Origin of the sequence: Streptomyces sp. PA03-1a, assembly GCF_033792805.1 — a bacterium.
Taxonomy (GTDB): domain Bacteria; phylum Actinomycetota; class Actinomycetes; order Streptomycetales; family Streptomycetaceae; genus Actinacidiphila.
Genome location: NZ_JARAVO010000017.1, coordinates 1 through 57,671, shown reverse-complemented (window position 1 = coordinate 57,671; position 57,671 = coordinate 1). Strand labels below are relative to the sequence as shown.

41 protein-coding genes, 1 tRNA gene and 4 pseudogenes are annotated in these 57,671 nt (G+C 72.6%); 22 read left to right on the top strand and 24 right to left on the bottom strand.

Translation table 11 applies throughout. The annotated features are described in order from the left end of the window. The first annotated feature begins 59 nt into the window (after positions 1–59). Positions 60–860 carry an SDR family NAD(P)-dependent oxidoreductase gene (locus PV341_RS05900; protein ID WP_500356927.1) on the top strand — a complete coding sequence of 267 codons (801 nt, stop codon included), beginning with the start codon at positions 60–62 and terminating at the stop codon, positions 858–860. Positions 861–1,174: 314 nt separating this feature from the next. Here the strand turns inward: PV341_RS05900 and PV341_RS05895 are convergent, their stop codons facing one another. Beyond that, positions 1,175–1,396, bottom strand: coding sequence for a hypothetical protein (locus PV341_RS05895; RefSeq protein ID WP_499511942.1), 222 nt, complete (start codon positions 1,394–1,396; stop codon positions 1,175–1,177). Positions 1,397–1,602: 206 nt separating this feature from the next. Here PV341_RS05895 and PV341_RS05890 point away from each other — a divergent pair, with 206 nt between their 5' ends. Continuing rightward, positions 1,603–2,619 carry a DNA-directed RNA polymerase subunit alpha gene (locus PV341_RS05890; RefSeq protein ID WP_499511943.1) on the top strand — a complete coding sequence of 339 codons (1,017 nt, stop codon included), beginning with the start codon at positions 1,603–1,605 and terminating at the stop codon, positions 2,617–2,619. A gap of 191 nt (positions 2,620–2,810) precedes the next feature. Here the strand turns inward: PV341_RS05890 and PV341_RS05885 are convergent, their stop codons facing one another. From PV341_RS05885 to PV341_RS05870, 4 genes are all read right to left on the bottom strand, one after another. Beyond that, a complete protein-coding gene (locus PV341_RS05885) occupies positions 2,811–4,226 on the bottom strand; it encodes an LAETG motif-containing sortase-dependent surface protein (protein ID WP_500322846.1) in 1,416 nt (471 codons plus the stop codon). A 233-nt stretch (positions 4,227–4,459) separates the two neighbouring features. After that, the gene (gene ssb, locus PV341_RS05880) at positions 4,460–4,903 is read right to left on the bottom strand and encodes a single-stranded DNA-binding protein (protein WP_500322844.1); all 444 of its coding nucleotides are present in this window, start codon (positions 4,901–4,903) and stop codon (positions 4,460–4,462) included. Between the two features lie 114 nt (positions 4,904–5,017). Continuing rightward, positions 5,018–6,616 (bottom strand): GTPase, encoded by a 1,599-nt coding sequence (locus tag PV341_RS05875; protein ID WP_500356925.1) that lies wholly within the window; start codon positions 6,614–6,616, stop codon positions 5,018–5,020. A 4-nt stretch (positions 6,617–6,620) separates the two neighbouring features. Further along, positions 6,621–8,288, bottom strand: a complete 1,668-nt coding sequence (locus PV341_RS05870; protein WP_500322841.1) for a dynamin family protein — start codon at positions 8,286–8,288, stop codon at positions 6,621–6,623. A 304-nt stretch (positions 8,289–8,592) separates the two neighbouring features. Here PV341_RS05870 and PV341_RS05865 point away from each other — a divergent pair. After that, a tRNA-Arg gene (locus PV341_RS05865) sits at positions 8,593–8,665 on the top strand. Positions 8,666–8,973: 308 nt separating this feature from the next. On the opposite strand, the gene PV341_RS05860 is transcribed toward PV341_RS05865, so the two are convergent. From PV341_RS05860 to PV341_RS05840, 5 genes and pseudogenes are all read right to left on the bottom strand, one after another. Beyond that, a complete protein-coding gene (locus PV341_RS05860; RefSeq protein ID WP_500356923.1) occupies positions 8,974–11,172 on the bottom strand; it encodes an outer membrane protein assembly factor BamB family protein in 2,199 nt (732 codons plus the stop codon). A 224-nt stretch (positions 11,173–11,396) separates the two neighbouring features. After that, positions 11,397–11,683, bottom strand: a pseudogene (locus PV341_RS05855) (DUF2238 domain-containing protein); the annotation flags it as partial. A gap of 90 nt (positions 11,684–11,773) precedes the next feature. Then, positions 11,774–12,436, bottom strand: a complete 663-nt coding sequence (locus tag PV341_RS05850; RefSeq protein ID WP_500356921.1) for a site-specific integrase — start codon at positions 12,434–12,436, stop codon at positions 11,774–11,776. An 808-nt stretch (positions 12,437–13,244) separates the two neighbouring features. Further along, positions 13,245–13,763, bottom strand: a complete 519-nt coding sequence (locus PV341_RS05845) for an FxLYD domain-containing protein (protein ID WP_500322837.1) — start codon at positions 13,761–13,763, stop codon at positions 13,245–13,247. A gap of 310 nt (positions 13,764–14,073) precedes the next feature. Next, positions 14,074–16,095, bottom strand: coding sequence for a M3 family metallopeptidase (locus PV341_RS05840; protein ID WP_500322836.1), 2,022 nt, complete (start codon positions 16,093–16,095; stop codon positions 14,074–14,076). Between the two features lie 59 nt (positions 16,096–16,154). Here PV341_RS05840 and PV341_RS05835 point away from each other — a divergent pair, with 59 nt between their 5' ends. Together PV341_RS05835 and PV341_RS05830 are read left to right on the top strand one after the other, a co-directional pair. Next, positions 16,155–16,823 carry a TetR/AcrR family transcriptional regulator gene (locus PV341_RS05835; protein ID WP_500322834.1) on the top strand — a complete coding sequence of 223 codons (669 nt, stop codon included), beginning with the start codon at positions 16,155–16,157 and terminating at the stop codon, positions 16,821–16,823. 193 nt (positions 16,824–17,016) lie between these two features. Continuing rightward, the gene (locus PV341_RS05830; RefSeq protein WP_499511963.1) at positions 17,017–17,220 is read left to right on the top strand and encodes a MarR family transcriptional regulator; all 204 of its coding nucleotides are present in this window, start codon (positions 17,017–17,019) and stop codon (positions 17,218–17,220) included. Between the two features lie 18 nt (positions 17,221–17,238). Here the strand turns inward: PV341_RS05830 and PV341_RS05825 are convergent, their stop codons facing one another. Then, entirely contained in the window at positions 17,239–19,518 is a 2,280-nt protein-coding gene (locus PV341_RS05825) for an MMPL family transporter (RefSeq protein WP_500322833.1), read from the bottom strand. Between the two features lie 119 nt (positions 19,519–19,637). On the opposite strand from PV341_RS05825, the gene PV341_RS05820 reads away from it, so the two are divergent. After that, positions 19,638–20,300, top strand: a complete 663-nt coding sequence (locus PV341_RS05820; protein WP_500356920.1) for a TetR/AcrR family transcriptional regulator — start codon at positions 19,638–19,640, stop codon at positions 20,298–20,300. A gap of 40 nt (positions 20,301–20,340) precedes the next feature. Here the strand turns inward: PV341_RS05820 and PV341_RS05815 are convergent, their stop codons facing one another. The 4 genes from PV341_RS05815 to recD2 form a co-directional block, all read right to left on the bottom strand. Further along, positions 20,341–21,078 (bottom strand): DedA family protein, encoded by a 738-nt coding sequence (locus PV341_RS05815; RefSeq protein WP_500322830.1) that lies wholly within the window; start codon positions 21,076–21,078, stop codon positions 20,341–20,343. A gap of 220 nt (positions 21,079–21,298) precedes the next feature. Beyond that, positions 21,299–22,045, bottom strand: a complete 747-nt coding sequence (locus PV341_RS05810; protein WP_500322829.1) for an SDR family NAD(P)-dependent oxidoreductase — start codon at positions 22,043–22,045, stop codon at positions 21,299–21,301. Between the two features lie 424 nt (positions 22,046–22,469). Continuing rightward, the gene (locus PV341_RS05805) at positions 22,470–23,759 is read right to left on the bottom strand and encodes a citrate synthase (protein ID WP_500322828.1); all 1,290 of its coding nucleotides are present in this window, start codon (positions 23,757–23,759) and stop codon (positions 22,470–22,472) included. Positions 23,760–23,890: 131 nt separating this feature from the next. After that, a complete protein-coding gene (gene recD2, locus PV341_RS05800; RefSeq protein WP_500356917.1) occupies positions 23,891–26,251 on the bottom strand; it encodes an SF1B family DNA helicase RecD2 in 2,361 nt (786 codons plus the stop codon). A gap of 51 nt (positions 26,252–26,302) precedes the next feature. On the opposite strand from recD2, the gene PV341_RS05795 reads away from it, so the two are divergent. The 7 genes and pseudogenes from PV341_RS05795 (at position 26,303) to PV341_RS05765 (ending at position 32,662) form a co-directional block, all read left to right on the top strand. Beyond that, entirely contained in the window at positions 26,303–27,316 is a 1,014-nt protein-coding gene (locus PV341_RS05795; protein ID WP_500322826.1) for a LacI family DNA-binding transcriptional regulator, read from the top strand. Between the two features lie 26 nt (positions 27,317–27,342). Continuing rightward, positions 27,343–28,863, top strand: coding sequence for a sugar ABC transporter ATP-binding protein (locus PV341_RS05790; RefSeq protein WP_499516839.1), 1,521 nt, complete (start codon positions 27,343–27,345; stop codon positions 28,861–28,863). After that, a pseudogene (locus PV341_RS05785) lies at positions 28,853–29,824 on the top strand (ABC transporter permease); the annotation flags it as partial. The gene PV341_RS05790 and the pseudogene PV341_RS05785, both read left to right, overlap by 11 nt. 134 nt (positions 29,825–29,958) lie before the next feature. Next, positions 29,959–30,822, top strand: a pseudogene (locus PV341_RS05780) (D-ribose ABC transporter substrate-binding protein); the annotation flags it as partial. 43 nt (positions 30,823–30,865) lie between these two features. Continuing rightward, positions 30,866–31,768, top strand: coding sequence for a ribokinase (gene rbsK / locus PV341_RS05775; RefSeq protein ID WP_500356916.1), 903 nt, complete (start codon positions 30,866–30,868; stop codon positions 31,766–31,768). Then, on the top strand, positions 31,765–32,154 hold the full coding sequence (rbsD, locus tag PV341_RS05770; protein WP_499511972.1) for a D-ribose pyranase: 390 nt from the start codon (positions 31,765–31,767) through the stop codon (positions 32,152–32,154). Before rbsK ends, rbsD begins: the two co-directional genes overlap by 4 nt. 64 nt (positions 32,155–32,218) lie before the next feature. After that, positions 32,219–32,662 carry a DUF937 domain-containing protein gene (locus tag PV341_RS05765; protein WP_499511973.1) on the top strand — a complete coding sequence of 148 codons (444 nt, stop codon included), beginning with the start codon at positions 32,219–32,221 and terminating at the stop codon, positions 32,660–32,662. A 244-nt stretch (positions 32,663–32,906) separates the two neighbouring features. On the opposite strand, the gene PV341_RS05760 is transcribed toward PV341_RS05765, so the two are convergent. Genes PV341_RS05760 through PV341_RS05750 form a run of 3 tightly spaced genes read right to left on the bottom strand, consistent with a single transcriptional unit; the run spans position 32,907 to position 36,150 of the window. After that, complete coding sequence (locus PV341_RS05760) at positions 32,907–33,758, bottom strand: sugar phosphate isomerase/epimerase family protein (RefSeq protein WP_500356914.1); 852 nt, start codon at positions 33,756–33,758, stop codon at positions 32,907–32,909. A gap of 2 nt (positions 33,759–33,760) precedes the next feature. Further along, positions 33,761–34,990, bottom strand: a complete 1,230-nt coding sequence (locus PV341_RS05755; RefSeq protein ID WP_500356912.1) for a dihydrodipicolinate synthase family protein — start codon at positions 34,988–34,990, stop codon at positions 33,761–33,763. Positions 34,991–34,992: 2 nt separating this feature from the next. Further along, positions 34,993–36,150, bottom strand: coding sequence for a Gfo/Idh/MocA family protein (locus PV341_RS05750; protein WP_500322818.1), 1,158 nt, complete (start codon positions 36,148–36,150; stop codon positions 34,993–34,995). 611 nt (positions 36,151–36,761) lie between these two features. On the opposite strand from PV341_RS05750, the gene PV341_RS05745 reads away from it, so the two are divergent. The 3 genes and pseudogenes from PV341_RS05745 to PV341_RS05735 form a co-directional block, all read left to right on the top strand. Then, entirely contained in the window at positions 36,762–37,868 is a 1,107-nt protein-coding gene (locus PV341_RS05745) for a LacI family DNA-binding transcriptional regulator (protein ID WP_500322816.1), read from the top strand. A gap of 105 nt (positions 37,869–37,973) precedes the next feature. Then, positions 37,974–38,885: a bifunctional helix-turn-helix transcriptional regulator/GNAT family N-acetyltransferase gene (locus PV341_RS05740; protein WP_500322815.1), complete on the top strand. Its 912-nt coding sequence runs from the start codon at positions 37,974–37,976 to the stop codon at positions 38,883–38,885. A 10-nt stretch (positions 38,886–38,895) separates the two neighbouring features. Continuing rightward, a pseudogene (locus tag PV341_RS05735) lies at positions 38,896–39,549 on the top strand (sugar phosphate isomerase/epimerase family protein); the annotation flags it as partial. A 10-nt stretch (positions 39,550–39,559) separates the two neighbouring features. On the opposite strand, the gene PV341_RS05730 reads toward PV341_RS05735, so the two are convergent. Beyond that, the gene (locus PV341_RS05730; RefSeq protein ID WP_500322814.1) at positions 39,560–40,561 is read right to left on the bottom strand and encodes an EamA family transporter; all 1,002 of its coding nucleotides are present in this window, start codon (positions 40,559–40,561) and stop codon (positions 39,560–39,562) included. 111 nt (positions 40,562–40,672) lie between these two features. On the opposite strand from PV341_RS05730, the gene PV341_RS05725 reads away from it, so the two are divergent. The 4 genes from PV341_RS05725 (at position 40,673) to PV341_RS05710 (ending at position 45,224) form a co-directional block, all read left to right on the top strand. Beyond that, positions 40,673–41,578: a LysR family transcriptional regulator gene (locus PV341_RS05725; RefSeq protein ID WP_500322813.1), complete on the top strand. Its 906-nt coding sequence runs from the start codon at positions 40,673–40,675 to the stop codon at positions 41,576–41,578. A gap of 61 nt (positions 41,579–41,639) precedes the next feature. After that, entirely contained in the window at positions 41,640–42,632 is a 993-nt protein-coding gene (locus PV341_RS05720) for a hypothetical protein (RefSeq protein WP_500322812.1), read from the top strand. 79 nt (positions 42,633–42,711) lie between these two features. Next, positions 42,712–44,505: a glycoside hydrolase family 3 protein gene (locus PV341_RS05715; protein ID WP_500356911.1), complete on the top strand. Its 1,794-nt coding sequence runs from the start codon at positions 42,712–42,714 to the stop codon at positions 44,503–44,505. A 98-nt stretch (positions 44,506–44,603) separates the two neighbouring features. Further along, complete coding sequence (locus PV341_RS05710) at positions 44,604–45,224, top strand: hypothetical protein (protein ID WP_500356909.1); 621 nt, start codon at positions 44,604–44,606, stop codon at positions 45,222–45,224. Between the two features lie 7 nt (positions 45,225–45,231). Here the strand turns inward: PV341_RS05710 and PV341_RS05705 are convergent, their stop codons facing one another. The 5 genes from PV341_RS05705 to PV341_RS05685 all read right to left on the bottom strand — a co-directional run bounded on the left by PV341_RS05705 (position 45,232) and on the right by PV341_RS05685 (position 54,882). Beyond that, positions 45,232–46,641 carry a S28 family serine protease gene (locus PV341_RS05705; RefSeq protein WP_500322807.1) on the bottom strand — a complete coding sequence of 470 codons (1,410 nt, stop codon included), beginning with the start codon at positions 46,639–46,641 and terminating at the stop codon, positions 45,232–45,234. Between the two features lie 135 nt (positions 46,642–46,776). Further along, positions 46,777–50,553 (bottom strand): ABC transporter ATP-binding protein, encoded by a 3,777-nt coding sequence (locus PV341_RS05700; protein WP_500356931.1) that lies wholly within the window; start codon positions 50,551–50,553, stop codon positions 46,777–46,779. A gap of 237 nt (positions 50,554–50,790) precedes the next feature. Continuing rightward, positions 50,791–52,398, bottom strand: a complete 1,608-nt coding sequence (locus PV341_RS05695; RefSeq protein ID WP_500322806.1) for a thiamine pyrophosphate-binding protein — start codon at positions 52,396–52,398, stop codon at positions 50,791–50,793. Beyond that, positions 52,395–53,357, bottom strand: coding sequence for an agmatinase (gene speB / locus PV341_RS05690; RefSeq protein WP_499511985.1), 963 nt, complete (start codon positions 53,355–53,357; stop codon positions 52,395–52,397). The genes PV341_RS05695 and speB overlap by 4 nt, the downstream gene beginning before the upstream one ends. A gap of 52 nt (positions 53,358–53,409) precedes the next feature. Then, positions 53,410–54,882, bottom strand: a complete 1,473-nt coding sequence (locus PV341_RS05685; RefSeq protein ID WP_500322804.1) for a sodium:solute symporter family protein — start codon at positions 54,880–54,882, stop codon at positions 53,410–53,412. A gap of 128 nt (positions 54,883–55,010) precedes the next feature. On the opposite strand from PV341_RS05685, the gene PV341_RS05680 reads away from it, so the two are divergent. Beyond that, entirely contained in the window at positions 55,011–56,507 is a 1,497-nt protein-coding gene (locus PV341_RS05680; protein WP_500356907.1) for a PucR family transcriptional regulator, read from the top strand. Positions 56,508–56,610: 103 nt separating this feature from the next. Then, positions 56,611–57,420, top strand: coding sequence for a phosphatase (locus tag PV341_RS05675; protein WP_500322800.1), 810 nt, complete (start codon positions 56,611–56,613; stop codon positions 57,418–57,420). The last annotated feature ends 251 nt before the right edge of the window (positions 57,421–57,671 follow it).

Sequence of the window (57,671 nt, the reverse complement as noted above, 5' to 3'; positions counted from 1 at the left end):
GGTACCGGCGTCTAGGGTGCCCGCACGATCGACACTGATTCTGATCAGGGGGACCGGACATGCTGCTGGAGAACAAGACCGCGGTCGTCTACGGCGCGGGCGGTGCGGTCGGGCGGACCGTGGCCCGAACCTTCGGCCGGGAGGGGGCACGGGTCTTCCTCACCGGTCGCAGGCTCGCCGGGCTGGAGGAGCTGGCCGGGGAGATCGAGTCCGCCGGCGGCCGGGCCGACGTCGCCCAGGTCGACGCGCTCGACCGGGAGGCGGTCGAGCGGCACGCCGCCGAGGTGGTCCGGACGACGGGCCGGCTCGACGTCTCCGTGAACGCGGTCAGCATCCGCGGTGACCTGCAGGGCACGCCGCTGACCGGTATGTCCGTGGACGACTTCCTGACGCCGATCACCACCGCGGCCACCGCCAACTTCGTCACCGCGACGACCGCGGCCCGGTACATGGCCGAACAGGGCTCGGGGGTGATCGTGACCTTCTCCACGGCGGCAGCGCACCTCTCCGGCCGGGACCAGGGCTTCCATGCGACCGGGGGCTTCGGCGTCGCCTGCGGCGCCGTGGAACTGCTCTCCCGGCACCTGGCCGGTGAGGTCGGACCGCGCGGCGTACGCGTCGTCTGCCTGCGCCCGGACGGCATCCCGGAAGCCTGGGTGTCCTGGGGCATGATCGACGACGCCGAGCCCGATCCCGAGGACAGCCCCACGGTGAAGGCCTACATGGAACGCGGCACCGCGCTGCGCCGGCTGCCGAAACTGGCCGAAGTGGCGGAGACGGCAGCTTTCATGGCGTCCGACCGGGCGGGCGCCATCACGGGGACCGTGGTCAACCTCAGCTGCGGATCCGTCAGCGGCTGAGTACGGGCCTGGTTCCGTGGTGGTCCCTCTGCGTGCCGGCGGAACCGCCGGCACCCGTGGGGGCTACGTGCGCTTGGGCCGCGGGGCGCGCATGCCCGAGGCGGGCTCCTGTACGTCCTCGGGAACGAAGGTCTCGTCCTCCCCGAAGTCCGGGGCCTGGAAGGGGTTCGTCGTCGGAGACGGCGACGCTGCGGTGGTACCGCGGGGTTGCCCTTCCGGGGCGGAGAACAGCGACGTCACATCGATGAGAGGTTTCCCTTTCGTAACAGGACCCCCTGAAGGGCCCTGGCGTGCCGTGACCCGGCACAGCGGTCCTACAGCTTGGTCATCTTGCTGTACGGGCTCAAGATCCGCATTTGCGCCGAGCCGAAATCCACGACGACCGCGGTTCCCTCGTCGACGTCGACTACCCGCCCGAGACCGTGGATGTCGTGCGTGACCTGGTCGCCCACCGCGAAGTGCTTGGGAGCGGGCGCGACCGGGGCCTTGAAGGGGCTGGTGGGCAAATGACGCTTCGGTGCAGCAGGCTTAGTCATTGCCCCCAGTATGCACCCACGAAATGCCTCGGTGGCTGACTCTCGGGGGCACGGATAGCTGATCGTTGTACTCGCTCCGGCAGGCTCCGGGCCGCCGGCCGGCCGGCGGACGGGCGGGTCAGCCACGCGGGGGGCCGTCCCACCCGTACCCTTCATGGTGTCTACGGCGTCACATAGCGGGCGCCAAACACTGGAGGCAATACCCCGTGCTGATTGCTCAGCGTCCCTCACTGACCGAAGAGGTCGTCGACGAGTTCCGTTCCCGGTTCGTGATCGAACCGCTGGAGCCGGGCTTCGGCTACACCCTCGGCAACTCGCTCCGCCGCACCCTCCTGTCGTCGATCCCCGGCGCCGCCGTCACCTCGATCCGGGTCGACGGCGTCCTGCACGAGTTCACCACCGTGCCGGGCGTCAAGGAGGACGTCACCGACCTCATCCTCAACATCAAGCAGCTCGTCGTCTCCTCGGAGCACGACGAGCCCGTCGTGATGTACCTGCGCAAGCAGGGCCCCGGCGTCGTCACCGCCGCCGACATCGCGCCCCCGGCCGGTGTCGAGGTGCACAACCCCGACCTCGTCCTGGCCACGCTGAACGGCAAGGGCAAGCTGGAGGTGGAGCTGACCGTCGAGCGCGGTCGCGGCTACGTCTCGGCCGTCCAGAACAAGCAGCAGGGCCAGGAGATCGGCCGCATCCCGGTCGACTCCATCTACAGCCCGGTGCTCAAGGTCACCTACAAGGTCGAGGCGACCCGTGTCGAGCAGCGCACCGACTTCGACAAGCTGATCGTCGACGTCGAGACCAAGCAGGCCATGCGTCCCCGCGACGCGATGGCCTCGGCCGGCAAGACCCTGGTCGAGCTGTTCGGGCTCGCCCGCGAGCTCAACGTCGACGCCGAGGGCATCGACATGGGCCCGTCCCCCACGGACGCCGCGCTCGCCGCCGACATGGCGCTGCCGATCGAGGAGCTCGAGCTCACCGTCCGTTCCTACAACTGCCTCAAGCGTGAGGGCGTTCACTCGGTGGGTGAGCTGCTGGCACGCTCCGAGGCCGACCTGCTCGACATCCGCAACTTCGGTGCGAAGTCGATCGACGAGGTCAAGGCGAAGCTGGCCGGCCTGGGCCTGGCCCTGAAGGACAGCCCGCCCGGATTCGACCCGACCGCCGCCGCCTTCGGCGCGGACGACGGCGCGGACGCCGGTTTCGTGGAAACCGAACAGTACTGAGCCCGTGCCATGTGGCGTTCCCCTCGGAGATCACCCCGAGGGGAACGTCGTGGCGCCGCCAAGCCGCTGTCCGCGGTAGGGGCGGACCCGCAGACCTGTTGCGGGCGTCCGTGCGTGCCGCGGAACGGCGAAGGGGGCGGAGGTCTCTCGACCTCCGCCCCCTTCGCTCAGGAGCGGCCAGTGGTGTCAGCTCACTCGGCGGACGGGGCCGCCTTCTTCTTGCGCAGGAAGAAGACCGCGCCGCCACCGAGGACGACCAGGACGATCGCGATGCCGGCGATCACCGGGGTGGCGCTGCTCGAACCGGTCTCGGCGAGGTCGCCGCCGGTGGTGGAGCCGGTGTCACCGGTGCCCTCGGAGGAGCCGCCGGCCGAGGCCGGGCTGGGCGAGGAGGACGGAGTGTCGCCGCCGTTGCCGGCGGTCTCGCAGTCGAGGACGCCCTCGAAGGTCTTCTCGAAGCCCTCGGGGCCGGTGATGGTGACCTTGTAGTGCTGGTCCTCGGCCACCGGCACGGTGATGGTCTCGGACTTTCCGGCCTCGACCGTGTACTCCTTGTCGGCCAGCGTGAAGGTGAACGGCTTGTCACCCTCGTTGGCGGCCGTCACGTCCAGGCCGTTCTTGGCGCAGTTGACCTCGGCGGAGACCGCCGGGATCGGCCCCTTGGCGGCCCAGGTGCCGGTGGTCGTCGCGGAGACGGAGCTGTCGCTGGAGCCGGCGAGGATCTGGACCTGCGTGGTGCTGTTGACGCCCGTGAACGCGCGGCCGACCGGGAGCTTGGTGTTCGCGGTGGCGGTCAGCGAGGTCGTGCCGTCGGGGGTGCCGGCCTCGACGTCGAAGTAGACCTCGTCGCCGTCCTTGGCGGAGGTGACCGCGGTGCCGTTCTTGTCGGTGACCTTGACGCCGGAGGGGTTGCTGGGCGCGGGGCTCACCTGGACGGTGGAGGCGTTGGTGTGGACCTTGATCGGACCGAGCAGGTCACCGGCCTTGCCGGAGACCGCCGGCGGGTCGAGGGTCAGCGACGCCGCGGGCTCCTCGAGGTTCTTGGCGCTCTTCTGCAGCCAGTCCGCGAGTTGCTCGGCGAGCGGGTTGACCGCGGTCACATTGGCCTTGTCGGAGAAGCGCCAGATGGCCACCTGGGTACCGGCGGCGGCAAGCCCCGGAGTCAGGGCGCCCTTCTTGATGCCGGCCTTCTTCTGCAGAGCGGCGAGGTCGTCGATCTGGGGGTACGAGTTCTGCAGGATCCAGTTGATCTTCCCCGCGTCAACGTTGTTGTGCAGGCTCGACTGGTCCCAGGAGACTTCCTTGTACTTCGCGCTGCTCTGCGTGGGGTTCTTGATGTCGATGCAGTACGTCTGGATCGTGCCACCGCCATCGACGGACATCTCGAAGAGGCCGGCGCCGACCTCCTCCTTGTTGCCCTTCTCCGTGATGACGGCCCTGTCGGCAGTCTTCAGGCCGCCGAGCGTCGCCGTCGCACCGGGCGCGGTGGGGGTCGCGTCGTCCGCGATGGCGGACCCGGCAACGGCTATGGAACCCGCGGCGAGGAGGCCTGAGGCCACCATCGCTACGGCAAGACGGGCAGCTCCCCGCCTCCGTACAGTGAACATGGATTTCCCCTCCGGGCGAGGCTGGTCGTGGGGGCACGCCTCGCCGACAGCTGTGGATCCCCGCGGAAAGCCGGGGTTCCGCAGAATCCTAGGAACCAACCGCACCAAAGCCACCAGGATTCACGGCCGCCCGGGAATTCGAATCGCAATCGTTACCCGTGCGTAGGCATAGACGTGAAATTGTCGATAAATCATCGACGTTTTACCGCGGGGCGAATGTGCAGCTGTCCGGCTTATCCGGACAGGGCGGCCAGTGGATCGGCGAGTGGCTCCCCAGCGCCCGCGGCGGAATTCGGAACCATCAGTTCCGGGCGGCCCACGGACGCCCGCCGGAACGCCGAGGTGCCGCGCGTCAGATCGTGGCCGCAGGCGATCGCGTCGACGTCGGCGGAGATCCAGCGCTGGCCGTCGCGCTCCTCCTCACGCACTCTCAGGCGTCCCTGGACGAGCAGCGGTTCGCCGACCCCGACCGACGCCACCACGTTCTCCCCCAGCTGCCGCCAGGCCCACACCGTGTAGAAGCTGGTGTGCCCGTCGGACCAGCCGCCGCGCTCCCGGTCCCAGCGGCGCGCGGTCGTCGCCAGCCGGAACCTGGCGACCGGCACGCCCGTGGGCGTCTTCCGGAATTCCGGCCTGGTCGCGACATTCCCCACGACGGTGACCAGTGTCTCGTTCATTGCCGATGCTCCCCGTTGCCGTCGCCGGCCGGCGGCCCCCTGCCGCCGGCCCCGCGATGGCTCCATGGTGCGCCCGCCGCGCCCCCCGTGGAGAAATGGGATTCAACCTGTGGATTACTGGCCTGTTGTGGACAACTCCGTCACCCGGAAGTGGTTTCCCGAGAGCACCCCGTACTGCTCCCGCACTTCCCGGTAACGCAGCAATTCCGCCGCCAGCGGCTCCAGCACCCGCGCCCGTCCGCAGTCGGCCGCCGCGTCGGCCATCCGCCGCTCCGCGGCCTGGCCGTGCCGCCGGGCCGGGCCGCGGGCCGCGAACCGGCTCACCCGGGTGAGCAGCGGACCGCCCAACGCGCCCACGGCCAGCAGCGCGGGCGGCAGCCACCACGGCAGCCGCAACGCGCCCGCCGCCGTCACGACCCCCGACGCCAGCGCCACCGTCGCGAGCAGCGCCAGCAGCCACTGCGCCGTACCGACCACCGTCCACCACCGGGGACGCAGCGGCTCGTCCGGCGCCACCCGCTCCACCGTCGCGTCCAGCGCCTCCGGGAGCGTGCGGCCACCGCGGCGCGCGGCTTCCCGTACCGCCTGCGCCCAGGGAGCGGGCAACCCCTCGACGGCCTCCGCCGCGACCGCGCGCACCGCCTCGTCGACCGACGCGCGGGACGCCGACAGCGCCGGACGGCGGCCGTCGAGGATGCCGTCGCGCAGACCGGCGCCGCGTCCGCGGCGCAGCCGCCGCCAGGGGGTGCCGCACGCCTCCTCGGCGGCCCTGGCCCAGGCGCGCTCCGCCGCCCGGCCCGCCGCCGCGGCGCCCACGGCGTGGGCGAGGCTCGCCGTGAAGTCCTCGCGGGACCGGTCGGTGAGCCCCGTCATCCCCTCGGCGACGTACAGCGGGCGCAGCCGCTCGGCGAGCCCGTCCACGTCCGCGGACAGCCGCCGACTCGCGGCCGCGCGCTCCGCCACGACCTGGCCGATGGCCGCCCGCAGCTCCGGCACGCCGTCACCGTTCAGCGCCGAGGTGGCCAGCACCATGGCGCCGTCCTCGCCGTGCTCGCCGACGGCGAGCCCGTCGTCGTCGAGCAGCCGCCGCAGGTCGTCCAGGACCTGCTCGACGGCCTCCTCCGGGAGCCGGTCGATCTGGTTGAGGACGACGACGGTCACGTCGGCGTGCCCGGCCAGCGGCCGCAGGTAGCGCTCGTGCAGCGCCGCGTCCGCGTACTTCTCCGGGTCGAGCACCCACACGATCACGTCGACGAGCTTCAGCACCCGGTCCACCTGGTCGCGGTGGGCGGTCGCCGCCGAGTCGTGGTCCGGCAGGTCGAGCAGGACCAGGCCGACGGGCCCGTCGTCCGTCCGTTCCGCCCCCTCGTCCAGGACGCTGTGCCGGGCGAACCGCGCCTTGGGCCCGATGCCGAGCCGGTCCAGCAGCCCGGAGGCGCCCCGGGGGTCCCAGGCACAGGCGACCGGCGCCGAGGTGGTGGGCCGGCGGACGCCGATCCGCGACAGTTCCAGACCGGTCAGCGCGTTGAACAGGGACGACTTCCCGCTGCCCGTCGCCCCCGCCAGCGCCACCACCGTGTGGTCCGCGGAGAGCCGGCGCCGGTCGCCGACCCGTTCCAGCAGTTCCCCGGCCCCGTCGAGCGCCTCGTGGCTCACGCGGGTGCGCGACAGCCCGAGCAGTTCCGACAGGGCGTCCACCCGCTCTGTGAGCACCTGATCACCTCTCCTGGAGTCCGTACGACTTCTGCACGACCGAAAGCTCCGCGATCAGCGACGCCTGCTGGGCCGCCGTCACATCCAGCGCGTCCACCGGGAGCACCCGCAGTTCCCGCTCCGCGTCGAGCACCTCGCCGACGAGCCGGTCCAGCTCCTCGCGCGCCCGGTCGCCCGCCCGCAGCGCCGCCTGCGCGCCGACGAGGGAGGCGAGCTGCTCGCCCGCGACCGTGCCCTTGCGGCCGCCGAGCACGGCGACCGCGATCAGTGCCGCCGCGTGCTGCGGGTCGACGCCCTCCGCACTGCCGCGCACCGACTGGTGCGCGAGGCGGTTCACCGTGAACCCCCAGGTGTCGACGGCGTCCTCAATCCGCTCGGCGGCGTCGTCGGCGGCCGCCTCCGGGTCGGCGTCCTCCGTCAGGACGGCGCCCGCACGGTCGCCGCGCCAGGCGTCGAGGGTCCGCTCGTCCGCCGCCGCGACCTCGGTCCGCAGCTGGACCGCCAGGCTCTCGGCGAGGGCGCACAGCAGGGCCGCGGGGCCGCAGTCGGGGTAGCCGCGCCAGCTGGCCAGGGCGTCCCCGGCGAGCAGCGCCCCGGCGCCGACGGCCTCCTGCACGCGCGACTCGGCCTCGTCGTAGGCGTTGTCCACGTGGCGGGTCAGACGTACCGCGGCGGCGTGCTGCGCGGCCGAGGCGCCGGCCAGTTCCGGGAGCCGGTTGCCGAGCGAGCCCAGCACCCCGGTCACGGTGCGCCGTGCCGCCTGGTGCCGCGCGGCCGGGTCCTCGGCGCAGTGCGCGAGCCAGCTGCCGAGCGCCGCCACCGCCGTGTGCGGCAGCAGCCCGCCGGCCCCCGCGGACTCGGGCAGTTCCGGGACGGTGAACCGCGGCACGTCCCCGAGCCCGGCCCGGGTCAGCAGGGCCGCGTAGTGCTGCGAGACGTCCTCGGCGATCTGGTGCGGCACCCGGTCCAGGACGGTGGCCAGGGTGACGTCGTACTCCTTGGCCGTACGCAGCAGGTGCCACGGCACGGCGTCGGCGTAGCGCGACGCGGTGGTCACCAGGATCCAGATGTCGGCCGCGCAGAGCAGTTCGGCGGCGAGCTCGCGGTTGCGGGAGACGAGGGAGTCGATGTCGGGCGCGTCCAGCAGGGCGAGCCCGCGCGGCAGCGTGTCGTCGGTCTCCAGGCGCAGCCACAGCCTGGTCTCCTCCGCCTCGCGCTCCTCGTCGTTCCCGTCCGGCCTCTCCTCCCCGTCGGCGTCGGCCGCGGTCCTGGGTCGCGGTGCCCAGGCCCGGGCCAGGCCCGGCAGCACCCGCGGATCGGCGAACCACGCGCGGTCCTGGGGGTGGCACACCAGCACCGGTGTGCGCGTCGTGGGGCGCAGCACGCCCGCGTCACTCACCCGCCGCCCGATCAGCGAGTTCACGAGCGTGGACTTCCCCGCTCCCGTCGAACCGCCCACCACGGCCAGCAGCGGCGCTTCGGGCGCCTTCAGCCGGGGCACCAGATAGTCGTCGAGCTGCGCCAGCAGCTCTTGACGTGTGCGGCGGGCCCGCTCGGCTCCGGGAAGGGGGAGGGGAAAGCGCGCGTCCGCGACGCGGTCGCGCAGCGCCGACAGCGCGTCGAGGAGTTCGGGCCGTACATCCAAGATCGCCACAGTGGCAGAATGCCCCATTTTGGTGGGTTTTTGAAGCGTATTCCGCCTAGTTCACATCTTTCGGCCCGCAAGAAGACCGGAACGGGACAGAAGGGCCGGAAGAGACACCGGCATAACGAGTGCACAACAGCCGTCGACTGAGGCGCCAAAACTGGTGCGACATTCGCACCTGCCTGCGATTATCAGACCGCTTCACCGAACCTACACAACGTGTCATGAAGGCGAAGCAACCGGCCGCACATCAGCCGCGCCCTATCCTTGTCCCCGGCAAGGTCACGGAACCGTCGACACAAGGGGCGGGTTCGGTCGCGGCCAACGTCCGGCCCCCGTAGCTCAGTGGATAGAGCAGGCGCCTTCTAAGCGCTTGGCCGCAGGTTCGAGTCCTGCCGGGGGCACCCACTGCGCCCCTCCACATGGAGGGGCTTTTTGCTGGTCAGGGCCCCCGTGATCGCGCCCGAGTCGACACTGACCCTCCTTGGAGATCTTGGGAAGGGTACGACGCTGTCCGGCTGTCTCCGGGTTTCTGCGGGTGGCTGCGGACAATGCGCGGACACGTCCTGTGTGGGCGGCACCCTGTTGTTCAGCCAGGCGGCCAGAGAGGCGTGCCGCGGTCTGACAGCCCGCGGCCACCGCCGGGCCAGCGCCGCTGCGCGGACGGCTTCGAACCGCCGACATCTGCCGTGCGCAAGGACAGGGAGCGCCGTTACAGCGACACCGCGTAGATATGCCCGTCCTCGCTGCCCGCGTACGCCACTCCGTCTGCTACGACCGGAGGGTACACGCGCCCCCCAGTCACGAATTTCCACACCTGACGTCCGGTGCGGCCGTCCATGGCGTACAGGTGCTTGTCACCACTGCCCAGGTAGACGACACCGCTGGCCACCACCGGCTGGAGCGTCATGATGTCGTGGTGCGTGAACAGCCATCTCTCCCGGCCGGTACGCGTGTCCAGGGCGCGGAAGGTGCTGTCCTTGTCGCGGTGCTCCTCCGCCGCGGACACGTAGACCATGTCCTTGGTGACGATCGGAGGATTGAGGTCGCTACCCGTGTCGTCATTGATGGTGTACTTCCACTCGTGCCGACCGTTGGAGGCATCGAAAGCGTGAAGCGCGACGGCGTCGTCCGTCTCCTTGCTGAAGGCACAGACCCTGCCGCTACCGCTGCTGCCGGGCTGCCCCACCATCTCGCTTCCGGTGAACTTCCAGCCCACTCGCCCTGTGGCCGCGTCCAGGGCGTGCAGCCCGCGCAAGCTCTGCGTCAACACCCACCTGCCGACGACAAGCAGTGCCGGGTCGGGGAACATGTCGGGCTCAGCCGTCCACTTCGGCTCACCGGTCGCCGCGTCCAAGGCCTGGAGATTCCGCATGCCGGCTACGAAAACCGCGCCGTGGCCGACCGCTACCGCAGGACGGGGCGTGTCGGTCTCGAATGTCCAAAGCCGACGGCCGTCGGCCGCGTCCTTGGCCTCCAGGGTGATGTGCGACCTTCCGCCCGCGATCGTGCTCCTGGTGACGAGATACGCGACGCCGTTCCTGACGATCGGCCGCGGCCAGATACTGGGAGATTCCCAGAGTGGCTCCCCCGTGGCCGCGTCCAGGGCTTTGGTGCTGCCCTGCGAGTCCTCCTCGCTCAGGTACAAGATTCCATCGGCCACGGTCGGGGCCGGGTACGTGTCCGCGCGTGTGGTGACCTTCCATCGCTGTTGACCGGTGCCGGCGTCCACCGCGTACAGGTGGTTGTCCTTGCTGACGGCGTACACCAGCCCCTTGGCCGCGGCCGGCGTCCCGATCACGGCACCGCCGGTCGCGAACCTCCAACGCTCGTGGCCTTGTCCGCTGTCCTCCTTGAACACGGACCAGCCGGCAACAGCCGCGCTCGCCACCGCGGCGCCCGCGAGCCCGAGAATGACCCGCCGCCGGGACATGCCCGAGGGGGCACTTCGGGGCAGCGCTCGCTCGCGCGCGTCCGGGCCAGCGGCGCCGTGGCCGTCCGGTGCACCGCTCACCGACTGGGCGGCCGCGCGGGACTGCACGGTGTGGGCGATCGCCATGGGCAGCCAGCCGATGTCGGTGAACACTTCGGTGGCCTCAGGGCCGCTTCCGTTGAGTTCAGTCAGTTCGCGCAACAGCGACGACACCGAGGGGCGTTCACCGGGTTCTTTCGCCAGGCACCAGGCCAGTACGGGGCGAAGCCGGGACGGCACGGCATCCAGGTCCGGTTCCTCGTACACGGCGCGGTAGCCGACTTGGGGCATCGACCCCGTCCCGAACGGCCCATCGCCGGTCACCGCGAACACCAGCACGGCGCCGAGGGAGAACACGTCGCTCGGTGTGCCCACCGGATCGCCCTTCAGTTGCTCCGGCGACATGAACCCCGGCGTCCCGAAGACCTGACCGTCCTGAGTCAGCACGCTCGATCCGCTGACCGTGGAGATCCCGAAGTCGATCAGCCGTGGCCCGTCCTCGGCAAGGAGCACATTCGACGGCTTGAGGTCGCGATGGATCACACCGGCCGTGTGTATCGATTCCAGCGCCTCCGCAAGACCGGCGGCCATGGGATAGGCCGATGCCTCGGGCAGCGGGCCGTGCTCGGCGAGGGCGTCCCGCAACGAGACGCCCTGCACGTAGGCGGTGGCGAGCCAGGGCGGAGACCCCTCCGGGTCGGCGTCGACCACGGCAGCGGTGAAGGCTCCGCTCACCGCACGGGCCGAGGTCACCTCGCGGGCGAAGCGACGCCTGAATTCCCAGTCCTCGGCCGACTCGGGACGGAGGACCTTCACAGCGACCTGCCGTCCGCCACGGGAGACCCCCAGGTAGACGATCCCCATCCCGCCTGCGCCGAGTCGTGCCACGACCCGGTACGGACCCACCCACTGCGGGTCTGCTGCCGTTAGCGCCAGCATCAACAACCTCCGCGGTGCCACGCCTTTGTGAACGCATCATGATCCCCGACGGCCCGCGACACGTCGTCAGAAACGGGCGGGGCGGCATCGCTTTGTAGCAACTCTGTTGCACAGAAAGGAGTTTCGGAGCACGAGTGGTCGATTTGAGCGCTTTGCGCGGGACGACGCGACGCGACGCGACGCTAGGCTCGTCCGCTCGGCAAGGCGCCGGCCCGGGCGCCCCGCTACCGCCCGGTGCGCTGTGTGAGCGCCGCCAGCTGCCGGTCGTGCACCCGGCTGAGCAGCGGGGAGAGCATGGCCCCGATCAGGGCGCAGAACATGTCTCACTGGCTGTCCCAGACGTCCCCCGCGTGGCGAGGAACGCGTCCGCGGAGTGCCCACCGATCAGTGCGGCCCACCACCCCAGCCGTTCGAAGAACGCGCTGAACGCCAGGCAAGCGCAGACGGTGAGCGGCGCGAGCCACTGGCTGCCGCGCAGCGAAGACGTGCGGATCAGCAGCTCCCGGACCACACGGCGGGCACCCCGGCCACTCACGGTCGACCCGCGCCGCCCCGGAGCCGGACAGTCGGGGCAGCGCGGGTGGCCGACAGCGCCGCCAGATCACACTTGGTCGTCCAGCCCTGTGAGGTCCTGCGCGCCTTCCAGTCGCATTTGGAGGTCCTTGAGCTGTCCGGTGATGCACCGGGCGTAGATGGCCAGGAGGACCGGCACGCTGTTGCCTGCCCATTCGGCGACCTGTGCGGGTGGCACGCCGTTGTTCAGCCAGGTGGTGAGGCAGGTATGCCGCAGGTCATAGACGCGTTTGCCAAGCGGGGACGTCTGCTCGTACTTGGTCAGGACCGCCATGCGGGCTTTGCCCCACGCGCGCCGGAAGACCCACCCCGCCAGCTTGCCGCCGTACTGTCCCTGGAACAGCAGGTCACTGGGCTTCAGCCCCTTGACCGCGATGTGTTCACGCAGGATCGCAGTGAGCGCAGGGTGGCAAGGAACGTTGCGGGTGTCTCCCTGCGCCCGGCCCTTGAGATGTCGTTCGTCGTGGATCTTCCCCGAGTCGGTCCAGTGCCTCCCTACCTCTGGGGTCGCGGTGTGGAAGATCAGTTCTCCCCACTGATCTGCGGCGTCCTCGACCGGCAGGATCGCATCCCCGACATGCATCGCCACCAGCCAGTTCGCGGTTGTTGGCGCCGACCAGCCGCCAGCCGACCGCGGCGACCGGCGCCCCGGCCCGGTCGTGCCGGTCGTGCCGGTCACCGCGGTCGTCACGACCGCAGCGGTCCTGGCCGTCGGGTCCGGCTCCCCTGTCGGGTCTCGCCGTACGCGACGAGCCCTCCGAGGAGGGCCCGGGGTCCTCCGGGCTCCCCGGTCCCGCAGGCGATGAGGCCTGTGGCAGGTACCTGCCACCAACATGAGCCGACATGTACAGAACGCGTGGCCGGACCATGGCGGCCGACCTCCCTCCCCTTCGCGCTGTTGTGCCCCAGGCCGAAAGACGTCCTCAGGCGGCACTGACAGTCGCGGCCCATGAGGGGGCTGCGCTCACGGAAGAGTGAAGGCCGAACGGAGAGAAGATGAACGAAACGTGCAGGTCCACGCGAGGTAATCGGGATCAGGGCATCGGTGACGCTCCGCACCGGAAAGAGGGCGCCAGGCGGGCGGTCCGACACGGAACGCCCCCGCGCAACCGCCCAGGGCGACCGGGACGGTCCGTCAGATGAAGGGACCCACCCGGGGTCACCGCACGTACGTGACGCTTTTCCGCCATTTCGCCGCTACCTGGCGGGTGTCGGGGGTGTATGCGGAACCTTCACGGAATCCGACTCCTGCCCGCACGGCGACGTCCTCGGCGCGAAGCGCTCCCGGGTGCACCGTCGTTCGCCGGGTTGGCGGGCAGACCCGTCCCCTGCCACCACCGGTCCCGGCCGGGCGCCCGCGTGCACTGCGCGCCGTCCCGCCGGACGGACCCCGCGGTCACATGCCGCGGGGTCCGGAAGGCGAAACGGAGTCACCGGTCACCGGAGGGGAAGGCGGAGCGTGCCACGCGCTCACCCTCGGCGGCAGGGCGCGCCAGCGGTCAACTCGCCTTGCGCAGGACCTCGGTGACCTTGCAGTCGATCTCACCGGAGGCCGGGTCGCTCCCCTGCGCGCTCGTCTGCGCCTCGTCCCCCGCGGTCAGGCCGGTCGCGGTCGCGACGGCCTGGGCGATGCGCCGTCCGCCGCCGTCCACGAACTCGATGCGCACCTCGTAGTCGGAGGTCTGCGAGCTGTGATTGGTGAGGGTCACCTCGGCAGTGGGCAACTTGCTGAAGTCGGCGAGGCCGCACGAGGTGACCTTCGCGTCACCCGGGGCCGGCTTCCCGCCGCCGCCCTCGACCGGGGACGCGCTGACCGCGGAGGAGTCACCCCCCGAACCGCCCTTGTCGTCCCCGGTCTTGAGGGCGAAGGCGACGCTGCCCCCCACGACGATGACGATGGCGACGATCCCGAAACCGATAATCTTCCCCGCCCCCGTCTTCTTCGGCGGCCGGCTCCAGTCCGGCTCCTGGGGCGGCGGGTAGTGGCCCGGTGGCGATGCGTGCGACGACTGAGACATGGTGAACCCCCTGAGGCTCGGTTGTGAAGACACCGTGACAGAGCTTCACCATGCGCGCAGAGACAAAAGCTGTCTGTAATGTTGCCGTGACCCATCCGGTATAGATCATTCCTGATAGGTCTGCGCCAAGGGTCCGATCGGGCGGCCCGGAGCACCTCGGGGGTCCGCGGTCCCGCCCGGCCGGGCCCCACCGCCGGTTGGCCGACGAGGCGTTGGGCCTCGCCGGCCACCGGCTCGGTGGGAAGCGGCGGGACGACGGAACGGACGCCGTCGCCGTCCTTCGGCCGGGGAAGGACCCCGGAGAGGCCGGTCAGCCGGTCAGACCGCGGCGCGTCAACAGCGGCTCGATGCGCGGCGCACGGCCCCGGAAGCCCTCGAACGCGGCCATCGGGTCGACGCTGCCCCCGCGGGAGAGCAGCTCGCGGCGGAAGGTGTCGCCGTTCTCGCGCCGCAGGCCGCCGTTCTCCTTGAACCACTCCACGGTGTCCGCGTCGAGCACCTCGCTCCAGATGTACGAGTAGTACCCGGCGCTGTAGCCGTGGGCGAAGATGTGCGCGAAGTAGGTGCTGCGGTAGCGCGGCGGGATCGCGGGCAGCGCGAGCCCGGCCTCCTTCAGGGCGGCGGCCTCGAACTCCTCAGCGTCGCCGGGGTCGTGGCCGGCCGGGATGGTGTGCCAGGCCCAGTCGAGGACGGCGGCCGCCAGGTACTCCACCGTGCGGAAGCCCTGCCCGAACCGCTCCGCGGCCTCCATCCGGGCCACGAGTTCGGCGGGCATGGGCTCGCCGGTCTCGTGGTGGCGGGCGTAGTGGGCCAGCACCTGCGGCCAGGTCACCCACATCTCGTTGACCTGGGAGGGGTACTCGACGAAGTCGCGCGGGACGGCCGTGCCGGAGAAGAAGGGGTGCCGGACGTCGGAGAACAGGCCGTGCAGGGCGTGGCCGAACTCGTGGAAGAGGGTGTTGACCTCGTCGTAGGTGAGCAGCGCGGGCTCGCCGGCGGCGGGCTTGGCGACGTTGAGGTTGTTGACCACGACGGGCTTGCGGCCGTAGAGCGCGGACTGGTCGACCAGGCTGTTCATCCAGGCGCCGCCGCGCTTGGAGGCGCGGGCGAAGTAGTCGCCCAGGTAGAGGCCGAGGGGCGAGCCGTCGGCGTTGAAGACCTCGAAGACCCGGACGTCGGGGTGGTAGCCGGCGAGGTCGGCGCGCTCGGTGAAGCTCAGACCGTAGACCTGGCCGGCGGCGAAGAAGACGCCGTCCTTGAGGACCCGGTCCAGCTCGAAGTAGGGGCGCATGGCGGCGGTGTCGATGTCGTACTCCGCCTTGCGGACCTTCTCCGACCAGTACGTCCAGTCCCAGGCGGAGAAGTCCTCCAGCCCGGAGGCGGCGGTCAGGGCGGCGGCCTCGCGCTCGGCGTTGGCGACGGCGGGCGGGACCAGACGGGCGAGCAGCGAGGTCACGGCCTCGGGGGTGCCGGCGGTCTGGTCGGCGACGACGTACGCGGCGTGGTTCTCGTAGCCGAGCAGGGCGGCGCGCTCGGCGCGCAGCCGGGCGATGCGGGCGGTGAGTTCGCGGTTGGAGGTCAGGCCGCGGCCGAGCGAGGCCTCCAGCAGACGGCGGCGCAGGGCACGGTCGTCGAGCGAGGCCAGTTCGGACTGGTTGGAGAAGTTCTTCAGGCTGAGGACGTACCGGCCGTCGTGGCCGAGGGCCGTGGCGTTGGCGGCCGCGGCGGCGACGGCGTCGGCGGAGAGCCCGGCCAGTTCGTCGGCGCCGTCGAGGACGAGGGCGGCGGCCTTGGTGTCGGCGAACAGGTTCTGCTCGAAGGCGGTGGAGGCTTCCGCGATCTCCGCGTTGAGCGCCCTCAGGCGCTCGCGGCCCTCCTCGGTGAGTTCGGCGCCCGCGCGGACGAAACGGGTGTGGTAGCGCTCCAGCAGCCGCAGCGCCTCGGCGTCCAGGCCGAGTTCCCGGCGGCTCTCGTACAGCGCCTTGACGCGGCCGTAGAGGACGGGGTCGAGGTGGATGGCGTCGGCGTGGGCGGCGAGGGCGGGGTTGATCCTCGCCTCGATCTCCTGGATGCCAGGACCGGTGTCGGCGCTCGCGCGGTTGAAGAAGACCTTCGACACGCGGTCCAGCAGGTCTCCGGAGCGCTCCAGGGCGACGATCGTGTTCTCGAAGCCCGGTGGTTCGGGGTTCGCAGCGACGGCCTCGGTCTCGGCGAGCTGCTCGGCCATCCCCTGCTCGAAGGCGGGGAGGTAGTGCTCCTCGCGGATGTCGGCGAAGGGCGGCAGCTCGTACGGGAGGGTGCTCGGGCTGAGGAAGGGATTCGTCGAGGTCACGCCACCGACCTTACGCCCGGTGCCTGCCGCCCGGACGTGGCCTTCCCTAGGATGCCCGGATGGCAGCTACGCGTACGGACGGCCGGGTGGAGCGCGGCAACCAGACCCGCCGGCTGGTGCTGGACCGCACCATGGCGATCGCCTCGGTCGAGGGTCTGGAAGGTCTGTCGCTGGGCCGGCTGGCGACCGAACTCGGGCTCAGCAAGAGCGGGGTGTTCGCCCTGTTCGGGTCGAAGGAGGAGCTGCAGCTCGCCACCGTGCGGGCGGCCCGCGAGGTGTACATCCGGCAGGTGGTGGAGCCGTCGCGGGAGCTGCCGGCGGGGCTGGCCCGGGTGTGGCGGCTGTGCGAGTCGTGGCTGGACTACTCGCGGCGGCGGGTGTTCCCGGGCGGCTGCTTCCTGCTGGCGGTGTCGGCGGAGTACGACGCGCGCAGCGGGCCGGTGCACGACGTAGTCGCCCAGGCCCGGCTGGAGTGGACGACCTACGTCGAGATCACCCTCGAGAAGGCCCGGCGGACGGGACAGCTGTGCGCCGACGCCGACATCCCGTTGCTGGCCTTCGAGCTGATCGCGCTGCTGGACACCGGCAACCTGCAGTCGGTGCTCTTCGACGACGTCGCGGCCTACACCCGGGCGGGCACCGCCATCCTCAACCGTCTGAGGGCGGTGGCCGACGCGGACGCGGCCGAGGGGGAAGTCCCCCCGCTGCCTGCCCGGTTCGAGGGCTGAGGGGCGCGGCTTCCCGCACCCGGACGGTTCCTCCGACAATCGGGGAGGCCGGTCATGCATCCGCCACGTTTGTCACCGTTACGCGGGCTTCGCGTCACAGATGATCAACAGCCCCTTCCGCCCTTGATCGCATGTCGTTGTCCCGGCGAGGCCGGCCACCCCCCGAGGCCGGCGCATGGGAGGTGCGTGGGAGATGACGGACCGGACCCTCTGGTCGTACGCCGAGATCGCCGCTCACATCCGGGTGCAGGTCGACACCGTGCGCTCGTACCGCAAGCACGGGCACTTGCCGCCCCCCGACATCGTGGAGGGCGGCAAGCCGTTCTGGTACGCGGACACCATCCGCCTGTGGAGCTCCCGGCGCCCCGGGAACCGCGGACGCCAGGAGTTCGGCTGACGTCGGCCCGGCCGCCGCTCAGCCCGAGCGGGCCGGCTCCGGCTCCGGGTCCGGTACGGGCTCCTCCCGTACAGGGGCCCGGCCGGGGCCCTCGCCCTCGCTCAGCCCGAACCGGTCGTGCAGCGCCCTCAGCGGCCGCGGCGCCCACCAGGTGGCCCGTCCGCTCAGCCGCATCACGGCGGGCACGAGCAGGGTGCGCACCACCATCGCGTCCATGAGGACGGCGAGTGCGATCCCGAGGCCCAGCATCTTGGTGTTGGCGATCCGCGAGGTGCCGATGGCCACCATCACCACCGCCAGGATGACCGCGGCCGCCGTGATGAGCCCGCCGGTGCGGCGCACCCCGAAGACGACCGCCGCACGGTGGTCACCGGTCCGGTCGTGCTCCTCCTTGATGCGCGACAGGAGGAAGACGCCGTAGTCCATCGAGAGTCCGAAGGCGACGCAGAACATCAGCACCGGCAGTGTGGTCTCGATGCTGCCCGTCGCGGTGAAGTCGAGCAGACCGGACAGGTGACCGTCCTGGAACACCCACACCACCGCCCCGAACATGGCGGTGAGGCTCAGCGCGTTGAGCAGCACGGCCTGCAGCGGGATGACCGCGCTGCCGGTGAGGAGGAAGACCAGCACCCAGGTCACCGCGGCGATCAGGGCGGCCGCCCACGGCAGGCGGTCGGCTATGACGTCCTTGGTGTCGACCAGCTGGGCCGCGGTGCCGGTGGCGGAGACCTTGAAGGGGGCGTCGACCGCCCGGATCCTGCCGACGAGGTCCTGGCTCGCCTCGTCCACCGACTCCGCCTCGGGCAGCACGGTGAGGTACGCCGCGCCGTCGGTGGCCCTGGCCGCCTCGGCCGGGCCGGGCTCGGCGGTCCGCCGGCCCTGCGCGTACTGGCCGGCCGGGCCGTCGACGACCACCACTCCGGGCAACGCGGAGAGCCTGCCGCTGTAGTCGCCGAGCTGGGCCTCGGTGGGACGGCCCTCGGCGAGCACGGTGATCTCTCCGCCGGGGTTGCCGGGGAACCCGTCGCGTATGTGCTGCTGCACGACGTGCGCCTCGGCCGTCGCGGGCAGCTGGCGGTCGTCGGCGGTGCCGAACTGCACCTGCAGGAAGGGCAGCCCGAGCAGGACCAGCCCGGCGACAGTGCCGATCGCGAACAGCGGGGCACGGCGCATCACCAGGCGGGCGAGCCGCGCGTAGCCCGCGCCCGGCTCCCGTCCGGCCTTCCCGCTCCGCCGGCGCGACAGGAGACGGCGCAGGTCGAGGGAGTTGACCCGGTGGCCGAGCACCACCAGCGCGGCGGGCAGGATCACCAGCGCGGCGGCGGCCGCCAGCAGCACCACGGCGATGCCCGCGTACGCGAACGAGCGCAGGAAGTACTGCGGGAACAGGAACATCGCGGAGAGCGCGGCGGCCACGGTGAGGGCCGAGAAGAGCACCGTGCGCCCGGCCGTGCGCAGCGTGGCGCCCACGGCGGTCAGCGGGTCGGCCCCGGTGTCCAGCTCCTCCCGGAAGCGCCGCACGATGAACAGGGCGTAGTCGATGGCGAGTCCGAGACCGAGGGCCGTCGTGAGGTTCTGCGCGAAGATCGAGACGTCCGTGAACGTCGTGATGCCCCGCAGCACGGCGTTGGTGCCCAGGATCGCCACGACGCCGACGCCCAGCGGCAGTACCGCCGCGACGGCGCTGCCGAACACCATGATGAGCAGCAGGAGGGTGATCGGCAGCGCGATGAGCTCGGCGCGGGCCAGGTCCTCCTGGATCGTGGTCTGCAGGTCGTGCCGGAACGCGGCCATGCCGCCGACCTTGACCTCCACCGCGCCGTGCCGTCCCCGGTATTCGGGGGCGATGCGCTCGACGGCCGCGGCGACGGCGTCGTCGTCGCCGCCGATCCGCGCGACGATCATGGCCTCGCGGCCGTCCTCGGCGCGCAGCGCGGAGGCCCGGGTCGTCCAGTACGAGGTGACGCCGGCGATGTCCTCGTCCGCCGCGAGCCGGCGACCGAGCTCCCGTCCCTCGGCCGCCACCTCCGGGGAGTCCACACCGGCGCCACGGCCGTCGACGAGGAGGATCAGATTGGGCTGCGAGTCCGGGAAGTACCTCTCCAGCGCGTCCGCCGCGTAGGCCGACTCCGAGCCGGGGGCTTCCCATCCGCCGCTGCGCAGCCGGTCCGCGACGCCGCTGCCCGCGACCACGGCGAGGGCGGTGAACAGCAGCGCCAGCAGCAGGGTGAGGCGAGGACGGGCGGTCATCGCCCGGGTCCAGCCCCCCGGCGGGCGCTCACGGTTGACATCCGACATGACAGAGGTGTCCCCTCCCCTGAGGAACCGCCGTAAAATGGCGAACACGAGCGATCACTCGCGTTTCTTCAGAATGTGAGCGACCACTCGCGTTTGTCAAACATGATTGGGGATTACACGTGCCTGAGGAGCAGAAGCCTCGACGCCGGCAGGCCCGCGGCGAACGGCGCGTGGCGCAGCTGCTGGAGGCCGCGGCCGACGTGTTCTGCAAGGTGGGCTACACCGCGGCCACCACGAACGCGATCGCCCGCGAGGCGGGCGTGTCCCCTGGCACGCTGTACCAGTTCTTCCCGAACAAGGAGGCCATCGCCATCGAGCTGGGCGCCATCCTCAACCAGCGGATGCGCGAGGGGCACGGGGAGCTGTTCACCCCCGAGAACGCCTCGCTGCCGCTGCGCGAGATGCTCGAGGTCATCGTCGCCCCCATGATCGAGTTCAACTGCCAGAACCCCGCCTTCCTCGCCCTGGTCCACGACAGCGACATCCCCGGCACGGTCGTCATGGAGCACGACACCCTGCACACCTCCCTGCTGGAGCGCGTGGAGACCCTGCTCGGCCTGCGCGCGCCCACCCTTTCGGCCGCCGAGCGGGCGCGGGTGGCCGCGATGGCCTTCGGCCTGTTCAAGGCGGGCCTGGCCCTGGTCCTGGCGCACGAGGGCGCCGAGCGGGACGCGTACATCGGCGAGGTCAAGGCCGCGCTGTACGGCTACCTCGCCCCGCACGTCGGCACCGGTGCCGTCGCCATCACGGAAGCCGTCGGCACCCCCGCCGCGACCCCCTGAGACCGGGACCGGCACGGCCCCGCTCCCCCGGCGGCGCGCCTCAGCCCCGCAGCGCCCGGTCCGCCGGCTTCCCCTGCGGGGCGTCCCCCTCCGGCTCTTCCGTCCCGGGGGACGCGGCGCCGCCCGAGGCCACCACGCGTCCGGGGGACGTCGCACCCGCCGGGGCCGAACGGCGCCCGGAGAGCATCTGCGCCACGCTGCCGATTCCGGCCACGGCCAGGGAGACCCCGAGGCCCAGCGCGACGGCGTACAGCGAGTTGGACATGGCGAGGCCGCCGAAGTAACCCAGGCCCACCGAGTACGTCGCCCAGACCGCCTCCGCCACGCCCGCGCCGATCAGGTAACGGCGGGCCGGGTAGCGCACGATGCCCGCCGAGAGGCCGCCGACGACCCGCCCGCTGGGCAGGAACCGGACGCCGATGACGAACGGGATCCCGTGCCGCTGTATCCGGACGCTGGCCCACTCCAGCAGCGCACGGCGCCGCGGCCGCCGGTAGAGCCGGGTCAGGACCCGGCCGCTGACGGCGCGGCCGGTGCGGTGGATCAGCAGGTCGCCCAGGAGGGCGCTGCCGGCGACGACCAGCAGGACCAGGGCGATGTCCAGCCGTCCCTGGGCGGCCAGCACGCCCCCGGTGACCAGGAGCGCCGCGTTGGGCACCAGCGGCGGCGCGGTGGTGGCAGCGAGCACCGCGTACGCCCAGATGACGTGGCCGTCCCGCAGGTACCCCTCGAGGCCCGCGGTGAAGTCCAGGGCCGACACGATCCGTGCAACGTCCATCCGGCCGCCCCTCTTCCCGCCCCGGCCCGTCCCCCGTCTCCCGTCCCAGGCCTCAACGCTGGCAGGGCCGCGATGGAGGGGGCAAGGCGATTTCGCCGGGATCGGGGCATTCCCAGGGTTTTCCCGGGGGCGCCTCATCCTCAGGTACGGGGCCGCAGCGACCGGCTGTGGCGCGGGGAGTACGCCCGGCGTACTCCCCGCGGGACGCACGTGCGCCAGCTCAGCGGCCGAGCAGTTCGCCGCCGTTGCACTGCAGGATCTCCCCGGTGATGAAACCCGCCTCGGGGGAGGCGAGGAAGACCACCGCGGAGGCGACGTCCTCGGGCGTCCCGACCCGGCCGACCAGGGTCCGGCCGGCCCTGCGGGTCAGCTCGGCGGCGTCCAGCCGGGCGCCGAAGAACTCGGTGCCCGCCACGGTGCCCGGGGCGACGATGTTGCAGGTCACGCCGCGCGGGCCGAGCTGGGCCGCCAGGGAGTGGTTCCAGGCGTGCAGGGCGGCCTTGGAGGCCCCGTAGGAGCCCCCGCCGCGCAGCGCGGCCACCGAGGTGACGGTGATGACCCGGCCGCCCTCGGGGAGCCGGTCACGTACGGATTCGGTCACCAGGACGGCGGTGAGGACGTTGCGTTCGAAGTCGCCGCGCCAGCGGGCCAGCACCCCGTGCGGGCCCGCCCCGATCGCGAGTTCCCGGCTGCCCGCATTGTTGACCAGGACGTCGATGCGCCGGGGCAGCCGGTCGAGGGTCGCCTCCACGTCGTCGGGGTCGGCGAGGTCGCAGACGACCGGGGTGACGTCGTAACCGTGCTGGGAGCGCAGCTCGTCGGCGGTGGCGCGCAGCACCTCGCGGCGCCGGCCGACGATGGTCACATGGTCGCCGGCCTCGGCGAAGAGGGTGGCCACCGACCGGCCGATTCCCGTTCCCCCGCCGGTCACCACGACGTGCCGGCCCACACTTGCGTTCTGCGACATCACGCTCCGCTCCTCGAGGAGGAACAGCACGTTACGGGACGGGGGCTTCGCGACCGGCACGGGGGTCTGCCATGATGCGGATGGCGTAGGAGATGCGTAGCCGAGACCGAGATCACACTGGCTGGAACGTAACCTTTTGGTTTACGAGGGGGTCTAACCCGGCGAAGACACCGGGCTCCCGGCGGACTCGGTGAGATGATGAGCGGGTTGTCTTTGGGGGACAGCCCGGTCGCCATGCCGGGGCGAACTGCCCGGAGAGCTTTGAGCGGCCCTCCCGGGTGCTTGGTCCCGGCTGGGCGAGCGCACCCAAAGAACGCCCGGTACGGACCCGTGGGGGGATCCGCTCCGGGAAACAGGAGCGCCCCGTGCCGAACCCGTGGGGGGATTCGGCGCGGGGCGTTTCTCTGTGTGCGGGGCGCTCGCGTCAGCGGGCCTCGACCGGGACGTAGTCCCGCTCGACGATGCCCGTGTAGACCTGGCGCGGACGGCCGATCCGGGAACCCGGCTCGGTGATCATCTCGTGCCACTGGGCGATCCAGCCGGGGAGCCGGCCGAGCGCGAAGAGCACCGTGAACATCGTGGTCGGGAAGCCCATGGCCCGGTAGATCAGGCCGGTGTAGAAGTCGACGTTCGGGTACAGGTTGCGCGAGACGAAGTAGTCGTCGCTGAGGGCGTGCTCCTCGAGCTTCAGCGCGATGTCCAGCAGCTCGTCGGACTTGCCGAGGGCGGAGAGCACGTCGTGGGCGGCGGCCTTGATGATCTTCGCCCGGGGGTCGAAGCTCTTGTAGACCCGGTGGCCGAAGCCCATCAGGCGGACGCCGTCCTCCTTGTTCTTCACCTTGCGGATGAAGGCGTCCACGTCGCCGCCGTCGGCCTGGATGGCCTCCAGCATCTCCAGCACGCTCTGGTTGGCGCCGCCGTGCAGCGGGCCCCACAGGGCGTTGATGCCCGCGGAGATCGACGCGAACAGGTTGGCCTGCGAGGAGCCGACCAGGCGGACGGTGGAGGTGGAGCAGTTCTGCTCGTGGTCCGCGTGGAGGATGAGGAGCTTGTCCAGGGCGTCGACGACGACCGGGTTGAGCTCGTACTCCTCGGCGGGCACGGCGAAGGTCATCCGCAGGAAGTTCTCGACGTAGCCGAGGTCGTTGCGCGGGTAGACGAAGGGGTGGCCGACCGACTTCTTGAAGGCGTACGCGGCGATCGTCGGCAGCTTGGCGATGAGCCGGATCGTCGAGAGGTAGCGCTGCTTCTCGTCGAACGGGTTGTGGCTGTCCTGGTAGAAGGTCGACAGCGCGCTGACCACGGAGGACAGCATCGCCATCGGGTGGGCGTCCCGCGGGAAGCCCTGGAAGAACCGTTTGACGTCCTCGTGGAGGAGCGTGTGCTGCGTGATGTCGCCGCGGAAGGCGGCGAGCTCGTCGACGGTGGGGAGCTCACCGTTGATGAGAAGGTACGCGGTCTCCAGGAAGGTGCCGCGCTCGGCGATCTGCTCGATGGGGTAGCCGCGGTAGCGGAGGATTCCCTGCTCGCCGTCGAGGTAGGTGATCGCGGACTTGTAGGCCGCGGTGTTGCCGTAGCCGCTGTCCAGGGTGACCAGGCCGGTGTTGGCGCGCAGCTTGCCGATGTCGAAGCCGTTGTCCCCAACGGTGCCCTCGATCACCGGGTAGCTGTACTCGCTGTCCCCGTACCGCAGTACTACAGAGTTGTCGCTCACGTCATTCCCTCACCGACGTCGTGCCTCTTCTTCGAGGTTGGTAGGTGCCCTGACTACCCCTACTGTCCCCCATTTGGCGTGGCCACGTGCACTCGGGGTCGGTCGGGGAGCCGAATGATGGCACCCAGTGCCTATTTTGCCGCCCGCGCCAGCCGGTGGTCGAGTGCCGTGAAGCGTCTGCCTGCGGAGACGGTGCGCACCGCCTGGCCGATCGCCTTGCGCGAACCCACGAGCACGACCAATCGCTTTGCCCGGGTAACGGCGGTATACAGCAGGTTCCGCTGGAGCATCATCCACGCCCCGGTGGTGACAGGGATCACCACGGCGGGATACTCGCTGCCCTGTGACCGGTGGATCGTCACCGCGTAGGCGTGCGCCAGCTCGTCCAGCTCGTCGAAGTCGTAAGGAATCTCCTCGTCCTCGTCGGTCAGTACGGTGAGCCGCTGCTCCACGGCGTCCAGGGAGGTGACGACCCCCACCGTTCCATTGAAGACTCCGTTGGCGCCTTTTTCATAGTTGTTCCTGATCTGCGTCACCTTGTCGCCCACACGGAAGGTGCGGCCACCGAAGCGCCGCTCCGGCAGGTCGGGGCGGGCCGGGGTGACGGCCTGCTGCAGCAGGCCGTTCAGCACGCCGGCGCCCGCGGGGCCGCGGTGCATGGGGGCGAGCACCTGGACGTCACGGCGCGGGTCGAGGCCGAACCGGCGCGGGATGCGGCGGGCCGCCACGTCCACCGTGAGCCGGGCAGTCTCCTCGCCGTCCTCCTCCACGAAGAGGAAGAAGTCGTCCAGCCCCTGGGTGACCGGGTGCGCTCCGGAGTTGATCCGGTGCGCGTTGGTCACCACGCCGGACTCCTGGGCCTGCCGGAAGATGCGGGTCAGCCGGACCGACGGGACCGGGCCGCCCTCGGCCAGCAGATCGCGCAGCACCTCGCCGGCACCGACGCTGGGCAGCTGGTCGACGTCACCGACGAAGAGCAGGTGGGCCCCCGGAGGCACGGCCTTGACCAGCTTGTTCGCCAGCAGCAGGTCGAGCATCGAGGCCTCGTCGACGACGACCAGGTCGGCGTCCAGGGGCCGCTCCCGGTCGTACGCGGCGTCTCCGCCCGGCTTGAGCTCCAGCAGCCGGTGGACCGTCGAGGCCTCGGCCCCGGTGAGCTCGGCCAGCCGCTTGGCCGCCCTGCCGGTGGGCGCGGCCAGTACGACCTTGGCCTTCTTCGCCCGCGCCAGGGCAACCACGGACTTGACGGTGAAGGACTTGCCGCAGCCCGGGCCGCCGGTCAGCACGGCGACCTTCTCGGTGAGCGCCAGCCGCACCGCCAGCTGCTGCTCGGGGGCGAGGTCCGCGCCCGTCCGCTCGGCGAGCCAGGTCAGCGCCTTGTCCCAGTCCACGTCACGGAAGCCGGGCATCCGGTCCTCCGTGCCGCGCAGCAGCCGCAGCAGCGAGCCGGCCAGGGAGATCTCCGCCCGGTGGAAGGGCACCAGGTAGACCGCGCGCACGGGGTCGCCACCGCCGTCGGGGGCGGGCACGGGCTCGATGACCACGCCCTCCTCGCCGGCCAGCTCCGCGAGGCAGTCGATGACCAGACCGGTGTCCACCTGGAGCAGCTTCACGGCGTCCGACAGCAGTTGCTCCTCGGGCAGGAAGCAGTTGCCGCTGTCGGTCGCCTGCGACAGGGCGTACTGGAGACCGGCCTTGACGCGCTCGGGGCTGTCGTGCGGGATGCCGACGGCCCGCGCGATGCGGTCGGCGGTGAGGAAGCCGATGCCCCAGACGTCGGCCGCCAGCCGGTAGGGCTGGTTCTTCACCACGGAGATCGAGGAGTCCCCGTACTCCTTGTAGATCCGCACCGCGATCGAGGTGGACACACCGACGCCCTGGAGGAAGACCATGACCTCCTTGATCGCCTTCTGCTCCTCCCAGGCGGCGCCGATCAGCTTGGTGCGCTTGGGGCCCAGGCCCGGGACCTCCACCAGCCGCGCGGGCTCCCGCTCGATGACCTCCAGGGTGTCGGTGCCGAAGTGCTCGACGATCCGCTCGGCGATCCGCGGGCCGATGCCCTTGATCAGCCCGGAGCCGAGGTAGCGCCGTATGCCCTGGATCGTGGCCGGGAGGACGGTGGTGTAGTTCTCCACGGTGAACTGCTTGCCGTACTGCGGATGGGAGCCCCAACGGCCCTCCATGCGCAGCGACTCGCCCGGCTGGACGCCGAGCAGCGAGCCGACCACGGTCAGCAGATCGCCGGCACCGCGGCCGGTGTCGACCCGGGCGACCGTGTACCCGTTCTCCTCGTTGGCGTACGCGATCCGTTCGAGGACGCCCTCGACGACGGCCAGTCTCAACTCCCCCACGGCGCGGGCCACCTCCCCGGATCTGCGATGTGATCCGACGGTACCGCCCGGCCCCGACAGGCCGCCGAGGGCTGTGGACAACTCCGCCCGACGGGGTCCCGGAATGTAACGATCCGGTTTCGTGCTCTTGCCCTGGAGCATGTAATCGATTCCAATCCTCTTTGTAATCGATTCCACGAGGAGGTGGGACGGGTGGCGAGCATCAAGGACGTGGCATCACGCGCGGGTGTCTCCGTCGCGACGGTCTCCCGCGTGCTCAACGACCACCCGGCGGTCCGCCCGGGCACCCGCAGCCGGGTGCTGGAGGCCGTGGCCGAGCTCGGCTACCGGCCCAACGCGGTGGCGCGCTCGCTGCGCACCGACCAGACCCGGACCCTCGGCCTGGTCATCAGCGACGTGCTGAACCCCTTCTTCACCGAGCTCGCCCGCTCGGTGGAGGACGAGGCCAGGGCACTGGGCTACAGCGTGATCATCGGCAACGCCGACGAGCGGCCGGAGCAGCAGGACCACCACATCCGCACGCTGCTGGACCGCCGCATCGACGGGCTGCTGGTCAGCCCCACCGACGGCGGTTCCCCGCTGATCCTGGACGCGGTGCTCTCCGGCACCCCGATGGTCTTCGTCGACCGCTGGATCCCCGGCGTCGGCAACGACGTCCCGGTGATCCGCACCGACGGCTGCGACGCGGTGCGCGACCTGGTGGCCCACCTCCACGGCCTGGGCCACCGCCGGCTGGCGATCATCGCGGGCCCCGCCGCGACCACCACGGGCCGCGAGCGGGTGCGGGCCTTCCGTGAGGCGCTTGCCGCCTTCGGTCTGGAGCTGCCCGACGAGTACATAGGCCAGGGCGACTTCCAGGCGGACAGCGGCCGCAGGGCCACCGCCCGCTTCCTGGACCTGCCGGTCCCGCCCGACGTGGTCTTCGCCGCGGACAACCTGATGGCGCTCGGCGCCATGGACGAGATCCGCGCCCGCGGCCTGCGCGTGCCCGACGACATCGCGCTCGCCGCCTTCGACGACATCCCGTGGTTCCTCCACACCGATCCGCCGATCACCGCCATCGCCCAGCCCACCGGCGAGCTCGGCCGGGCGGCCGTGCGCTCGCTGATCGACCGGGTGGAGGGCAGGCCGGCGCCGTCGGTCACCGTGTCCGCCCGTCTCGTTGTCCGCCGCTCCTGCGGCGCGTCCGAAGGGAGTTCCCGTTGAGCACGAGCAGCCCCGAGCTCCTCCGCATGGAGGGCGTCCGTAAGGTCTTCCCCGGTGTGGTGGCCCTCGACGGCGTCGACTTCGACCTGCGCGGAGGCGAGGTGCACGTCCTGCTCGGCGAGAACGGCGCGGGCAAGAGCACCCTGATCAAGATGCTCTCCGGCGCCAACCGCCCCGACGGGGGCCGGATCCTCGTCGACGGCGCGGAGGTGCGCATCCATGGTGCGCAGGACGCCGAGAAGCTGGGCATCGCGACCATCTACCAGGAGTTCAACCTCGTCCCGGCGCTGAGCGTCGCCGAGAACATCTTCCTGGGCCGCCAGCCGCGCCGACTCGGCCTGGTGAACCGCAAGCAGATGAACGCGGACGCCGCCGCCCTGCTGGCCCGGGTCGGCGTCGACGTCGACCCGCGCACCCCGGTCTCCGAACTGGGCATCGCCCGCCTGCAGATGGTGGAGATCGCCAAGGCGCTCAGCCTGGAGACGCGCGTCCTGATCATGGACGAGCCGACCGCGGTGCTCACCAGCGAGGAGGTCGACAAGCTCTTCCGGATCGTGCGCAAGCTGCGCGAGGACGGCGTCGGCATCGTCTTCATCACCCACCACCTGGAGGAGATCGCCGCGCTCGGCGACCGCGTGACCGTCCTGCGCGACGGCCGCAGCGTCTCCCAGGTGCCCGCGAGCACCCCCGAGGACGAGCTGGTCCGGCTGATGGTGGGCCGCAGTATCGAGCAGCAGTACCCGCGCGAGCGCGCCGAAGCGGGCGCGCCCCTGCTGCGGGTCGAGGGCCTCACCCGGGGCGGCGTCTTCCACGACGTGAGCTTCGAGGTGCGGGCCGGCGAGGTCGTCGGCCTGGCCGGGCTCGTCGGCGCCGGGCGCACCGAGGTCGTCCGCGCGGTCTTCGGTGCCGACCCGTACGACTCCGGGACGGTCGAGGTGCTGGGCAAGCGGCTGCGCCGCCACGACGTCAACGCCGCCATGGACGCGGGCATCGGCCTGGTGCCGGAGGACCGCAAGGGCCAGGGCCTGGTGCTGGACGCCACCATCCAGGAGAACCTGGGTCTGGTCACGCTCGGCCGGTCCACCCGCGCCGGGTTCGTCGACCGGGCCGGGCAGCGCAAGGCGGCCGACCGGATCTCGGGGCAGCTCAAGGTCCGCATGGCCGGGCTCCACCAGCACGTGCGCACCCTGTCGGGCGGCAACCAGCAGAAGATCGTCATCGGCAAATGGCTGCTGGCCGACACCAAGGTGCTCATCCTCGACGAGCCGACCCGGGGCATCGACGTCGGCGCCAAGGTCGAGATCTACCAACTCGTCAACCAGCTCACGGCCTCCGGCCACGCGGTGCTGATGATCTCCAGCGACCTCCCCGAGGTGCTGGGCATGAGCGACCGCGTCCTGGTGATGTCCCAGGGCCGGATCGCCGGTGAACTCCCCGCGCACGAGGCCACCCAGGACTCCGTCATGGCCCTGGCCGTCGGCACAGCGCCCGCCGAGGGCGGCAACACAACAGCAACGAAGGATGTGGAGGGCTCCCGTGGCCACTGACACGATCAAAAGCAGTACGGACACGGGCGGCGTCGCCGCGGCGCGCCGTGTGCTCCTCAACAACGGCGCGCTCAGCGCCCTGGTGGTCCTGCTGGTGGCACTGTCGTTCCTGTCGGGCGACTTCCTGTCCACGCAGAACCTGCTCAACGTCGGCGTCCAGGCGGCCGTCGTCGCCATCCTCGCCTTCGGCTCCACCTTCGTGATCGTGGCGGCCGGCATCGACCTGTCGGTGGGCTCGGTCGCGGCGCTCTCCGCGACGGTGCTGGCCTGGAGCGCGAGTTCGGCGGGCCTGCCGGTGTGGCTGGCGGTCGTGCTGTCCGTCGCCACGGGTGTGGCCAGCGGTCTGCTGAGCGGCCTGCTGATCTCCTTCGGCAAGCTGCCGCCGTTCATCGCGACCCTCGCCATGCTGTCGATCGGCCGCGGCCTCACCCTGGTCATCTCCCAGGGCAGCCCCATCGCCTTCCCCGACTCCGTCTCCCACCTGGGCGACACCATCGGCGGCTGGCTGCCCGTCCCGGTCCTGGTGATGATCGTCGCGGGCGCCGCCACGGCGATCATCCTCGGCCGCACCTACATAGGCCGCGCCATGTACGCGATCGGCGGCAACGAGGAGGCGGCCCGCCTCTCCGGCATCCGCGTCAAGCGCCAGAAGATCATCATCTACGCGCTGTCCGGCCTCTTCGCGGCGGTCGCGGGCATCGTGCTCGCCTCCCGTCTCGCCTCGGCGCAGCCGCAGGCCGCCTACGGCTACGAGCTGGACGCCATCGCGGCGGTCGTCATCGGCGGCGCCAGCCTCTCCGGCGGCGTCGGCAAGGCGTCCGGCACCCTGATCGGCGCGCTGATCCTCGCCGTCCTCCGCAACGGCCTCAACCTGCTGTCGGTCTCCGCCTTCTGGCAGCAGGTCGTCATCGGCGCGGTCATCGCGCTGGCCGTCCTGCTCGACACCCTGCGCCGCCGCGCCTGACCCTGCCGCGCGCACCACAGACCCCCCTCCTCTTCTCCGCACCGCACCAGCAAGGAACCACCATGCGCACCAAGCTCATCTCCGCCACCACCGTCGCCGTCGCCGCCCTGGCGCTCACCGCGACCGCCTGCAACTCCGGCTCCGGCTCGTCCTCCGACGTGAAGGTGGGCCTGTCGGTCTCCACCCTCAACAACCCGTTCTTCGTGCAGCTGAAGGAGGGCGCGCAGGCCGAGGCGAAGAAGGAGGGCGTCGACCTGACCGTCACCGACGCGCAGAACGACGCGTCGCAGCAGGCCAACCAGCTGCAGAACTTCACCAGCCAGAACGTGAAGTCGATCATCGTCAACCCGGTGGACTCCGACGCGGCCGGTCCCTCGGTGAAGGCCGCCAACAAGGCCGGCATCCCCGTCGTCGCGGCCGACCGCGGCGTCAACAAGGCCGAGCTCGCCACCACCGTCGCCTCCGACAACGTCGAGGGCGGCCGGCTCGCCGCCAAGACCCTGGCCGATTCGCTGGGCGGCAAGGGCACCGTCGTGGTCCTCCAGGGCACCGCCGGCACCTCCGCGGCCAACGAGCGCGGCCAGGGCTTCAACGAGGGCATCAAGGCCTACCCGGGCATCAAGGTCGTGGCCCAGCAGGCCGCCGACTTCGACCGCACCAAGGGCCTGGACGTCATGACCAACCTGCTGCAGGCCCACTCCGACGTCACCGGCGTCTTCGCCCAGAACGACGAGATGGCCCTCGGCGCGATCAAGGCGCTCGGCGACAAGGCCGGCAAGTCGGTCAAGGTCGTCGGCTTCGACGGCACCCCCGACGGCCTCACCGCGGTCAAGGCCGGCACCCTGACCGCCTCCGTGGCACAGCAGCCGAAGGAGCTCGGCAAGCTGGCCGTGCAGAACGCGGTGAAGGCCGCCAAGGGCGAGAAGCTCGGCAGCCTGGTGAAGGTTCCGGTCAAGGTCGTCACCGAGAAGAACGTCGCCGACTTCTCCTCCTGACAGACCGCACCGGTACGGCAGGACCCCCGAAGGGAACACGCAGATGCACGGCTACGACCTGCTGGTCGTAGGGTCGGCCAACGCCGACCTGGTGATCCATGTCGACCGCCGCCCGGCGGCCGGCGAGACGGTCCTCGGCTCGGACCTCGCCACCCACCCCGGTGGCAAGGGGGCCAACCAGGCCGTCGCCGCGGCCCGCCTGGGCGCGCGCACGGCGCTCCTCGCGCGGGTCGGCGACGACGCCCACGGGCGGCTGCTCACCGGCTCGCTGAGATCGGCCGGCGTCGACACCACCGGCGTCCTCGGCGGCGACACCCCCACGGGGGTCGCGCTGATCACCGTGGACCCCTCGGGTGACAACAGCATCGTGGTGTCGCCGGGCGCCAACGCCCGGCTCACCGCGGCGGACGTGACCGGGGCGCGCGAGCTGCTGGCCGCCGCCCGGGTGATCTCGCTGCAACTGGAGATCCCCCTGGAGTCCGTGGCCGCCGCGGTGGCGACGGCCACGGAGGCCGGGACGCGGGTCGTACTGAACCCCTCGCCGCCCGCGGCACTGCCCCGGGAGGTGCTCGCCGGCTGCGACCCGCTCGTGGTCAACGAGCACGAGGCCCGCGTCCTGCTGGGCGCGGACGCCGGGGACACCCCTGAGGCGTGGGCGGCGGGGCTGCTCGCCCTCGGCCCGCGCTCGGTGGTCGTCACGCTCGGTGGAGCGGGCGCGCTCGCCGCGACGCCCGACGGCACCGTGCGCATACCGAGCCCGCGAGTGGTGGCCGTCGACACCACCGGCGCCGGCGACTCCTTCACGGGGGCGCTGGCCTGGCGGCTCGGCGCGGGCGACGACCTGGTGACCGCCGTGCGGTTCGCGGTGCGGGTGGGCGCCGCCGCCGTCACGAAGCCGGGTGCGCAGGAATCCTTCCCCACCCTCGAAGAAGTGGGTCAGCTGTGAAGAAGTCCGGAATCCTCAACCGCCATCTCGCGGGCGCCCTCGCCGTGCTGGGCCACACCGACCTGGTCGTGGTCTGCGACGCGGGGCTCCCGATCCCTCCCGGGCCGATCGTCGTCGACCTCGCCTTCCGGGCCGGCACGCCGTCCTTCTCCGAGGTCCTCGACGGCCTGCTGGAGGAGCTCGTGGTGGAGGGGGCGATCGCGGCCAAGGAGGTCCGCGAGCACAATCCCGAGGTGACCGCCCAGCTCGACGGTGCCTTCCCGGACCTGGAACTGGTGCCGCACGAGGAGTTCAAGGCCCGCACCCGGCAGGCCCGCCTGGTCGTCCGCACCGGCGAGTCCCGGCCGTACGCCAACGTCATCCTGCGCTGCGGCGTGCCCTTCTAGCGCGTACATCCGTCCGGCTGCGGTCGGCGGGCCGGGCGGGCGATTCGCGCGTAGCGTCCCGACCATGAGCGACCGACCGCTGAAGGACGAGGTGCTGGAGGAGCTGGGGGACGACCGGCTCCGGGAGATCACCGAGCTGCTCGGGACCGACGCCGGACAGGCGCAGCGGGTCGTGGGGAGCGCGGTGGCCTCGATCACGGGGGTGCTGACCGACGACGCGGTGACGCCCGGCGGCACCGCGGAGCTGTGCCAGGCCATGGAGCAGGCCGCGAACGAGCCCGAGCCGCTGCCCGCGGCCGCCGTCGGCTTCGCCGGGGTGCAGGGCGGTACGGGACCGGAACCGGGCCGTGGGGTGCTGGCGGCCGTCCTGGCCAAGGTGGCCGCCCCGGCGGCGCGGGCGGTGGCCAAGCGGACCGGCCTCCCGGTCGAGGCGGTCACGGCGGCGCTGGAGACGCTGATCCCCGTGATGGCGTCCGTGCTGGCCCGGCGGGCCCGCGAGAAACGCTGAACCGCGGCGGAGCGGCGGACCGGGCGAGCGGCGGCAAGTGGTCGGACATGGCGAAAGGGGTCCGGCTGAGCCGGACCCCTTTGGCGTTCCCCTCCCTCTGCGCGAGACCCCGAGCCCCCTCCGGGTGCCGCGCTCTCCCCCACTCAAGACCCTTGCGAGGCCCCCCTCTGGGTCTTGACGCTACATAGACACACCGGCCCGGGGGATGGTTGCACGGCTTCCGGAAGAAATTTCCAGGGATTTCTCAGAGCACGTGCCGGCGGTACCTGTCGGCCGTCTCGGCCAGCACCTCGGCGCCGTCGCGCGCCCACAGCGCGGGGTTGAAGATCTCCACCTCGACGGCTCCCGCGTAGCCGGCGGCGTCCACCCGCTCGCGGAACCCGCGCAGGTCGACGCAGCCGTCACCGAGCTGGCCGCGGCCCAGGAGCACCCCCTCGGGGAGCGGGGTGACCCAGTCGGCGAGCTGGAACGAGGCGATCCGGCCGCCGGCGCCGGCCCGGGCGATGCCGCCGGCCGCCCGGTCGTCCCACCACAGGTGATAGGTGTCCACGACCACCCCGACCTGCTCCGCGGGGAAGCGCTCGGCGATGTCCAGTGCCTGGCCGAGGGTCGACACGACACAGCGGTCGGAGGCGTACATCGGGTGCAGCGGCTCGATCGCCAGGCGCACTCCGCGTTCCCGCGCGTACGGAGCGAGCTCGGCGACCGCGTCGGCGACGCGTTCACGGGCGCCGGCGATGTCGCGGTCCCCGGCCGGGAGGCCGCCGGAGACCAGGACGAGGGTGCCGGTGCCCAGGGCCGCCGCCTCGTCCAGGGCCGCCCGGTTGTCGGCGAGCGCAGCGGCGCGCTCGTCCGGGTCGGAGGCGGTGAAGAAGCCGCCACGGCAGAGCGTGGTGACCGTGAGCCCGGCTCCGCGCACCAGCTTCGCGGTCGCCTCGACGCCGTACTCCCGCACCGGCCCGCGCCACAGTCCGACGCCGGGGACACCGAGCGTCACCAGCCCCTCGACCAGCTCGGGGAGGGGCAGTTGCCGCACGGTCTCCTGGTTGATGCTGAGCCGGGCGAGGTCGCCGGAGGTCCGGTTGTCAGTGCGCAATGTCACACTCCGTACACGGAGAGGAGCCGGCTCATACGGGACGCGGCGAGCGCCGGGTCGGGGAACAGTCCGATCCGGTCGGCCAGTTCGTAGGCGCGGGCCAGATGGGGGAGGGAGCGTGCCGAGTGGAGACCACCGACCATCGTGAAGTGCGACTGGTGGCCGGCCAGCCAGGCGAGGAGGACGACACCCGTCTTGTAGTGGCGGGTCGGGGCGCCGAAGAGGTGGCGGGACAGCTCGACGGTGGGGTCGAGCAGCGCCCGGAAGCCCGCCGTGCCACCGGTGCCAGCGGGGTCGCCGGTGCCAGCGGGGTCGCCGGTGCCACCGGGGTCGCCGTCGTCCAGCAGGCGCACGGCCCGTGCGGCGAGCGGCGCGAGCGGATCGAAGACGCCGAGCAGGGCGTGGCTGAAGCCCCGGTCGTCGCCGGCGATCAGCTCGGGATAGTGGAAGTCGTCGCCGGTGTAGCAGCGCACGCCGTCGGGGAGGCGGCGGCGCAGCTCGACCTCGCGCCCGGCGTCGAGCAGGGAGATCTTGACGCCGTCGACCTTGCCCGGGTGGGCGGCGACCACCTCGAGGAAGGTGCTCGTGGCCGCGTCCAGGTCCGTGCCGCCCCAGTAACCCTCCAGTGCGGGGTCGAACATCGGGCCCAGCCAGTGCAGCACGACGGGCCCGGCGGCCTGGCGCAGGAGGTGGCCGTAGACCTCCAGGTAGTCGTCGGGCCCCTTGGCGACGGCGGCCAGCGCACGGGAGGCCATGAGGACGGCCCGCGAGCCGGCGTCCTCGACGACGGCGAGCTGCTCCTCGTAGGCAGCCCGGATCTCCGTGAGGCCGTAGGGGTGGCCGAACTCGGTGGACGCCAGTTGGTCGGTGCCCACGCCGCAGGCGATACGGCCGCCCTCGGCACGGGCCTCGGCCGAGGAGCGGCGGATCAGTTCGGCGGCCCCGGCCCAGTCCAGGCCCATGCCGCGCTGGGCGGTGTCCATGGCCTCGGCGACGCCGAGTCCGTGCGACCACAGGTGACGGCGGAAGGCCAGCGTGGCCTCCCAGTCCAGCGCGGCGGGCCGGTCGGCCGCGGTGCGGAAGGGGTCGGCGACGACGTGGGCCGCCGCATAGACGACGCGGCTGCCCGGCTCGTCCGCCGTCGCGGGGGCCCCGGCGTGGGCCGCGGGCTCGGTGCGCGGCCGGTAGGCGTACAGCTCGCCCGTCTCGGTGGGGAGGTGAAGGAGCGTCACGGTCACAGGGTCAGCTCCGGTACGTCGAGACGGCGGCCCTCGGCGGAGGACCTCAGGCCCAGTTCCGCGAGCTGTACGCCGCGGGCACCGGCCAGCAGGTCCCAGGTGTAGGGCTCGTCGAGGTGGACGTGGCGCAGGAACAGCTCCCACTGGGCCTTGAAGCCGTTGGCGAACTCGCCGTTGTCCGGGACCTCCTGCCACTGGTCGCGGAAGACCTCGGTGGCGGGCAGATCGGGGTTCCAGACCGGCTTGGGGGTGGCGGAGCGGTGCTGGGCACGGCAGGTGCGCAGCCCCGCGACGGCCGAGCCCTCGGTGCCGTCGACCTGGAACTCCACCAGCTCGTCCCGGTGGACGCGCACGGCCCAGGAGGAGTTGACCTGGGCGACCACGCCGCCCTCGAGCTCGAAGATCCCGTATGCGGCGTCGTCGGCCGTGGCGTCGTAGGGCTTGTGCTGCTCGTCCCAGCGCTGCGGCACGTGCGTGGTGGCGAGCGCCTGCACGGACAGCACGCGGCCGAACAGCTCGTGCAGGACGTACTCCCAGTGCGGGAACATGTCGACGACGATGCCGCCGCCGTCCTCGGCGCGGTAGTTCCAGGAGGGGCGCTGGGCGGACTGCCAGTCGCCCTCGAAGACCCAGTAGCCGAACTCGCCGCGGACGGAGAGGATCCGCCCGAAGAAGCCGCCGTCGACCAGCCGCCGGAGCTTGAGCAGGCCGGGAAGGAAGAGCTTGTCCTGGACGACGCCGTGGCGGACGCCGGCGGCGGTGGCCAGGCGGGCCAGCCGCAGCGCTCCGTCCAGACCGGTCGCGGTGGGCTTCTCGGTGTAGATGTGCTTGCCGGCGGCGATCGCCTTGGTGATCGCCTCCTCGCGGGCACCGGTGACCTGGGCGTCGAAGTAGATCTCGGTGGCGGGGTCGGCGAGCACGGCGTCCAGGTCGGTGGAGACCAGGGCGGGGTCCAGGCCGTGGCGGTCGGCGAGGGCGCGCAGCGCGTGCTCGCGGCGGCCGACGAGGACGGGCTCGGGCCACAGCACGGTGCCGTCGCCGAGGTCGAGCCCGCCCTGTTCGCGCAGGGCGAGGATCGAGCGGACGAGGTGCTGGCGGTAGCCCATACGGCCGGTGACGCCGTTCATGGCGATCCGCACGGTCCTGCGTGTCACGTGAGGTTCCTCTCTCCGGCGGGGCGCCGAGCGGCAGCAAGCGCTTTCCTCGCTCTACGCTAACCGCCGCCGAACACCTTCGACAAGGGGAAAGACTTCGGGTAGAAAGCGCTTGCCCATCGCCTGACGTGGAGACATCGTCCCGGTTGCGGGGACGCCGCCGCGTCCGGGGCACCCTCGCCCCGGCGGTCCCGCACGCCCCGGCCCGCACGGTGGCCGGGGTGCGTGGGACCGCGACACGGGCGGGCGCCGGACGCCCCGGGGAGCCCTCGGCGAGGGTCGCCGGCAGGGCGCCGCACGGGCGCCCTGCCGCGGCCACCGCTCCCGAGCGCCAGCACGCCTCCCAGGCCGGGACCCTCGGCGCTACCGGATCGCGCGCGACGGGGGAGCCGGGACCGGGATCGCGAGCGGGGCAGGCCCCCGGCCCCGGTCGCACCTCTTGGCTCCCGAATGACGACAGAAAGCGCTTTCACCTAGAGTGACCCCAGGGCGGTGGAACGCCCTGCGCAAGGTGCTGTGCGACTCCGCTCCCCCACCGGCCCCCGAGGTGAGAGCATGTGCGGCTACGGGCGGACGGCCCGGGGAGGACCGACCCGGAGGAAACAGACAAGATGGCAGTGACCCTGGCCGACGTGGCGGCGCGCGCCGGAGTGTCCGCCGCAACCGTGTCGCGTGTCCTGAACGGCAACTACCCGGTCGCGGGCAGTACGCGCGAGCGGGTCCTGCGGGCCGTCGACGACCTCGACTACGTCGTGAACGGGCACGCCCGCGCACTGGCCGCCGCCACCTCCGACCTGGTCGGGGTACTCGTCAACGACGTCGCCGACCCCTTCTTCGGGCTCATCGCCAGCGCCGTGCAGAGCGAGATCAGCGGCGGCACCGAGCATCCGCCCGGGCTGCCCGCGGGCGCCGGGAAACTCGCCGTGGTCTGCAACACCGGGGGCTCCCCCGAGGCCGAGCTCAACTACCTGACCCTGCTGGAGCGGCAGCGTGCCGCGGGCGTGGTGCTCACCGGGGGCGCCGTGGAAGGCACCGGGCACAGCGCCGCCGTCGCCGCCCGCCTCGCCCGGCTCGCCGCCTCCGGCACCCGGATCGTCCTGTGCGGGCGCCCGCCCCTGCCGGAACTCGCCGAACTGGCCGGCCCCGCCGCGGACGCCGTGATGACCGTCGCCTTCGACAACCGCGGCGGCGCGCAGCGCCTCACCGAGCACCTGCTGGCCCTCGGCCACCGCACCATCGGCTACGTCGCGGGCCCCGCGGAGCGCAGCACCACCCGGCACCGCCTGGAGGGCCACCGTGCCGCCCTGGCCGAGGCCGGGCTCGCGGGCTCCCCCGCCGAGCTCGACCGCCTCACCGTGCACGGCTACTACGACCGCTCCTCCGGGTACGACGCGGCGCTGGAACTGCTGCGCCGCGAGCCGGGGCTGACCGCGGTCGTCGCCGCCAACGACACGGTGGCGCTCGGCGTCTGCGCGGCGCTGCGCGAGCGCGGGCTGCGCATCCCCGAGGACGTCTCGGTCGCCGGCTTCGACGACCTGCCCTTCAGCGTGGACGCCGCGCCCGCGCTCACGACGGTGCGCATACCGCTGCAGGAGGCGGGCGCCCGCGCCGGCCGCCTGGTCATGGGCCGCCAGGCACCGCCTCCGGGCGGCCTCGCGACCGTACGGACGGAGCTGATGGTGCGGGCCTCGACCGCGGCACCGCGAAGCGGCACATAAAAGATCCCGGGCCGGGCGGGACACCCGGCGCGCCGGCGCCTGTCCAGAACCACCCTCCACGGATACCTTTGACGCAGTCAAAGAATTTCCGCGAGGGGAACCGCCGTGGCCGTCCAGGAGATCCGGGCGTTCAACCGCTTCTACACCAACCTCATCGGCGCGCTCGACTACAGCCGCCATCTGCACACCCCGTACACCCTCACCGAGGCCCGCGTCCTGTACGAGCTCGCCCACGCCGCCGGCGGCGGGCTGGACGCCGCCGACCTGCGCACGGCCCTGTCCGTGGACGCCGGGCAGCTCAGCCGGATGCTGGCGGCCTTCGGGGAGCGGGGACTGGTGACCCGCGCGCCGTCACCACGGGACGCCCGGCGGCAGCGCGTGGAGCTGACCCCCGACGGCCGCGAGGCCGCCCGGCTCCTGGAGGACCGGTCGCGGGAAGCCGTCGCGACCATGGTCGGCGGGCTCGCCCCGGGCGACCGCGAACGCCTGACGGAGGCCATGCGCACCGTCCGCGACGTCCTCGGCGGTACCGCCGCAACAGGGACACCTCCCGGGCCGCGGGTCCGGCTGCGCGAGCCGCGGCCCGGTGACCTCGGCTGGGTGGTCCAGCGCAATGCCGAGGTCTACGCCGAGGAGTACGGCTGGAACGCCGAGTACGAGACCCTCGTCGCCCGGATCGTCGCGGACGGCCACGAGCGGGCGTGGATCGCCGAACTGGACGGCGAGCGCGCCGGCTGCGTCTTCTGCGTACGCACCGACGAGCCCGGCACGGCACGGCTGCGCCTGCTGCTGGTGGACCCGGCCGCCCGGGGCCACGGCATCGGCCGGCGGCTGGTCGACGCCTGCGTCGGGCACGCCCGCGCGACCGGTCGCCGCGAGCTGGTGCTGTGGACGAACGACGTGCTGGTCTCCGCCCGGCGGATCTACGAGGCGGCCGGTTTCGAGCTCGTCGGGGAGGAGCCGCACCGCAGTTTCGGCCGCGATCTCGTCGGGCAGGACTGGCGGCTGATGCTGTAACGTCCGAAAAGTGAAGCTCGCGTTCTCGACCCTCGGCGTGCCGGGGCTCCCCGTGCCGGACGTGGTCCGGCTCGCCGCGGAGCACGGTTACCACGGCGTGGAGCTGCGGGCGGGCCACGAGGAGCCGGTGCACAGCGGCCTGACGGAGCGGCAGCGCGCGGACGTGGCCGGGGAGTTCCGGGGCTCCGGTGTCGCGGTGCTGGCGGTCGCCTCCTACGTGCAGGTGGCAGCGCCGGGTGAGGACGCTCCGGCGCTGCGCGGCCTGCGCGACCACGTACGCCTCGCCGCCGACCTCGGCGCCCCCTACGTACGGGTGTTCCCCGGCGCCGGTGACGACGACGGGGACGCCGCCGACACCCGGGCGGCCCGCCGGCTGGCGGCGGTGGCCGCGGAGGCGGCGGACGCGGGCGTGCGGGTGCTGCTGGAGACCCACGACTCGCACCGGACCGGCGCGGACGTCGCGCGGATCCTGGGCCTGGTGGGTCATCACCACGCGGGTGCGCTGTGGGACGTGATGCACCCCTGGCTGGGTGGCGAACAGCCCGAGCACACCTACCCGGTGCTCGCCCCCTACCTGGGCTACGTGCAGGTCAAGGACGTCTCCTCGGCGCAGGACACCACCCCGCTGCCGCTCGGCCACGGGGCGCTGCCGCTGGCCGGCACGGTGGAGGTGCTCAGCCGCGCGGGCTGGGACGGCTGGCTGTGCTGGGAGTACGAGAAGCTCTGGTACCCGCAGGTCCGGGCGCTGCCGGAGCTGCTGTCGCGGGGGCGTTCGCACCTGCTGCAGCTGCTCGGCGAGTCGGCCTGAGCCCGGCGCCCGCCCGGAGCGAGCCCAGCGACGTCACGGCGACGCCGCCCACCAGCAGCACGGCGGCCGCCCAGCGCAGCGGGCCGACGCCCTCGTCCAGCAGCAGGGCCGCCGAGGTCATGCCGAAGACCGGGACGAGCAGGGAGAACGGGGCCACCGCGGAGGCGTCGTACGTCCGCAGCAGGAAACCCCAGGCGCCGAAGCCGAAGACGGTGGTGACCCAGGCGACGTAGACGATCGCGCCGGCGCCGCTCCAGTCGAGGCCGCGCAGCGCGGCGGCGTCCGCGGCGGGGCCCTCGAAGACCAGGGAGAGGGCGAGCAGCGGCAGCGGCGGGACGAGGCTGACCCAGACCATCCAGCTCAGCGCGTCCGGCGGGGCGGCGCGCCGGGTGAGGACGTTGGACAGCCCCCAGAAGGCGGCGGCCGCGACGACCAGCACGAACGCGCCGAGCGGCCCCGAGGTGCCCTCGTCGTACGCGGCGACGCCGATCCCCGCGAACGCGACGCCCATGCCCGCGATCCGCAGCCGGCCGGGCCGCTCGCCCAGCAGGGCGACCGCGAGGAGGGCGGTGAAGACCGCCTGGACCTGCAGCACCAGGGAGGACAGCCCGGCGGGCATGCCCTGGTCCATGCCGATGAAGAGCAGGCCGAACTTGGCGACGCCGAGGACGAGCCCGACGGCCACGATCCAGCGCAGCGCGACGCCGGGCCGGCGGACGAAGAAGACCGCGGGCACGGCGGCGACGAGGAAGCGCAGGGCGCAGAAGAGCAGCGGCGGGAAGTGGCCCAGCCCGACCTCGATGACCACGAAGTTAACGCCCCAGACCGCGGCGACGAGGACCGCGAGGGCGAGGTGTACCGGTCGCATCGCTCCAGCATCGGGCACCGTACCCTTAAGCACCAGCGAGCATTACTGCACTGTCGGCTTCAGCGTTGCTGAATGGTGCGCCTCCGGCGCACGGGATGACGAGGTGAACGGATGCTGGACCTGGCCCGGCTGCGGGCGCTGCACGCCGTGCATGTGCACGGATCGGTGGGGGCGGCGGCCACGGCCCTCGGCTACACCGCGTCCGCGGTGTCCCAGCAGATCGCGAAGCTGGAGCGGGAGACCCGCACGACGCTCCTGGAGCGGCAGGGCCGCGGCGTGGCGCTCACCGAGGCCGCCCAGTTGCTGGCGGAGACCGCGCAGGAGCTGATGGCGATCGTGGAGCGGGCCGAGGTGGCGCTGGAGGAACGGCGCGGCCGCCCCACCGGGCGGCTGACCATGGCCGCCTTCCCGACCGCCGCGCGCGGTCTGCTCCCGCAGGTGCTGGCCGGGCTGACGGCCGCCCACCCGTCGCTGGAGCTGCGGCTGGTGGAGGAGGGTGCGCACCTGTCGGTCGACCTGGTCTCCCGCGGCGTCGTCGACCTGGCCGTGGTGCACGACTGGGACATCGCCCCGCTGCCCGCGCCCGAGGGCCTGGAGCGGGTGGTGATCGGCGAGGACCGCTGCGACGTGCTCGTCCCCGCCGGGCATCCGCTGGCGGCCCGCGCGGCACTGGTCCGCGAGGACGTCGTCGACCAGCGGTGGATCTGCCAGCCGCCCGGACACGTGTGCCACGACTGGCTGGTGCGGACCCTGCGGGAGGCGGGCACCGAGCCGGACCTGGCGTTCCAGGTCGCCGAGTACCAGACGCAACTGGCGCTGGTGGCGGCCGGGCTGGGGATCGCGCTGGTGCCGCGGCTGGGGCGCGGGCCGGTACCGGACGGGGTGGTCGTGGTGCCGCTGGAGCCGGCGCCCGTGCGGCGCCTGTACGCCTTGTGGCGGACCGGGGCGTCGCGACGTCCGGCCATCACGGAGACGGTTCGGGCGTTGCGCGTCCACTACCCCCGGGTCGTTGCCTGACCATGGGCGGATGTCATCCACCCGCAGGGAACCGTTTCCGTACCGATCCCGTCCAACCGGCGTGCTGCTGGGAAGCTTCCGCAAAGCGGTGTCGGTCGCGCTGCTGGCTGCGTCACTGACGACGCTCTCGGCCGCATGCGGCCGGCAGCAGCCCGCCACCGGTCTGCCCCCCTCCGACAGCGCCGGTGGCGGCCCCGCCCCCTCCGCGATCACCACCGTGCCCGCCGGCCCGGGCACGGCGGCCTCCGCACCCGCGGACCCGGCACCGTCCACCGCGGCGTCCCCGCCTGGGAACGGGGCGGTCTCCACCCGGCGCGTGTACTTCACCGAGACCACGCGCGGGGTGCCCGCGGTGCACACGGTCCTCGACGGCGAGCGCGACCTGAGCCGGTTTCCCGGCTACTTCATGAAGTCGGCGCCGCAGATCGCCGACGCCATCGCCCAGCGCGCCGCACGGACCGACTTCTCGCGCTCGGTCCTGGTCGCCTGGAGCCGCACCACCGGCTGCAACAGCACGAAGGACGCGATCCTCTTCCGCAGCGGCGACCGGCTGGTGCTCGGTCTCGCGCAGACCCCGATGGGCCAGTGCCTGGTCGCCAACCAGGTGGTGGCCGTGTTCGAGGTACCGCGCGACCGGATGCCGAAGCGGCCGCGCTTCGCGCAGGAGACGGACCCGCGGGCCGATCCGCCCGCCCCGGGGAGCACGCTGGCGTTCGGCGGTCTCGAGGACACCCGGGAGCCCGGCGGCCGCCGCAGCACCGAGGTCACCTCGTCCCGGCAGCTCGAGGCCTTCCTCGCCGGTCTGCCCCGCAAGGGGGCCGCCGCTCTGCGCGAGCAACTGGCACGGCATCCGCGGCGCGGTGACGAGCGGCGCTTCGGTTTCCTGCTGACGGGCTGCCGGCCCACCGGAGCCGTCCTGACCATCGGCCGGCGGGAGCTGTCGGCGTCCCCCACCGGGGACGAGACCATCCGCTGCATCCAGACCCAGCGCTACGCGGCGGTGCTCGCGGTGCCGTCCCGGCTCGTCCCGGCGCGTGCCCAACTCATTGACTGACAATAACTTTCCGGCTAAGCGTGTCTGCTTGAAGGTTTCTTTCAGCACGCCCCCCACCTCCTGCCGGAAGGAGTCCGTCATGCACAGCAGTCCCCATCCGTCCCGCCGTACGGTGCTCGGTGCCGCCGCGGCCGCCTCCACCGCCCTCGCCCTCGGCGTCCCGGGCACCGCGAACGCGGCCGCGACGGACCGCAGACGCGTCCGTGCGCTCATCGACCGCATGAGCATCGAGGAGAAGATCGGCCAGCTCTTCGTCATGCGCGTGTACGGCCATTCGGCCACCGCCCCCGATCCGGCCGACGTCGCCGCGAACCAGGCCGAGATCGGGGTCTCCAACGCGGCCGAGCTGATCGCCAAGTACCACGTCGGCGGCATCATCTACTTCGCGTGGGCCCACAACACCCGCGATCCGCACCAGATCGCCGACCTGTCCAACGGCATACAGCGGGCCTCCAGGATCCCCCTGCTGATCTCCACCGACCAGGAGCACGGCGCCGTCGCCCGGGTCGGCTCCCCCGCCACGCTCTTCCCCGGCGGGATGGCGCTCGGTGCGGGCGGCAGCACCGCGGACGCCCGGCGGGCCGCGGCCGTCGCCGGGGCCGAACTGGCGGCGATGGGCATCACCCAGGACTACGCGCCGGTCGCCGACGTCAACGTGAACCCCGCCAACCCCGTCATCGGGGTGCGCTCCTTCGGCGCCGACCCGAAGGCCGTCGCCGCGCTCGTCGCCGCCCAGGTGGAGGGTTACCAGCGGGCCGGGATCGTCGCCACCGCCAAGCACTTCCCCGGTCACGGTGACACCGGCACCGACAGCCACTTCGAACTGCCGGTCATCACGCACTCGCTCGAGGAATGGCGGCGTCTGGACGCCCCGCCCTTCCGCGCGGCGATCGCCGCCGGCATCGACTCGATCATGACCGCGCACATCCTGGTGCCCGCACTCGACGACTCCGGTGACCCGGCCACGCTGTCCCGGCCCATCCTCACCGGCATCCTGCGCGAGGAACTCGGTTACGACGGCGTGGTCGTCACCGACTCCCTCGGCATGGAGGGCGTGCGCCAGAAGTACGGCGACGACCGGGTCCCGGTGCTCGCCCTGAAGGCCGGCGCCGACCAGCTGCTCAACCCGCCGGTCCTGGAGACCGCCTGGCAGGGCGTCCTGGCCGCCGTGAAGTCCGGCGAGCTCACCGAGGAACGCCTCGACGAGTCCCTCACCCGGGTCCTCATGCTCAAGGCGCGGCGCGGGCTGCTCGACGACCCGTACGTCACCCACCGCGGCGTGGACCGGGTGGTCGGCACCCGCGGCCACCTGGCGGAGGCCGACCGGATCACCGGACGCACCGTCACCCTGCTGGCGAACCAGGGGGCGCTGCCGCTGCCCGCGCACCGCCGGCTGCTGGTCGTCGGCGCCGACCCTGCCGCGCCCTCGGGCACCGGCGGGCCGCCCACCGCGGTGCTCGGCGCGGCCCTGGCCGGCCTCGGGCACACCGCGCAGGTCCTGTCGACCGGGACCGCGCCGGGCCAGGCCGTGATCGACCAGGCGGTGGCCGCCGCGCGGGACAAGGACGCCGTGGTGGTGGCCACGTACAACGTCACCGGGGCGTCGACGGGTCAGATCGCGCTGGTGGCCGCGCTCGTCGCCACAGGTGTGCCGGTGGTGCAGATCGCGATCCGCAACCCCTACGACGTCGCCCGGCTGGACGGGGTGGCCGCCGCGCTGGCCACCTACGGCTGGACGGACGTGTCGATGCGTGCGGCCGCACGGGTGCTGGCGGGCAAGGTACGGCCGAGCGGCAAGCTGCCGGTGGCCGTTCCGGCGGCGGACGACCCGGCGCGGACGCTCTACCCCGTCGGCTGGGGCCTGCGGTACTGAACCCGCCGCGCGCGGGGCGGCCCCTCCCGGGAACAGGTCACGCCACCTATCCTGCCGAAAACGGGCAACTCGCCCGGGGGTACGGGTGGGGGGCCGCCATGCGCGTGTTGTCCGGGCAACTCCTGGGTGCGGCATGGCTGGTCGCCGTGCTGCTCGCCGCCTGCTCGCCGGGCGCGGGCGGCACGGGCAGCAGCGCCGCCGGCCCGGACGTCCCGCCCGCCACGCACGCCGCGGTCTTCCTGGACCAGGGGGAGTGCGCGGCCGGCGACCCGGTGGGCTCCTACCGGGAGGTGGCGTGCTCGGACCCGGGCGCCCGGGCCCGGGTCGTCGGCCGGCTGTACGGGCTGCTGCCCGCCTCGCCGTCGCCCGCTCCCCCGCCCACCACACGGGCCGGCGACCGCTGCCCGCCGACCACGGACTTCCTGCTCACCGTCACCGCCGCCCGTCCCCAGGGGTACGCCTGCATGCGCAACCTGAAGGCCCCGCACCCAGGGGATCCCGGCGGGGGCGGCGGGCCCCGGACGATCGCGGGCGACTGCCTCTACAGCTCCCGGAAGGGACAGGTGAAGGAGACGCCCTACGACGGGTCCGGGCCGCACGCCCCGCAGTTCCGGGTCGTGGAACTGGCCCGCGAGCGCCGGTCCTGCCCCCGGGGGACGGCGCTGTACGTCGGGGTGGGCGGCGGGCCGGCGGGCGTGGGATGCGCCCGCCGGCTCTGACACCCGATCAGAAGGGCAGCCGGCCGGCGGCCTCGGTGCTCCGGTCGAGCTTGGCGTCGTAGGCCGCCAGCGGCTTGGCCGCCTCGGGGTCGGCACGTACGGCCGCGGGGGCGACACCGGCCCACTCCAGCACCTCGGCGGTGGCCTTCGCCTTGTCGGCCGCGCCCAGCGCGCCGATGACCGCGCCGTGGTTGGCGCCGGGCGCCCACATCACGTACGAGTCGTGCGCCCCCCGCGAGAGGCGGAACGGCTCGGCCCCCCAGGGGTCGTTCTGCCCGTAGACGAAGAGCATGCGCTCGGCGTGGTGGCGCACCCAGGTGTCGACGTCGTGCATCGCGCGGGGCTGGAAGCGCATCGGGATGGAACGCGGCACGTAGGAACGCGGCTGGTAGATCCCGGGGTAGCGCAGCAGGCCCTTCAGGTGCGGGGTCGCGAAGGTCGGAGCGCCGAGCTGCGTGCCCGCCTGGTAGTAGTACGGCGTGTAGTACTCCAGGCCCTGGTCGGTGTAGAAGTCGAAGCCGGAGACGGAGTCGACGAAGGAGTAGAGGGCGTCCGTGGTGGCGGTCGCCGCGGGCACGTCCGCGCATTCCGACTGCTGGTGGTACTGCCAGAAGGCCCACACCAGGTCCAGCACCACGTTCTCGTACGCCTTGTCCGCGCTGCCGACGGTGGTGAAGGTCAGCCCGTTGTCGGCGGCGTACTGCTGGTAGCGGGCGACGATCTCGCCGCGGCGGACGAGTGCCTCGCGCTGCACGGCGTTCAGCCGCGCCCGGCAGTCGGCGGTGCCGACGGTGCGGAAGAAACGGGTGTAGGCGGAGTCCTCGTCGTTGACCACGTCGTTGGGGGCGACGTAGGCGACGGTGCCGGCCATGTCGTGCGGGTAGAAACGGCGGTAGTACGTGGCCGTCATGCCGCCCTTGCTGGCGCCGGTGGCGAGCCAGTTCCCGGCGTAGATCCGGCTCAGCGCCCGGTGGATGCGGTGCTGGTCGCTGGCGGCCTGCCAGATGTCGAGCTTCGACCAGTCGGCGGGGGCGGGACGGGACGGGGTGAAGAAGCGGTACTCCATGGAGACCTGGTTGCCGTCCACGATCTGCGTCGGCTCGCGGCGGGAGGGGGTCGTGGAGAGGCCGTAGCCGGAGGTGTAGAACACGGTGGGCCGGTCGGTCCCCTTGTGCAGCACGGTGATCCGCTGCTGGAACGTCCCCTTGGACGGGTGCCGGTGGTCCACCGGCTGCGTGTAGTCGAGGACGAAGAAGCGGTATCCGGTGACCGGCTTCTCCTCGATCAGGCTCATCCCGGGTATCGCCAGGATGCGGTCCTTGATGTCCGGCTCGTCAGCGGTCGCGGTGGCGGCTCCACCGCCGGCGGTGCCTATGAGCAACACCAGCGCCAGCAGCCATCTGAGCGCGTTGCGCATGCCCCCTCCTTCGGGGTTCGACGGGCGTCGCCCGTGAACCTATGAGGAGGAAGTGGCCCGCCGCCAGGGGGCGTTGGGCAAAGAGCGGCGGCCCGGACCACAGGGGTCCGGGCCGCAAAAGCGCGAAGGCGGTGCCTAGGCGACGGCCTCGCTGCTCTCGTCCTCGCCGACGAAGGTGCGCCACAGCTCGGCGTAGCGGCCGTCGGCGGCGAGGAGCTGCTCGTGCGTGCCGTCCTCGACGACCCGGCCGTGGTCGAGGAGGACGACCCGGTCGGCGCGGGCGGCGGTGGTCAGCCGGTGGGCGACGACCAGGGTGGTGCGGCGTACGGCGAGCCGGTCGGCGGCCCGGTTGACCAGGGCCTCGGTGGCCAGGTCCAGGGCGGCCGTCGCCTCGTCGAGCAGCAGGACGTCGGGGTCGACCAGCTCGGCGCGGGCCAGGGCGATCAACTGCCGCTGTCCGGCGGAGAGGTTGCGGCCCCGCTCGGAGACCGCGTGCAGGTAGCCGCCGTCCAGCGTGGCGATCATGTCGTGGGCGCCGACGGCCCGGGCCGCGGCCTCGACCTCGGCGTCGGTGGCGTCCATCCGCCCGTAGGCGATGGCGTCGCGGACCGTCCCCTCGAAGAGGTAGGCCTCCTGCGGGACGACGCCGAGCCGCTGACGGTAGCCGGTCAGGTCGAGCTCGCGGATGTCCTGGCCGTCGACGAGGACCGCACCCGAGGTCGGGTCGTAGAACCGGGCCACCATCTTGACCAGGGTCGACTTGCCCGCGCCCGTCTCGCCGACGAAGGCCACCGTCTGGCCCGCGGGGATCCGCAGGTCGATCCCGGACAGCGCCTCGGCGCCCTCCTCGGTGTAGCGGAAGTGCACGTCGTGGAAGGCGATCTCGCCGCGCAGCCGGCCGACGCCGCGCGGGGACCCGGCGGGCGGGGTGGCGGTCGGCGTGCGCAGCAGCTCGCGGATGCGGCCCAGGGACACCGACGCCTGCTGGTAGCCGTCGAAGACCTGCGAGAGCTGCTGCACGGGCGAGAAGAACAGGTCGATGTAGAGCAGGTAGGCCACCAGGGCGCCTGCGGTGAGCGTGCCCGCGCCGACGCGGTGGGCGCCGACGATCAGCACCAGGGCGGCGGCGACGCTGGACAGCAGCTGCACGAAGGGGAAGTACACCGAGATCAGCCACTGCCCGCGCACACGCGCCCGACGGTAGGCGTCGCTGCGGTCGGCGAAGCGCTCGGCGCCACCGCGCTCGCCCCGGAAGGCCTGCACGACGCGGAGCCCGGCGACGTGCTCCTGCAGGTCGGCGTTGACGACGCTGACCCGTTCCCGGGCCAGCTCGTAGGCCTTCACGGACTTGCGGCGGAAGACCCAGGTGGCGACGAAGAGCACCGGCAGGGTGGCGAAGACGATCAGCGCCAGCTGGACGTCGATCACCAGCAGCGCGACCAGGATGCCGAGGAAGGTGAGCACGCTGACGAGCGCGGTGACCAGTCCGGTCTGCAGGAACGTCGACAGCGCGTCGACGTCGGTCGTCATCCGGGTCATGATGCGGCCGCTCAGCTCGCGCTCGTAGTAGTCGAGCCCGAGCCGGTGCAGGTGGGAGAAGATCTTCACCCGGAGCGTGTAGAGCACGCGCTCGCCGGTACGGCCGGTCAGGCGCGTGGAGCCCCACTGCGCGCCCCACTGCGCGGCGACCACGGCCAGCCCCAGCAGCGAGGCGGCCCAGACGGCGCCGAGCGCGGCCTGCCGCACACCGGAGTCGATGCCGTGCCGGATCAGGACCGGCAGCAGCAGCCCGGCCAGCGCGTCGACGGCGACGAACAGCAGGCTGAGCAGCAGGGGGCCGCGGAAGCCGCGCAGCAGACTGCGCAGGCCGAAGTCCTTCTCGACGGAGGCCGCCTGGTCCTCGTCGACGTCCGGGGTGTCCAGGGCCGGGGGCAGCGCCGCCACCTGCGCGAGCAGCTCGGGGGTGGCGGGCATCCCGGCCATGGCCGAGGCCATGCCGCCCGGGCCGCCGCGCGCGGCGGCCGGGGAGGGCGCCGACTGCGTCCGCCCGGTGTCCTCGTCGCGGTGCCGGCGGTCCTGCGGCCACAGGGCCGCCGTCACGCCGCCCTCCGCGGGCGCCTCGGTGGCGGGACGTGCCGCCGGGGCCGCGATCGCGCCCTCGCCGGGCCACTCGGTCAGCGGCACGACCTCGCCCGCGGGGTCGTGGGTGACGACGTCCGAGCCGAGCTCGTCGGGGTCGGTGAGCAGCCGCCGGTACAGCGCGCAGCGGGCCTCCAGCTCCTCGTGGGTGCCCACGTCGACCAGCCGGCCGGCCTCCAGCACGGCGATCCGGTCGGCGAGGGCGAGGGTGGAGCGCCGGTGGGCGATGAGCAGCGTCGTGCGGCCCGCCATCACCTCGCGCAGCGCGTCGTGGATCTCGGCCTCGACGCGGGCGTCCACGGCGGAGGTCGCGTCGTCCAGGACGAGCAGCCGCGGGTCGGTGAGGATGGCGCGGGCCAGGGCGACGCGCTGGCGCTGGCCGCCGGAGAGGGTCAGTCCCTGCTCGCCGACGACGGTCGCGTACCCCTCGGGCAGGGCGCTGATGAACTCGTCCGCCTGGGCGTGCCGGGTCGCGGTGAGGATCTGCTCGTCGGTGGCGTCGGGGTGGCCGTAGGCGATGTTGGCGCGGACGGTGTCGGAGAACAGGAAGCTGTCCTCCGGGACGAGCCCTATGGCGTCGCGCAGGGAGTCGAAGGTGAGCTCGCGCACGTCGCGGCCGCCGACGCGGACGGCGCCGCCGGTCACGTCGTAGAAGCGGGGCAGCAGCAGCGAGACGGTCGACTTGCCGCTGCCGGAGGCGCCGACGACGGCGACGGTCTCGCCGGGCTCGACGGTCAGCGAGAAGTCGTCCAGCACGGGACGGGTGCGGTCGTAGCCGAAGCTGACGTGGTCGAACTCGACGGTGGCCGGGGCCTCGCGGGGCAGCTGCCCGGCGCCCTCCTCCAGGCTGGGCCGGGTGTCGATGAGCTCGGTGACGCGCTCGACCCCGGCCCTGGCCTGCTGGCCGACGGTGAGCATCATCGTGAGCATGCGCACCGGGCCGGTCAGCTGGGCGAGGTAGGTCGAGAACGCGACGAAGGTGCCCAGGGTGATCTGGCCCTTCACGGCCATCCAGCCGCCGAGCGCCAGCATGCCGACCTGCCCGAGCGAGGGCACCGCCTGGAGCGCGGGACCGTAGCGCGCGTTGAACCTGATGGTGCGCAGCCGTCCGGCGAAGAGGCGCTCGCTGACCGAGCGCAGCTTGGACATCTCCTGCTGCTCCTGGCCGAAGCCCTTCACGACGCGGACGCCGGTCACCGAGCCGTCCACGATCCCGGCGACGGCGGCGGCCTGGCCCTGGGCGTACCAGGTGGCGGGGAAGAGCCGCTTGCGGCTGCGGTCGGCCAGGAACCACAGGGCGGGCGCGACGGCGAGGGCGATCAGGGTCAGCATCGGCGAGAGCACGAACATCACGACGATCGACAGGACGAAGAGCAGGACGTTGCCGATCATCATGGGCGCCATGAAGAGCAGGCCCTGGATGAGCTGCAGGTCACTGGTGGCCCGGCCGACGACCTGGCCGGTGTTGAGCTCGTCCTGGCGCGCGCCGTCCAGCCGGGTGAGCGAGTGGAACATGTCGGTGCGCATGTCGTGCTGCACGTCGAGGGCGAGCCTGCCGCCGTAGAAACGCCGCAGGAAGGTCATCAGGTAGACCACGACCGCGGCGGCGATCAGCACGGCCGCCCAGGGGGCGAGCGGCTTGTCGTGCTTGACGATGACGTCGTCGATGATCAGCTTGGGGACGAGCGGCACGAGGGCCATCACGGCCATGCCGGCGAGCGAGGAACCGAGCGCGAGGCCCACGTTCCCCCGGTAGCGCCAGCAGTACCCCATCAGCCGCCGCAGCCAGCCCTCGGCCCTCACGGCCTCGCCGGCCTTCGCTTCGTCGTCCTTCGCCGCCACCCGGTGTCCTCCCGTCCCGTCCTTTTCGCCGGAGGATCACAACGCCCTGGAGTGCGGATTTCATCCTCCCGCAACAAAACTACGACGAGGGTCCGACAACGCTCGGGCGGAGGTCTCGGGACAAAGTCTGACGAAACGTTTCCCCCTTGGCCGGGACCGGGCGCCGGTTCACCCCAGGTGCGTCGGCGCGAACATCCGCAGCAGCACGGGGAGCACGACCACGCAGGGGCCGGGCGCCGCGAGGGCGTCCGCGAGGTCGTCCCGGAGCCGCTCGGGGCTCGTGCGGACCGCCGGGACGCCGAAGGCGCCGGCGAGTGCGACGAAGTCCGGCCGGGCCAGCTCGGTGCCGGTGGCCTCGCCGAAGGCGTCCGTCATGTACTCGCGCAGGATGCCGTAACCGCCGTCGTCGACGATCAGCCAGGTGACGGGCAGGCCGTACTGCCGGGCCGTGGCGAGCTCGGCGATCGAGTACATCGCGCCGCCGTCGCCCGACACGGCCAGCACCGGCCGGGTGCGGTCCGCGGCGGCAGCGCCCAGCGCGGCGGGGAAGCCGTAGCCGAGACCGCCGGCGCCCTGGGCGGAGTGCATCGGGCCGGGCCAGGCGGACCAGGCCCAGTAGGCGAGGATCGTCATGTCCCAGAAGCTGGGAGCGTCCTCGGGGAGGGCGTCGCGGACGGCGGCGAGGACGCGCTGCTCCAGGCCGAGGTCCTGGCCGTCGAGACGCTCCCGGACCCGCTCCAGCAGTGCCGCCACCGCCTCGGGCGCGCCCGCGTCGCGGCGCTCGTCCACGGCCGCGGCGAGCGCGCCGAGGGCGAGCCGGGCGTCGGCGTGGATGCCGAGCGCCGGGTGGTTGGACTCCAGCTTGCCGAGGTCGGCCTCGACCTGGATCACCCGGCCGCGCGGGCGGAAGGTGTGGTAGTTCGAGGAGAGCTCGCCCAGCCCGGATCCGACGACCAGCACGACGTCGGCCTCCTCCAGGAAGTCCGTGGTGTGCCGGTCCTCCAGCCAGCTCCGCAGCGACAGCGGGTGCTCCCACGGGAAGGCCCCCTTGCCGCCGAAGGTGCAGGCGACCGGGGCGTCGAGCCGCTCGGCGAGGGCGCGCAGCTCGGCCTCGGCCCCCGCGCGCACGACACCGCCGCCGGCCAGCACGACCGGCCGCTCGGCGCGGGACAGCAGCGCCGCCGCCTCGGCGATCAGCTCGGCGCGAGGACGCAGCGGCCGGGGCCCGGCCGCCAGTTCCCCGACCGGCGGCACCGTGACGGGGGCGAGCAGCACGTCCTGCGGGATCTCCACCCAGACCGGCCCGTACGGCGCGGTCAGCGCCGACTCCCAGGCGGCGGCGAGGGCCGAGGGGATCTGGGAGGCGGTGCGGACGGTGTGCACCGACTTGACGATGTCGCGGAACGACGCCTTCTGGTCGGCGAGCTCGTGCAGGTAGCCGTGGCGGCCGCCGCCGAGCCCGGCGACCGGCACCTGGCTGCCGATGGCGACGACCGGCGCCGAGGCGGCGGCCGACTCCTGCAGGGCGGCGAGCGTCATCAGCGCGCCGGGGCCGGTGGAGACCAGCAGCGGCGCGGCGCCGCCCGTGACGCGGGCGTACGCGTCCGCGGCGAAGCCCGCGTTGTTCTCCACGCGCAGGCCCACGTACTCCAGCTTCGAGCGCCGCAGCGCGTCGAAGGCGCCCAGCGCGTGCTGCCCGGGCAGGCCGAAGACCGTCGTCGCGCCGAGCGCCGTCAGGGATTCGACGACCAGGTCGCCGCCGTTGCGCCCGCTCATGCGCGGCCGGCCGCGATCTGCCGGGTCATGATCGTGGTCAGCTCGTACGCGGTGTGGGAAGCCGCGACGCTGGTGATCTCGGCGTGGTCGTAGGCGGGGGCGACCTCGACGACGTCGGCGGAGATCAGGTGGCAGGAGGCCAGGCCCCGCAGGATCTCCAGCAGCTCGCGGGAGGTGATGCCGCCGGCCTCGGGGGTGCCGGTGCCGGGGGCGTGGGCCGGGTCGAGGACGTCGATGTCGATGGAGATGTACAGGGGGCGGTCGCCGATGCGCTCGCGCAGCTGCTGGGCGACCTCGTCGGCGCCGCGCCGGTAGACGTCGGCGGAGGTGACGATGCCGAAGCCCATCTTCTCGTCGTCGGTGAGGTCCTGCTTGCCGTACAGCGGGCCGCGGGTGCCGACGTGGGAGAGCGCGGAGGTGTCGAGGACGCCCTCCTCCACGGCCCGGCGGAACGGGGTGCCGTGGGTGTACTCGGCCCCGAAGTAGGTGTCCCAGGTGTCGAGGTGGGCGTCGAAGTGGAGCAGGGCGACCGGGCCGTGCTTGCGGGCCATGGCGCGCAGCAGGGGCAGTGAGATGGTGTGGTCGCCGCCGAGGGTCATCAGGCGGGCGCCGGTGTCGAGCAGGTCGTCGGCGGCGGCCTGGATCGTCTCGACGGCCTCGTTGATGTTGAACGGGTTGGCGGCGATGTCACCGGCGTCCGCGACCTGGGCGAGGGCGAAGGGCGAGGCGTCCTGCGCCGGGTTGTACGGGCGCAGCAGACGGGAGGCCTCGCGGATCGCGTTGCCGCCGAAGCGGGCGCCGGGGCGGTAGGAGACGCCCGCGTCGAAGGGCACGCCGACCACGGCGACGTCGGTGGTGCCGACCTCGTCGAGGCGCGGGAGCCGCGCGAACGTGGCGGGACCGGCGTACCGCGGGGTGCGGGAGGAGTCGATGGGGCCGCGCGGTTCGGTGCTGCTCATGGGTAACTGCCTTCTTTCGTACGCTTCGTTGCGCTCTGCTCGCTTTGTGACTTTATCCGACCGGAACGGTCCCCTCGGCGGCCGGGACGGGAGTCCGTCCGGCCAGCCGCTCCCGCCAGGCCGCCAGCACGGCGGCATCGGTCGGCTTGGTGGCGAGGCTCACCGCGACGTAGACGACGAGGGAGGCCAGCAGGCCGTAGTAGACCGGCTCGTTGGCCAGGATGCCCTTCCAGACCATCAGGCCCACGACGGCCAGGCCGCCGACGGCCACCGAGGCGAGGGCGCCCGCCGCGGTGCCGCGCCGCCACAGCAGACCGCCGAGGATCGGTACCAGCAGCCCGCCGACGAGCAGGTTGTACGCCACGGTCAGCGCCTCGACGACGTTGTTCAGCGCGATGGCGGTGACGATGACGACCACGCCCATGATCAGGATGAAGACGCGGTTGCCCGAGACCTCGTCGTGCGCGCTCTCTTCGCCGTCCCGCCCGCGGCCGACCACGCCGCGCAGCCGCGACCAGATGTCGTTGTTGGCCACGGTGGCGCAGGCGATCAGCGCGCCGGAGGAGGTGGACATCACCGCGGAGAGCGCGGCGGCCAGCACCAGGCCGCGCACGCCCACCGGCAGCGCGTCCTTGACGATGGTGGCGAAGGCGTCGTCGGCCGCGGCCAGGTTCGGGTACAGCACCTTGGCGGCGGTGCCGATGACGGCGCCGGCGATCGCGTAGACGAGGCAGTAGACACCGGCGACGGTGCCGCCGAGCTTGGCGATCCTGTCGCTGCGGGCGGTGAACACGCGCTGCCAGATGTCCTGGCCGATGAGCATGCCGAAGGTGTAGATCAGCACGTAGGTGAAGATCGTCTGCCCGCCGATGCCCAGGGGCGCGAAGTACTCGCTCGGCAGCTGCGCCTTCATCTCCGCGAAGCCGCCCGCCTTGATCACCGCGATCGGCAGCAGCAGGACCAGCACGCCGAGGGTCTTGACCACGAACTGCACCATGTCGGTGAGCGTGATCGACCACATGCCGCCCAGCGTGGAGTACGCCACCACGACGGCGCCGCCCAGGATGATCGCCAGGGTGCGGTCCATCCCGAACAGGACGTCGAAGATCGTCGCGTAGGCGATCGTCGAGGTCACCGCGAGCATCAGCGTGTACGCCCACATGACGATGCCGGAGATGACGCCGGCCGAGCCGCCGTAGCGCAGGTCGAGCATCTCGGAGACGGTGTAGACCTTCAGGCGGGCGATGCGGGCCGAGAAGAAGACGCTCAGCGCCAGCAGGCCGAGGCCGATGGTGAAGACCATCCAGGCGCCGGACAGGCCGTACTGGTAGCCGAGGCCGACGCCGCCGATGGTGGAGGCGCCGCCGAGGACGATCGCGGCCATGGTGCCGGAGTACATCGACGGGCCCAGCCTGCGGCCGGCGACCAGGAACTCGCTCTTGGACCTGGCGCGGCGCATGCCCCACCAGCCCACGGCGAGCATGCCGGCCAGATAGCCGATGATCACGGCGTAGTCGACGGCCATGAACCCTCCTCCATCGGTCGCGCGGGCGGAGCCGCGGGCTTTCCTTTGCGGCGACGATAGGCGGCCGGGAAGAAGCGCTGAAGTGTACGTTTCATCCATCGCACCCGGTCCGGATGGAGGAAACGCACATGACTCCCCCGCGTCAGGACCTGGCGCCGCCCACGCCGCCGATCCCGCTCGCCACCCTGCTCGCCCTGCCCGACCTCGGGCTGCGCCAGGTCGCGGGACCGTCCGCGGCCGACCGGGACGTCCGCGTCCAGTGGGTGCACACCAGTGAGATGGAGGACCCCTTCCCGTACCTGCTCGGCGGGGAGCTGCTGCTGACCGCGGGGGTGCACTTCGCGTCGGCGGCGGGCGCCGGCGCCTACCTGGACCGCTACGTGGCCCGCACGGTCGAGGCGGGGGCGGCGGCGCTCGGATTCGGTCTCGCCCCGGTGCACGACGAGACCCCGGCGGCGCTGGTCGCCGCCTGCGACCGGCACGCCCTGCCGCTGGTGGAGGTGCCGCCGCGGACCCCCTTCACCGCCGTCGCGCGGGCCGTCTGGCAGGCCATGGGCGAGGCCCGGGTCCGTGAACTGCGGCACGTCACCGAGGCACAGCAGGCCCTCGCCGCGGCCGCCGGGCGCCCGGACCCCGTGCCCTCGGTGCTGCGCAGGCTCGCCGGCCGCCTGGGCGCGTGGGCCGCGCTGATCGCCCCGGACGGTTCCGAGGTGTACGCGGCGGGCACCGCCCCGGACCCGCAGGCGCGTGCGGCGGCGGCACGGCTGGCCGGGGTGGTCCTGCCGGCGACGGACGCGCACGCGCCCTCCTCGGCGACCGACACCCACGGCGGGACGCGCCTGTCGGCGTACGCGCTGGCCGGCGGCCCCCCGAGCGAGCGGCCGGCGCTCGTCCTGGTCACGGGCCGCCCCGATCCGGGCGACCACGCGGTCGCCAACGTCGCCGCGGTCCTGCTCTCCCTGCTCACCGGCCCGCACCTGGGCAGCGCGGAGGCGGGCCGGTCGGCGGCGCTGGTGCGGCTGCTGCTGGGCGCGGAGCCGCAGGAGGTGGCCCCGCTGCTGGGAACGGAGTCCCGCTGGGCCGTCGTGCACGCCCGCAAGCGCGGCGGCCCGGCCGGACCGCTGGCGGCGGCCGCGCTCGGCGCGGCGCTGGGCACCGCGCTGATCGAGCCGGGCGGCACCGTCGTACGCCTGCTCCTGCCGGCCGGCCGCGAGGTGACCGCCCAGCCGGGGTGGACCCTCGGGGTGAGCGGCCCGGTCGCGGTGGCCTCCCTCGTCACCGGGGACGGCCAGGCCGCGGGCGCGCTGCGCCGGGCGGTCGCCACCCGTGCGCCGCTGGTGATCCATCGCGGAGCCGGGCCCGGCATGAGCGGACTGGTCACCCCGGACGACGCCCGGTCCAGGGCGCGGGAGCTGCTGGCGCCGGTGGCGGACTCGCCCGCCCTGGTGGAGACGCTGCGCACCTGGATCGGCCTGCACGGGAGCTGGGACCGTACGGCCGTCGCCCTGGAGGTGCACCGCAACACCGTGCGCCAGCGCATCGGGCGCGCGGCGACCCTGCTGGAGGCGGACCTGGACGACCCGGACGTACGCATGGAGCTGTGGTTCGCGCTGCGCTGGCTGTGAACCCGTACGCCCCGCCGCGGCGGGCTTTCTGACGTCCCGGCAGGAGGTAACGGACCGGCGTCGATCGGCGGCCCCCCGCACGCACGTCCGACAGCAGGCGACAATGGGGGTCATGCTGCCCCATGTCACCGTGCCGTCCCGCAAGGCCCTCGCCGACCACCTCGTACGCACGCGCATCGCGGGCGACGTCGCCACCCCCCGCGAGAACAACCGCTCTCACTACCGCAGACTCGCCGAGGGCGACCGCCACTACTGGTTCGGCCTGGAGTTCGGCGAGCGCTGGACGGACGAGGAGGCGGTGCTGGCGGTCATGGCCGAGCGCTGCGGGGTCGTGGCCGACCCCGGGTACCTCCTGGGGCAGGACACCATCGACCCCGAGCTGACGATCAGCGCCCTGGACCGGGCCGCCCGGATGCTCTGCAAGGCCGTGGAGGGCGGGCAGCGGGTGCTGTTCGCCACCGGCCACCCCGGCGGCCTGCTGGACGTCCACCGCACCCTGGCCGCGGCCGTGCGGGCCGCCGGCGCCGAGGTCGTCGCGATCCCCGGCGGGCTGTCCACCGACGAGGGCGGCGTCTTCCAGTTCTGCGACGTGGCCATGCTGGAGCGCGGCGCCACGCTGTGGCACACCCACTCCCCCGGCCCGATGGCGGCGGTCCTCGACGCGCTGGCCGCACAGGGCCGGCCGCTGCCCGACCTGGTCGTCGCCGACCACGGCTGGGCGGGGTGCGCCGGACAGCGCGGCATCGACGCGATCGGCTTCGCGGACTGCAACGACCCGGCCCTTTTCCTCGCCGAGGCGGAGGGCACGGTCTCGGTGACCGTCCCGCTGGACGACCACGTCACCGACCCGCGCCACTACGACGCGATGACCGCCTACCTGCTGGACGCGGCGGGCCTGACCGGCTCCGCATGACAGGGGGCCACGCCCCCGAGGGGGCGTGGCCCGCCACTCCCGACGGGCCCCGAGCCGCCGTCCTTCCGGCGACCCGGGGCGCGATGTCGACAGGCCGGGGCCTTCGCCCCCGCCCTTGGTCCGCGACATGAGCTGTCTCTTATACACATTTCCTAGCCCACGAAACCTCTCTACACCTCGTATTCCGCCTTTCGCTTTAAAAAAAAAAAGCACACCCAGATGCAAAGATACACTCAAAGAACAGACAAGAA

Excerpts from the sequence above, each read along its gene's own strand:
- PV341_RS05730 (WP_500322814.1), bottom strand. The coding sequence starts at position 40,561 with ATGCGACCGGTACACCTCGCCCTCGCGGTCCTCGTCGCCGCGGTCTGG.
- PV341_RS05680 (WP_500356907.1), top strand. The coding sequence starts at position 55,011 with ATGACTCCCCCGCGTCAGGACCTGGCGCCGCCCACGCCGCCGATCCCG.
- rbsK (WP_500356916.1), top strand. The coding sequence starts at position 30,866 with ATGCACGGCTACGACCTGCTGGTCGTAGGGTCGGCCAACGCCGACCTG.
- PV341_RS05700 (WP_500356931.1), bottom strand. The coding sequence starts at position 50,553 with ATGGGGTACTGCTGGCGCTACCGGGGGAACGTGGGCCTCGCGCTCGGT.
- PV341_RS05705 (WP_500322807.1), bottom strand. The coding sequence starts at position 46,641 with ATGCGCAACGCGCTCAGATGGCTGCTGGCGCTGGTGTTGCTCATAGGC.
- PV341_RS05895 (WP_499511942.1), bottom strand. The coding sequence starts at position 1,396 with ATGACTAAGCCTGCTGCACCGAAGCGTCATTTGCCCACCAGCCCCTTC.
- PV341_RS05810 (WP_500322829.1), bottom strand. The coding sequence starts at position 22,045 with ATGTCGCAGAACGCAAGTGTGGGCCGGCACGTCGTGGTGACCGGCGGG.
- PV341_RS05725 (WP_500322813.1), top strand. The coding sequence starts at position 40,673 with ATGCTGGACCTGGCCCGGCTGCGGGCGCTGCACGCCGTGCATGTGCAC.
- PV341_RS05830 (WP_499511963.1), top strand. The coding sequence starts at position 17,017 with ATGACGGACCGGACCCTCTGGTCGTACGCCGAGATCGCCGCTCACATC.
- PV341_RS05815 (WP_500322830.1), bottom strand. The coding sequence starts at position 21,078 with ATGGACGTTGCACGGATCGTGTCGGCCCTGGACTTCACCGCGGGCCTC.
- PV341_RS05685 (WP_500322804.1), bottom strand. The coding sequence starts at position 54,882 with ATGGCCGTCGACTACGCCGTGATCATCGGCTATCTGGCCGGCATGCTC.
- PV341_RS05845 (WP_500322837.1), bottom strand. The coding sequence starts at position 13,763 with ATGTCTCAGTCGTCGCACGCATCGCCACCGGGCCACTACCCGCCGCCC.
- PV341_RS05765 (WP_499511973.1), top strand. The coding sequence starts at position 32,219 with ATGAGCGACCGACCGCTGAAGGACGAGGTGCTGGAGGAGCTGGGGGAC.
- PV341_RS05900 (WP_500356927.1), top strand. The coding sequence starts at position 60 with ATGCTGCTGGAGAACAAGACCGCGGTCGTCTACGGCGCGGGCGGTGCG.
- recD2 (WP_500356917.1), bottom strand. The coding sequence starts at position 26,251 with ATGCTCCAGGGCAAGAGCACGAAACCGGATCGTTACATTCCGGGACCC.
- speB (WP_499511985.1), bottom strand. The coding sequence starts at position 53,357 with ATGAGCAGCACCGAACCGCGCGGCCCCATCGACTCCTCCCGCACCCCG.
- PV341_RS05745 (WP_500322816.1), top strand. The coding sequence starts at position 36,762 with ATGGCAGTGACCCTGGCCGACGTGGCGGCGCGCGCCGGAGTGTCCGCC.
- PV341_RS05870 (WP_500322841.1), bottom strand. The coding sequence starts at position 8,288 with ATGGGGCATTCTGCCACTGTGGCGATCTTGGATGTACGGCCCGAACTC.
- ssb (WP_500322844.1), bottom strand. The coding sequence starts at position 4,903 with ATGAACGAGACACTGGTCACCGTCGTGGGGAATGTCGCGACCAGGCCG.
- PV341_RS05715 (WP_500356911.1), top strand. The coding sequence starts at position 42,712 with ATGCACAGCAGTCCCCATCCGTCCCGCCGTACGGTGCTCGGTGCCGCC.
- PV341_RS05860 (WP_500356923.1), bottom strand. The coding sequence starts at position 11,172 with ATGCTGGCGCTAACGGCAGCAGACCCGCAGTGGGTGGGTCCGTACCGG.
- PV341_RS05695 (WP_500322806.1), bottom strand. The coding sequence starts at position 52,398 with ATGAGCGGGCGCAACGGCGGCGACCTGGTCGTCGAATCCCTGACGGCG.
- PV341_RS05825 (WP_500322833.1), bottom strand. The coding sequence starts at position 19,518 with ATGTCGGATGTCAACCGTGAGCGCCCGCCGGGGGGCTGGACCCGGGCG.
- PV341_RS05885 (WP_500322846.1), bottom strand. The coding sequence starts at position 4,226 with ATGTTCACTGTACGGAGGCGGGGAGCTGCCCGTCTTGCCGTAGCGATG.
- PV341_RS05710 (WP_500356909.1), top strand. The coding sequence starts at position 44,604 with ATGCGCGTGTTGTCCGGGCAACTCCTGGGTGCGGCATGGCTGGTCGCC.
- PV341_RS05835 (WP_500322834.1), top strand. The coding sequence starts at position 16,155 with ATGGCAGCTACGCGTACGGACGGCCGGGTGGAGCGCGGCAACCAGACC.
- PV341_RS05790 (WP_499516839.1), top strand. The coding sequence starts at position 27,343 with ATGGAGGGCGTCCGTAAGGTCTTCCCCGGTGTGGTGGCCCTCGACGGC.
- PV341_RS05675 (WP_500322800.1), top strand. The coding sequence starts at position 56,611 with ATGGGGGTCATGCTGCCCCATGTCACCGTGCCGTCCCGCAAGGCCCTC.